Below are 57671 nucleotides of genomic sequence, written 5' to 3' on the forward strand. Positions count from 1 at the left end.
CGCGCTGCAGTGGCTCAGCCCCTATCTCGTCTACAGCTGGAGCCAGGATCACGACACGTCACGCTTCCTGGGCATCAGCGCGGCCCTGCTGTCGCTGACCCTCATCTATCCCGCCATGTTCGTGCTTTCCATCGCCGCGAAGTGGCTGCTGCTGGGCCGCATCAAACCCGGACGCCACCGCATCTGGGGCCTCTATTATTGGCGCTGGTGGCTGACCCAGCGGATCATCGCCGCGGCGCCCCTGGACTACCTGGTGGAATCCCCCTGGCTGGCCTTGTACTTCCGCCTCATGGGCGCCCGCATCGGCAGCGGCGTGCACCTGGCCACCACCTCCCTCGCGGCGTTTGATCTCACCGACATCGGCGACGAAGCCAGCATCGGCCAGGATGCGCGACTGAGCGGCTACACCCTGGAGGATGGCTTCCTGGAGATCGGCCCCATCCGCATCGGACGCCGCTGCTACGTGGGCAACCGCTCCATCCTGTGCGCCGGTTCCATCATGGAGGATGGCGCCATTCTGGAAGACCTGAGCCTGCTGCCAACCGGCGCACGGATCGCCACGGGCCAGCACTGGACGGGCTCACCGGCCCGGCCCCTGCCGCCCACGGCCACGGATCGCACGCGCCTGACCCAGGATCTGCCCCGCCCCTCTCGAGCACGGCGTATGGGCATCGCTGCCGTTCAGGCCCTGGGGGCCTGCATGATTCCCATGGCCTTCCTCCTCGCCATCTTCCCGGGCCTGATCCTCATCAACGAGCTCTACGCCGCCACGCCGGGCTACTTCGCCTACCTGGTGGTGGCGCCCGTGGTGGCCCTTTCCTTCGTGGTGCTGCTCGCCCTGGAGATCGCCGCCGCCAAGTGGCTGCTGGTGGGGCGCGTGAAGCCCGGAACTTACGACCTGAACAGCGGCTTCATCCTGCGCAAATGGTACGTGGACCGCCTCATGAGTGTGGGCCTCGATCTGCTGGCGCCGCTCTACGCCACCCTGTATCTGGCCCCATGGTTCCGCTTGCTGGGCGCGAAGTTGGGGGCTTGGGCCGAGGTGTCCACCGCCGGTTCGGGATGCCCGGACCTGCTCGAGATCGGGGACGAAAGCTTCATCGCCGACTGTGTGTCCTTCGGTCCCCCGCGCGTGGATCTGGGTCGCGTCACCCTCGCGGCCACCCAAGTGGGACGCCGCGCGTTTGTGGGCAACAGCGCGCTGATCCCCTCCGGGACCGTCCTCGGAGACAGCGTACTGGTGGGCGTCTTGTCCGTGCCTCCCATCGATCCCCTGGAGGCCGCCCGCGCCGACAGTTCCTGGCTGGGCTCCCCGGCCATCTACCTGCCGCACCGGCAGGAGAGTGCCACTTTTGGCGAAGCAGCCACGTTCCGGCCGCCCAAGCGGATGATTCTCCTGCGGGCCTTCATCGAGCAGTTCCGGGTCCTCGCGCCCGTCGCCGGATTCGTGGTGATCACCAGCCTGCTGCTCACCGCCCTCACGGAAATCGAGGAAGCCACCTCGCTCGGGACCGCGGCCCTCTCCCTGCCCCTCCTCTATTTCGCCGGCGGCTTGGCGGCCTGCCTGTTCGTGGTGGCGGTCAAGTGGGCTGTCATCGGTCACTACAAGCCGAGCGAGAAGCCCCTCTGGTGCAGCTTCATCTGGCGCACGGAACTGGTGAGCGGGCTGCATGAAAACCTGGCGGATTCCTGGCTGCTCCGCTTGCTCGCGGGCACGCCCCTGGTGCCGCTGTACTTCCGCCTATTGGGCGCCCGCATCGGCCGCCGCGTCTGCATGGAGAGTACCTGGCTGACGGAATACGATCTCGTGGACATCGGCGATGGCGCCCAGCTGAACTCCGATTGCACCATCCAGACCCACCTCTTCGAGGACCGGGTGATGAAGATGGATCGCATCCACCTCGGACCTGGATGTTCCGTGGGCATGGATTCGGTGGTGCTCTACGGTTCGCGCCTGGAGGCTGGCTCGGTTCTCGGCGATCTGTCGCTGGTGATGAAGGGGGAATCCCTGCCCGTCAGCACCCGCTGGGAAGGTTCACCGGCGCGGCCTTCCCCAAGGGGGCGGAGATGATGCCCGTGCCTCTGGATGCTTCGAGCGCAGACGCAAGTCGGAGTCATCCCCTGGAATATGCGGTTCACGTTTCAGATGCCAGCGACATCTCCATCAACGGTCTGATTGAGCTGGAACCGGACGCCTGCGGGCGGCCCAGGGCCCTGGGTGCGGAAGGACAGCCCGTATCCATCAGCACCTCGCGAACCACCGGGGCGCGGGTCGTCGCGTGGGCGGAGCGGGGCCGGATTGGCGTCGATCTGGAATGCCTGGCGCCCTCGGATGCCCTGGAGGCGGCCTCGGCCTGCTTCCTCCCCCAGGAACGCGCCTGGGCCGACACCCTACCGCTGCAGGAACGCTGGCACGGACACCTGCTTCTCTGGACGGCCAAGGAAGCCCTGCTGAAAGCCCTGGGCCAGGGCTTCGCCTTCGGCCTGGATCAGATCGAACTCGAACCCCTGGGCGGCCATGCTCTGCGATTGCGCAGCCTCTGTGGCAGCGCGCAACTGGCCCAGGGCTGGCGCATCAATCATCAGGTGCGCGACCTGGCCGGACAGAGATACCTGATCGCCATCGCCCTGGGTTGATCAGCCGAAGATCGAAAGGGAACTGTCGGATCCGCCTGAATCGTTCAGGGCATCGAAGAGCGTGGGTGCTTTCGAGCCCTGAAGCAGGGTCAGCAGCGCGGCCGGATTCGAGTTCTTGCTCTGGTTGTTCATCAGGGCCGTGAGCAGGGCGGAATTGGCCCCGGTGGCGTCGTAGGTGGCCGAACTGCCCTGCAGGCTGCCCAGCACCGTGGCCAGGCTCTTGGGATTCTCTTTGAAATAGGTCTTCAGTTTGTCGATGTCGCCGGAGACATCCTTTTGCGTCGTGAGGAGGTCACTGAGGGCCTTGGTCACCTCCTCAGGCGCCTTGGTGAGCTGCTGGGCAGCCGGTGAGAGCGTCATCAAGTCCCCCAGGAGGCCTGATAGCCCGCTGGCATCCTGGGTCGTGGAGGATCCGATGGCATTCAGCTGCTGCAGGAGCAGGGTGCCGATGCTCTGGGATTGATCCGAACCGATGGGCGTGAGGCTCATGCGTGCTCCTGGGCAGCCTTTGCAGGCGGAGAAGCCATGAGCAAGATGCCCGCCAAACCCGCCCACAGTGGCATCCAGGGCCATGCATGGTGCGTCGGCTGACGCCATTCCAAGCACCCAGGCGATTCCTGCCTCGGGTACACTTCCGCCCATGCCCACCCAGCGTGTCAGCCGTACCCCCGGGGTCCAGCCGTGGATGTAACGACCTTTCTCGGGGCGCATCGCTATGCCTGGCTTCAGGAGCTGGGGCGCCACCCGACCTGCTCGTGGCACCTCCTGCGCCGCGAATCCGACGGCAGCCGATTCCTGGCGCAGGTCTGGTCACCCCGTCCTTCAGATCGGGACATGGATCACATCCGGGACACCTACCTTTCCCGGTTCCTGGATGCTTCACCCCTGGACCCCGTGAACAGCCACCTCGGTTTCGACGAGGAACAGGCCTGGTACCTCCAGGCCATTCAAGGCATGCCCCTATCTCGCCTCTGGGCGGGCTGGGGAGAGCCTCAGCGTGCGGCCCTGTTGGAGCACCTCGGGTCTTTGGTGGCCCAGGATCCCCATCCCCGTCTGCTCCATCCCGAGGCCATCACCTTCAGGCCCGGCCTGACCCAGATTCCACGCGTGATCGGGGAGGTCCCCTGGAATCTGGAGGCCGTGCCCGGCTTCCTTCCCCAGACCGCGCCCACACCCGCCCTCTCGGAAGAGCTTCCCTGGAAGCTGCCCAGGGACCTGTCGGAGCCCCATTCCCGACCAATGCGGGGGCGCGGCCAGGAGCTCCCCTACCTCAAATCGCTGATGCTGGGTTTCAGCGCGCCCATCCCCATGGAGCGCATCGTGCTGCTTCAGGGCGAAGAAGGCGTGGGCAAGGAGCACCTGGCCTCCTGGGCATGTGCCGTGGCCGAAGGCGAGGGCATCTGGGTGCACCACCTGGCCGCCTCGGACCAGGAACCCCCCGGACGCTTCCTGGGCCGCATGGTGGATGCCCTGCTATCAGGCAGCGAAGTGGATTTCTATGCTGAGCGGCCTGAGGCAGCCAAGGCCCTGTCGCTCCGCGTGCAGGCCTTCTCCTTCCTCACCGGCGGGCGCCATGTGCATGGACAGGATGCCGGCCCTGCGCCGGAAGAGGTGCGGGCGGCCCTGGAGGCCCTGGATTTTGCAGGCCTCCAACAGCGGCGCCTCATCCATTTGTCCGGCCTGGACCGGGCCACGCCGGGCGTGCTGTCGCTGGTTCGCGAGCTGGTGGAACGATCCACCTTGCCCTGGCTCCTCTCCCTCACCACCGGCGCCCAAGGCGTTGGCCTGAAGCCCTTCATCGCCCAACTGCGCTCCGAAGCCGCCGCGGCGGTGGTGGGCGTCAATCGCCTGGAAGACCGGGATCTGCGGCTCGTCCTGAACGATCTCCTGGGGCCGCACGAACTCCCCGAGCCGTTCCAGGCGGATCTGATTTCCCAGAGCCTCGGCAATCCGGGCCTGCTGCGGAACTTCCTGGAGCTGGCCCAGCAATCCGGCGCCCTGTCCTGGGAGCGCGACCGCTGGATGCTGGCGCCAGGCCAGCGGGTGGCCCTGAAAGCCGAGGACGATCTCATGCGGCAGATCTTCCTGGGCCGTCTCCAACGCCTCACGCCCGCCTCGGCCGCCCTCGTGCGCCTGCTGGCCCTCGGTGAGCGTCCGCTTCCCGCGCTGACGCTGCAGCGTCTGCTGGGCCTCCAGGAGGATGCCCTGGAGGACGCCATCCTCGGGGCCACAGCTTCTCAGCTGGTGGAATCCCAGCAGGGGCAATCCCTGATGCCCGAACCGCGGTGGCGGGAACTGGTGCTCGCCCACACACCCCAACCCGAACTCAAGCGCCTGGCCCGGGCCCTTTCAGCCGCCTTCCAGGAGCAGGGCTGGGATTGCCCCATTCCCCTGCAGTCCCTGGCTTCCGATGAGGCCACGGCCCTCGCCGCCGTGCTCGCCTCGCTCAAACAGGGGCCCCCAAGATCTCTCCAGGAAACCCTGCGGATCGTCAATCAGGCGCTTCAGCTGAAGCCTTCTCCGCTGCAGGAAGCGCGCCTGCGCGAACACCTGGCGGACGCCTGGGCCACCGGTGCCCGCGAGCCGGGTGAAACGTCGGAGCTTTCGCCCTCGGAAGAAGCCCTCGCCGCTCTGGCCCTCGCCCTCAAGGCCCTCGCCAAAGCCCCCCAGGAAGATGCCCTCCACCTCAAGGAAGCTCGGCTCTTCCGCAAACGGGCGCTCCTCCTGCTCCACCTCCGCCGCCCTGCGGAAGCCCAGGAAGCCCTTCAGGCCACCGCCGAGCGGTTGACCCACCATCCGCACCATGCCGAGCAGGCCCGGCTCCGGCTGGCCCTGGGGCGGCTGCACTTGCTGCAAGGACACCTCACCAAGGGCATCCGCGCTCTGGAAGAGGGCCTCCACCCCCAGGCCGGCTTCAAACCCCAACCGCAGGATCAGGCGGCGCTTCTCCTGGCCCTGGGCCAGGCCCTGGGAGGCCAATCCCAGTTCCTCCGGGCCGCGGGAATGCTGCAGTCAGCTCAGCGCATCCTGGAGCACAGCCAGGGTTTCCGCAGCCTGGTCTCGGTGCAGATCGCTCTGGCCGAGGTGCGGCTGGCCCAGGGACAACCCGAAACCTGCGCCATTCTTCTCAGGGAGGCGCTGCAAACGGCCCGCATGCAGGGAGACACCCTCCTCCAGGCCAAGGGCCACCTCGCCCTGGGCATGGTGCGCAGCCTCCAGCAATGGCTGGGGCCCGCTCTGTCCCACCTGGACCGGGCCCTGAGCCGCGTCGAACCATCCGGCGATGCAGCGCAACGATCCATCATCCAGATTTGGCGGGCTCGCACCTTCGCTGCTCTCGGTGACACCGTGGCCGCGGATCATGCGCAGTTCCAGGCCCTGGCAGCCCAGCCACCCGTTCTTGCTCCGGAAGAACAAGGGGACAACCTCTTCCTCCAGGGTGAAGTGGCCCATTTTCGAAGCGCTTGGCGCGACACCACCCGGCTCTACCGGTCTGCCGCAGACGTCTATGAATCTTCGGGGCTGCTTTGGCGACAGCGCCTGGCCCTGCTGCTCTACAGCCAGGCGGTGGCGCGGGAGGCCCGGCAATCCAAGCGGGAAGCCCCGGAGCAAGGCTGGGCCATCCTTGAAAACCTCAAGGGCCCTGTGGAGGGCTCTGGTTCTCGCTGGCTCGACCTGGAATGGCATCGCGCCCACGCCCTGCTGCTGTCCACCGTCCCCGCCACCGAGGCTGTGACGCTGGAGGCCCTCGAAGCCTGGGGTCAAGTCCAAGCCGCCGCCCGGGACATGCTGTTCCCAGCCCAGGTGGTGGAAGCCAGCGCCGAAGGCGCCCAGCTGTTGCTGGCACGGGGCGAAAAGCTGGGAGCCCGGGCCCGCATCCAGGACGCCTTCCCCAGCTTTCAGCAGCTCTGGTCGCGCCTGCCCACCACCCACGAAACCAGCTTCATGGGCCGGGAGGACATGCACCGCTTCCGGCAGACCGTGGAGGCGGTGGGCCTCAAATTCATCCAGCCGGAACGCGCGGATCCCCTGGTGGACTGGACCCCCACGCAGATGAACCTCCCGGCCTTCCCCGATCCGGAATGACGGCGGTGGCATTCGGTGGTCTCATGGAGGACCACGGCTTCGACCTTCCAGCGGAGACCTTCCATGAGCCACCTGCCCACTGAATCGCGTACGCGCGTCACCCTGCCCCAGCTGCATAGCTGGCACCATGCGGGCCGGAAACTCGTGATGGTCACGGCCTACGATGCCGTCACCGCCCGCATCGCGGATGCCTCTAGTGTAGACATCATCCTGGTGGGCGACAGTGTGGGGAACGTGTGCTTGGGCTTCGAGAACACGCTGCCCGTGAGCATGGCCATGATGAACCACCACCTGGAGGCGGTGGCCCGCACGCACCCCTCAGCCATGCTGGTGGCGGACATGCCCTACCTCAGCTTCCACCTGAGCGTGGAAGACACCCTGCGCAACGCCGGGGGCTTCCTGCAGCGGGGCGCCCAGGCGGTGAAGCTGGAAGGTGGCGCCAAGCGCCTGCCCATGATCCACGCGCTGCTCGATGCGGAAATCCCCGTCATGGGCCACCTGGGCCTCACCCCGCAAAGCGTGAACCCCATGGGGGGCTTCAAGGTGCAGGGCAAGCATCGAACAGATGCGCTCCGCCTGCTCGATGACGCCCAGAGGCTGCAGGACGCGGGCTGCTTCAGCCTCGTGCTCGAAGGCATTCCGGCCGATCTGGCGGCTCGCCTCACCGAAACCGTCAAGATTCCCACCATTGGCATCGGCGCCGGGCCCCACTGTTCGGGGCAGGTGCTGGTCTTCCACGATGTGCTGGGCCTGCTGCCCGGTACATCGCCCAAATTTGTCCGCCGCTATGCCGAAGGATTCGAGGATCTACGAAACGCTCTGGCGAATTGGGCCGAGGATGTCCGCGGGGGAGGGTTCCCCGATGGCCGGGAATCCTATACCCTTCCAGAAGCCGTTCGTCCGGCTTTGACCCAGTGGGCTCCCTGAGGCCCCCTTTGGTTGGCCGACAGGCTCATTAGGAAGGATCCCGCTTTTGTCCATGCGAGTTGTCCGTACCATCGCTGATTTGCGCGCCCTGCTCCGCCCCCTGCGGGAGGAAGGCAAGCGCATCGGCTTCGTCCCCACCATGGGTTACCTCCATGAAGGCCATGGCGCCCTCATCCGCCAAAGTGCCGCCCGCTGTGATGCCACGGTGGTTTCCATCTTCGTGAACCCCACCCAGTTCGGCCCCAGCGAAGACCTGGCCAACTATCCCCGCGACCTGGAGCGCGACCAGAACCTCTGCCTGGAGGCCGAGGCCACCGTCCTGTTCCTGCCTGAAGTCGCCGAGATCTACCCCACGGGCTTCCAGACGCATGTGGAACCCGGCCGACTGGCCGACCCTCTCTGCGGACGTTTCCGGCCCGGCCATTTCCGGGGCGTGGCCACCGTGGTGGCGAAGCTCTTCAACATCGTGCAGCCCGACCTGGCCTTCTTCGGCCAGAAGGATTTCCAGCAGACCGTGGTCATCCGTCGCATGGCCCGGGATCTCAACCTGCCCGTGGACGTGGTGGTGGTGCCCACCATCCGCGAGGCGGACGGCCTGGCCCTGAGCAGCCGCAACGCCTACCTGGATGAAGATGCCCGCCGCCGCGCCCTGCGCCTCAGCGAAGGCCTGCTGGCCGCGCGCGCCGCCTTCGACGAGGGCGAGCGGGAAGCCGCGAAGCTGGTCGAGATCGCCCGGGGTCCGCTGGCTGGGGTGGACTCCGTCCAGTACCTCGAGCTGGTGGACACCCAGAACCTGGAGCCCATTCAGGGGAAGGTGGACCGCGCCTCCGCCCTCTGTGTGGCCGCCTACGTGGGCAGCACCCGGCTAATCGACAACGTCATCCTCGCCCCCCTGCCTGCCGATGTCGGCATCAGCGTGGTCAGAAGCACCCAGGGCGCCTAACCCGTCAGGGCTGAGGGAGCCAGATCGGTCAGAAAAAATCGAGGCTGGACCCAAGGGAAACCTGAGCCCATGCTAATGCGTTGGCCGGGACTCCCCTGCGGAGCCTGGACCGGAGGACACATGCTGCGTCACTTCCTGCTCGGAAAGATCCATCGCGCCACCGTGACGAGGGCCGATCTGGACTACGTGGGGTCGATCACCCTGGATCCGCTGCTCATCGAGGCTGCAGGCTTCATGGAAAACGAGAAGATCGACATCTACAACGTGACCAATGGCTCCCGTCTCTCCACCTACGTGATCCCCGGGGTGCCGGGATCCGGTGAGGTGGGCATCAACGGAGCCGCTGCCCACCTCGTGCAGAAGGGCGACCTCGTCATCATCGCCGCCTATGGCTGGATGACCGCCGAGGAGGCCGAGACCGTGGCGCCCAAGGTGGTCTTCGTGGATGAGCGCAACCGCATCACCGAGCGCCGCCGTCAGGAACGCACGCCCCTCTGTGTGGCCGCCTTTACCGACTGAACAGACCCCGCCGATCTCCTCTGAGGGAACAGAACACGAGGTCCTTCGACCCTTTCCACCCTGTCAAGGAAAGGCTGCTCGGCCACCGGGGACGAATAAAAACCATACCCGGAACCTTTGCCCCTTGGCGCGGCATCCAAGGGTCATGGTAGAAATGAATCACCCCACGGTCTGGTACGACCCCGGGGCCCGTGGTGAGGGCATGGCGCCTTCCTGCAAAGTTCTGAAAGGTTGGTTCCATGGAAGTCCGCAAGTCCCTGGTGGTCAATGCGACCCCCCTGGAGACGCGCATCGCCCTGCTTGAGAACGGCCAGCTCTGCGAGCTGTTCCTCGAACGGACGATGAACAAAAGCCAGGTGGGAGATGTCTACAAAGGCCGGGTGGCCAAGCTGCTCCCGGGCATGCAGAGCGCCTTCGTCAACATCGGCGGCGTGAAGGACGGGTTCCTCTATCTGGACGACCCTGTGGTCCAACGCCTGGGAGCCGACCTCGCCGCGGAAGAGGAGGCCGACGAGGCCGCCTCAGAGGAACTGCCGCCACCCCCGCCGCCCCTGCCTCCCCTGAAAGAGGGGGAAGAGACCCTCGTTCAAGTGGTGAAGGATCCCATCGGCTCCAAGGGCCCAAGGCTGTCCCGCCACCTGAGCTTCCCCGGTCGTTTCCTGGTCTTCATGCCGGGCATCGACCATATCGGCATCTCCCGCAAGATCACCGATCCGGAAGAGCGGGATCGCCTTCGCGAGCTCATCCGCAGCCATGTGGAGCCCGGCGAGGGCTTCATCGTCCGCACCGCCGCCATTGGTGAGAAGGACGAGGATCTGGTGGGCGATGTGATCTTCCTCCGCCAGCTCTGGCAGGGCATCAAGGCCAAGGCCGAAACCGTGCCTGCCCCGGGCCTCGTCTGGCAGGACCTCCGGCTGCTCCAGAAGGTCATGCGCGACATCTTCCGGGAGGAAGTCTCCACCTTCTGGGTGGACGATGACGCCGCCCACCGCGAGGTGGTCTCCTTCGTGGAGAACATCCATCCAGAGTGGTCCAACCGGGTGAAGCGCTTCACGTCGGACCTGCCCATCTTCGAGGCTTTCGGCATCGAATCCGAGATCGAATCCGCCCGCCAGCCCAAGGTCTTCCTCAAGCATGGCGGCTCCATCGTGCTGAATCAGACCGAAGCCCTGGTCAGCGTGGATGTGAACACCGGCAAGTTCGTGGGGAAGAAAGATCTCGAGGAGACCGTCTACCTCACCAACCTCGAAGCCATCCCCGAAATCGTGCGGCAGCTGCGGCTGCGCAACCTCGGCGGCATCGTGGTCATCGATTTCATCGACATGGTGGACCCCCTCCATCGCGATGAGGTGCTGAGCCGCCTGCAGGAAGAACTCAAGCGGGACCGCAACCATGCCCGCGCGGGCGGCATCTCGGAATTCGGCCTGGTGGAGCTCACCCGCAAGCGCACAGGGCCATCCCTGGAACGGCAGCTCACCCAGCCCTGTCCCGCCTGCAATGGCGCTGGGCGCACCCAGAGCCCCGAAACCTCCCTGCTCAAGGCCTACCGTGAGCTGGTGCGCCTGGGCGAGCGGCTGCGCGGTGCGGACATCCGCCTGACCCTGCACCCCGAGCTTTCCGCCGCCCTGCACCAGGAGGCCCGCGAAGGCCTCATGCAGCTGGCCCGCCTGCTCGGTGCCCGCGTGTCCTGGATCGAGCGCGCCGATACCCCTCGCTACGCCGTGGTCATGGATCTGCAGATCCCCGGCCAGGGCACTGCCACCGCCTAACCGACCGCCGGATCGCGAAGTGGCCTGCGGCGCAGGCCATGAAGCGAGGATCTGGCGAGGAGGTTATGCCACCCTCACCTGCACCCGGACTGCCTACCCCAGACAGGTGGGGCAGCGCATCCCTTCCTGCAGACTCTGGATGAGTTCAGGCACCCGGTCCAGGCTGCGCACTTCGTACAGCGATGCTTCAGGATCGTGATCGGGTCGGGGCTTGGCCTCGCGGTTCACCCAGATGGCGGTCCAGCCTGCGTCCAGCGCGCCCTGCACATCGTCGTTCCAACTGTCGCCCACCATGGCCAGGTTGCCGGGGAACAGCCCCAGCTTCCGCTGCATGGCCTCGAAGGCCGCCGCTTCCGGCTTCAGGACACCGATTTCGGCGCTCAGCAGACGGGTGCGGATACGGTCGGAAAGGCCCAGGCGGTCCAGCAACTCCAAGCCAAAGGTCTGAGTATTGGAGAGCAACGCCACCCGGGCCAGATCGCGCACGGCGGCCACGGATTCCGACGATTCTCTGAAGCATTGGGCCTGGTCACCAGCCTCCAGGAAGGCCAAGGCCATGCCCTCCACCTGAGCGTCATCCAATCCGATGGTTTCACGCCAGGACTCGAGAAAGGCATGCACCGAGGCATAGGAGCGCGCCATGCCATCCCGCATGAGGGCAGGGAACTGCGCCCCCTGCCCAGGCCGCAACAACTCCTTCATGCGCTGGAAGGGGCTGCCTGCCGGGCTGAACACGAGCGTGTTCCAAAGGTCGAAGACGACAGCCCGGATCATGCGCCCTCACCGCTCATTGGCCACTCGTCTTGCGGACCTGGAAGGGCACGCTGAAGCCGATGCCAACCACCTCGAGCCGGGCTTCGCCAGCCAGGCTCCATGTGGCGTATTCGTGGCGCAGGACCGCGCCAGACAGCGGGCCCCAGGCTGATTTCAGGTCGCCATAGTTCAGGACCACATCCACCTTGAGCACACTCTGTCCTTTGGGAGCGATATCAGCGCCTTCAGGGAAGCTGACTGAACCCAGGCCAAGATCCTGCCCCTGAGCAGAAAGGCGGAGAGCTCCTGCCACTTGACGGGTGCGCAGCCGCTGATCTGAAGGGTTGTCCACACCCACTTCCAGCCGGAGGCGCAAGCTGGACTGCTCCAGCGGGAAAGCCAGCTCCAAGCGGGGCTCCACCCGGTCCAGTGTGAACCGCAACTGCCGAGCAGCTTCCTCGTAGCGCAGGGCGGGCTGGAGGGCATCGCAGCCCACCAGCAGCCCCAACGCAGGCGTGAGCAATAACGGCAGAACCCGGGTCGACCTCATCTCAGGCGCCCCGGTAGATCACACAGTTGTCCGTGGTCTCATACACCTCGATCTGACACAGCTGAGGCAGCGAGGGTTTCAACTGCTCCCAGATCCACACCGAGATGTTTTCTGCCGTGGAGAGGGGGATGAGGTCGTTCAGGAAGCGGTGATCAAGCTTGGAGATCACCTGATCCACCACCACCTTCGACAGATCGTCGAAGTCGATGATCATGCCCGTCTCCGGGTTCACCTGGCCCTCCAGCAACACGAAAAGCTTGTAGCTGTGGCCGTGCAGGTTGCGGCACTTGCCCGGATGGTTGTAGATGAAGTGGGCAGCTTCAAACCAGTACTCTTTGCGCAGGATCATGGCACTCACGATGAAAAGGCCCCGCGCGGGCGGGGCCTTCCAGTTTAACGCAGCACGGTGGGCTAGAGTTTGAGGGTACTCAGCACAATCGCGATGGGGGTCAGGGCCTGGAGGTTCTCCTGCCAGCTGGAGTCGCGGCGGAAGCGCTGGGGCACCAGAACCGTGTCCCCGGGCTCCACGGCCTTGCCTTCTACCCAGCTGTCCAGAATGCGGCCATCGGCCTTGAGGAGGCGGATGTTGGAGCTGTCGGCATTCCGGGTGGTGCCACCGGCCAAGGTGAGCAGATCCGAAACCTTCATGCCCTTTCGCACCTTGTAGGTGGCAAAGGGACTGGCCGTCTCACCCACCACGTAGGCCGCATCCGTGGCCCGGGGGATGATGATTTCATCCCCATCCTGGAGTTCCACATCCGCTTGGGAATCGCCGCCCAAGGCTGCGCCGAAATCCACCACCATGCGATTCAGGGCGCCACTCAGGAGGCCATGCATCAGGGGGCCCTTGAGAAGCTGGCCCGTGGCCGCCTGTCTCCGAGTCTCGTTCAAGCGATCAAGAATGTCGTTGGCCCCCTTGCTCGTGGGGTCCAAAGCCTGCTGAGCCAGATTGCGAGAGGTCGCTCCATCGGCTCCACTTCCAGGCCCCAAGGGCATCTGGGGACGCTCCTCATATTTCTTGAGGGCCTCCAGCTGCTTTTGGACATCCTCCACCTCTGGTGTGCTCCCACCGCCCAGGTTCCGCAGGAAGACGCCCGCCTTGGGCATGGCCTCGGAGGTGAGCCCGCCTGCCCGCTGAATGAGCTGGGCCAGGGTGGGTTTGTCGGTGTCCATGGTGTAGCTTCCAGGCCGTGCCACCTGCCCGATGATCCGGACCGTCCGATGGAGGCGGTAATCAGGTTTCTCGAACAGGCTCAACTGGTCATCAGGTTGCAGAACCGGATTCGCCCCATCGTCATGCAGGGCCACGGGGCTTCCTGCTTCCGTGGACAGCAGGCGGGAGAGATCCAGGCGGATGATCTCGCTGGATTTGCCATCCTTGGTCCGCGCCAACTCGGCGGAGAGGCGGTTGGCGGATTTGAGAGGCAAACCGGCCCGAAAGATCAGATCAGAAGCGCGCATGCCTTCATGAAATTCAAAGAGGCCCGGCCGGGTCACAGGCCCCAGCAGCTTCACCGTCCTGGGAAGGCGAAGGTCCTGCAGGCGATAGAGCTCCACGCGATCCCGCCCTTCAAGCAGCAGGTTGTGCTCGGCATCCCCCTTGAGGGCCTTGGCCACATCAAAGCTCAGGAAACGCGTGGTACCGTCTGCATGGGTCCGCACGATCTCGCCTCGGGCCTGATAGGTATCCGGCAACAGCTGAGCGTCGCGGGACAGCAAATCGCCCACGCGGAGGCCATTGGTGCAGGCGAACAGCCCAGGCACACGAACCCACCCGGCCACGGTGACGCTGCGCTCAGAGACGGAATCCCGCCGCGGCAAAGCCGACAGCACATCTCCCCAGCCAAGCGGCGTTGAGCCCGCTTTCGCCACGGGGACATCCACGGCCTCGAAGGCACCATCGGCCCCGCGCTTGCGCAGGGTCAGGGAAGCCGACGCGGATTCCGGCAGCAAACCACCTGCATACCGCAGGGCATCCGCGGTGGTCTCTCCGGCCTTCATCTCGAACTGCATGCGGGGCGCCACACCCTTCAGATCCCACAGCCGACGCCATTCCGGGATGTTCTCTTCCCGCAGGGTCTGCCCCACCACGGGTTCCTTGCGGATCCGGTGATCGCCCCGCGCGGTGATGGACAGGGAGGCGAGCAGCCGCTTCAGCTGCCCCAGCTTCGCCTCGACAGCCAGCCGCTGTTCCATGGGCAGGGGTTCTGCGCCATTGATGGCCTTGCCCTTCTCGGATCCCTGAGCTGGGGCCACCGTCTTTGGCATCAGGCCCGTCCAGTCATTCTGATTCTTGGTTTGCTCACCCGATTCGCCAGCTTTGCCCATGGCATCCTCTTTGGGCGCCTGCGGAAGGCCCTGCGCCAGGAAGAACTCCAGCCGGCGGATCTCGCGCTCAAGCAGGTCGCGGTCTTGGTCCACCCGCTTGTCCAGCAGGAGCAGTTGCTCATCCTCCGGGTCCAGAACCGGTGCCTGCACCACACGGGCGAAGGCGCCCTCCAAAAGCACCTGATTCTGAGCCAAGGGCACGAACACCGTGTCACCGTGCTGCAGGGCCACATTGGCGTTGCCCAATCCATCCGCTCTCAGGGGATACAGATCCAAACCGTAGACCTTCTGGCCTCCGCGCATCACCCGGATATCCCGATAGCTGCCCACGGCGGTGGGGCCCCCGGCCAGGCTCAACACATTGACCAGGGAGCTGAGGCTTGAGACCAGGTAGCTTCCCGGCTTGTAGACTTCACCCAGCACAAAGACACGCACCTCACGCAGCTTGATCACCTGCAAGTCCACCGAGGAGCGGGAGAAATTGCGGCTCACCAACCCCTGCACCGCAGCCTTGGCCTTCCCCAGGGTCAGGCCCCCAACCTTGGCGGTGCCAACCTTGGGGATGACGATCTCGCCGCGGCCATCCACCTGCACCGGCAAGTCAAAGGTGGCGCTTCCGAAAACATTCAGGTTTAGGCGATCCCCCGTCCCCAACACGTAGTCTTCCGAGATCCCTCCTTCCGTGGATCCTGTGCCCCGCTGCCGAACCTGAAAAAGATCCGAGGCGAAGCGGTAGGGCCCCTTCTCCCGTCGCTTGAGCGCCTGGATATCACGCTCAAGGCGTTCATCTTCGGATTTGGTTTTTTGGGCGTCTTCGGGGGCACTCGATGTGGTGGCTCCGGTCCCATTGCGTCCCGGCACCGCGTCAACAGATCCCGAACTGATGCCCTGGGCCCCGGCGGCCTGCTTCAAAGCCTGCAGGTCCAGGCCCTGAGGCAGTTGCGCCTTGAGCGAGCCCACCAGCCCCAAAGCAAGCAGGAGTGTCGAGAGCGCAGGTGAAAGGCGTGGAAACGTCATGATGGATTCCTAGTCGATGGCACGAAAAAACGCCGCCACACATGGGGCGGGCCAGAAGGGGGCGGACCCAGTATGCCTGAGAGCAGGCACGCCATCACAGCAGATGATGGGATCCCGAAGGTGCATCCAGATTCACACGGGGGCGCATCAGGGGGATCTCACGCCGAATTTGGGCGTGATCTTCCGTCTTTGCCCCAAGCATGACCCGATCCTTGAAAGCCTTGAAGGCAAGCAGCAGCAGGGCCCCGAGCCCAACGGAGGAGGCGAGCTCATGCCCAGGAATTTCCGTGGCCCGAAGCATCGGCAACGCAGCCAACCCCAGCAACAGCGGTGTTGCGAGCCAGGATCGTCCATTAAGACGATCAGCCATCCAGTGGTGCAGGTGGCTCCGATCCGCCGTGCCCAGGGGTTCTCCCTTCCAACGGCGGATGCCCACCACCAGGAAAACATCCACGGTGGGATAGGCGTACACCCAGAGGAGGAGGTTCGGGTCCCGGAGGGCGAAGGCCTTCACGCCCAGCACCGCGAAGAGGGTCCCCAGCATGAGGGCACCGCAATCGCCCAGAAAATGCCTGGCCCTGGGGTAGTTCAGCGCGAGGAAGGCCACCAGGCCTCCCCACAGCAGTGCCGGCTGATGGCCCAAATTCCAGCCCAGCACGCCCAGCAGCAGCGCCCCGAACCCAACAGAGAGACCGTTGATGCCATCGATCAGGTTGTAGGCCTGGGGAACCGCCCAGAACCACAGCATCAGCACAGGAACAATGACCAGGGGCACGTTGGGAAGGTTGGTTCCAAGGAAGGTCACCTGCTGCACGGCCGAGGAAGTTGAGAATCCGACATGGATGGCCAGCATGAGGGCCACTCCGAGTCCCACCACCGCCTTGTAGCGGGCCTGCAAGTTGAACCTGTCATCCAGCACGCCCAGCAGGGCCATGGCATGGATTCCCGCCCATTCGACGGGGTGGATGCGGCCGTTGAACATGCCCAGGCACTGGCTGAGGGCCAGGACACCCCAAATCGCCATGCCCCCGGTTCTGGGCGTAGGCCGACCGTGCTTCTTCCGGCAAAGGTCAGGCCGGTCCATCCAGCCCAAGGGGGCCACCCAGCGGATCAGCACTGCGGAAAGCCCCAACCCGAGGGCGAGTCCAGCCGTCCATTGAAGCCACATCGGGTTCACAACCATCCTCAACAGGGGTGAAAGCAGTGGAGATCAGGGGGCAGAGCCGCGCACGGTTGAATTCAAATTGAGCATCAATGGTCTCATGTCGGCCAAGCGCCTCGAAGCAAAAAGTTTGTGACTGATGGCAAGTTGTCGTTTTTATCGGACCCAGCCGTCAGGTGTATGAATCTTGCGTTTTTTGTCTGTGCTCCCATCCCTGGTATGCTGAGGGTTGCCGATTTTCACCTGCTCTCCTTCGGCGGCGACCTCTGCAGGAAGCCCACCTCCCCCTCCTGATCCAGGACTTGGCGGACGGGTTTCATGGAGTGATCGCGGGAGACCCGAGTCGGTACTCGGGCTCAGGGGAGCCGCGAGGGCCCGAGGGCCCCGGAGCGTTCATGAATGCATTGAAATTCAATCCCACCACCGTTTCGGTGGATCTGGGCGGCACGCCCATTTCCATCGAGACCGGCCGCATCGCCAAGCAGGCCCACGGCGCCGTCGTGGTTCGCCAAGGCGACACCATGGTCCTCGTGGCCGTGTGCTACGGCACCCCCCGCGAAGGCATCGACTTCTTCCCCCTCACCGTGGACTACCGCGAGCCCGTGCTGGCCGCTGGCAAGATCCCCGGTGGCTGGTTCAAGCGCGAGGGCAAGCCCACCACCAAGGAAACCCTCACCAGCCGCCTGATTGACCGCCCCCTGCGCCCCCTCTTCGAGGAAGGCTACAACGGCGACACCATGATCACCGCCCAGGTGCTCAGCTACGACGGCCAGCATGCCCCCGAGACGCTCGCCATGGTGGGCGCCTCAGCAGCCCTCATCATCAGCGAGATCCCCTTCGTGAACCCCGTGGGCGGTGTTCGCGTGGGCCGCGTCAACGGCCAGCTCATCGTGAATCCCACAGTGGATCAGCGCGCCGACAGCGACATCGACCTGCTGGTGGCTGGCACTGCCGACGCCCTCGTTATGGTGGAGTGCGGCGCCAAGGAAGTGCTGGAAGCCGACATGGTGAAGGCCCTGGCCTTCGGCCATGAGCAGATCAAGACCCTGGTGAAGCTCCAGAAGGACCTGCAGGCCAAGGTCGGCAAGCCCAAGGTCGCCGCCGTCAAGGCCGAGCGCAACGAGGCCCTCTACCAGGAAGTGGCCGCCGCCTTCGCCGAGAAGCTCTTCGCGGCACTGACCATGAAGGTGAAGATCGAGAGCTACAAGACCATCGACCTCCTCAAGAAGGAGGCCGTAGCCCAGTTCTGCACTGACAAGCCCGAGCTGAAGAAGGATCTCGTCGCCTGCTTCGACGAGCTGAAGGAGACGCTCTTCCGCAACGCCATCCTCAAGCAGGGTGTGCGCCTGGACGGCCGCAGGTTCGACCAGATCCGCCCCCTCAACATCGAGGTCGGCGTCCTGCCCGCGGCCCACGGCAGCTGCCTCTTCACCCGCGGTGAGACCCAGGCCCTGGTGACCGCCACGCTGGGCACCATCCAGAACACCCAGATCATCGACGGCCTGGAAGAAGAGTACAAGAAGAAGTTCTACCTGCACTACAACTTCCCCGGCTACTCCGTGGGCGAGTGCAAGCCCAACCGCGGGCCCGGCCGCCGCGAGATCGGCCACGGCATGCTGGCCGAGCGCTCACTCTTCGCCGTCTTCCCCACCCCCGAGGAAAACCCCTACACCGTGCGTGTGGTCTCCGACATCACCGAGAGCAACGGCTCCTCGTCCATGGCCACCATCTGCGGCGGCACCCTCGCCCTGATGGATGCCGGCATCAAGCTCAAGTCCCCGGTGGCGGGCGTGGCCATGGGCCTCGTCAGCGACGGTGACAAGTTCGTGGTCCTGTCCGACATCGCCGGCCAGGAAGACCACTACGGCGACATGGACTTCAAGGTCGCCGGCACTGAGAAGGGCATCACCGCCCTCCAGATGGACATCAAGATCGGCGGCATCACCACCGAGATCCTCACCAAGGCCCTCGATCAGGCCAAGGCCGGCCGCCTGCACTTGTTGGACCTCATGGGCCAGGTGCTCGCCGCCCCCCGCAGTGAGTTCGCCAGCAACGCCCCCCAGATGCACAGCATTCAGCTCCCCAAGGAGAAGATCCGCGACGTCATCGGCAAGGGCGGCGCCACCATCCGCAACATCATCGAGGTGAGCGGCTGCGAAGTGAACATCGACGACGACGGCCTCTGTCAGGTCGCCGGCCCCACCCAGGAAAAGCTGCAGGTGGCCCTCAAAATGATCGGCGACCTCATCCAGAGCGCCGAGGTTGGCAAAACCTACCTGGGCAAGGTGGCCAAGGTGGTTGAGTTCGGCGCCTTCGTGACCATCCTCCCCGGCCTCGATGGCCTGCTCCACGTCAGCGAGATCGCCCACCACCGCGTGGCCAACCCCTCCGACGAACTGAACGAGGGCCAGGAAGTCATGGTCAAGTGCATCGGCATCGACGAAAAGAGCGGCAAGATCAAGCTCAGCCGGAAGGCTCTGATCCCAAAGCCTGAGGGGGCGGATGCTGAGCTTGAGGGTGAAGCGAATGGCGAGGAACCGCGTCGTGAACAGAGACCCAGGCCTCGGCGCAATTAAGCCAAACCCCCAAGATCAAGGGCCCCATTGGGGCCCTTGATCTTGGGGTAGATGACACGCTGTATCGATTAATCTGGTCATTTAGGTACACCCCTGATAGCCTCGATAACCCTTAACATTTTGGCGGCCAAGGCTGCGCGATCATAGTTGACTGCTGCTTCTAGGCATCTGTTGCGCAACATCTTGAAGCGTTCAGAATCGTTTTTCAAAATCACCAGGGCGTCATGAAGGGCCTGAGCATCTCCCGAGTGGAACACAAGCCCAACCCCTTCCCTCTCGACGATTTCGGCGGATTCTCCTGAAACCCCATGCACCAATGGGATGCCCATTCCCATGGATTCGAACATCTTTGAAGGTATGACTGATGAGAACAGGTCGGTATCCCGCAAATGAATGATTGAAATATCCAGAAGCGACCAATAGCGAACAACTTCTGCTTTTGGCACAGAATCAATGAAGATGACACTCGTAAGCCCTCGCTCCTTAGCCTTGGCCTTGAGGTCGGCCTTGCAAGCTCCGTCGCCTAGAAGAAGAATGTGGATGTCCATCCGATTCTCCTTTTGGAATATTTCAGCTGAGTCAAGGAGAGTCTCTAAGCCATGTGCCATACCGTGGGTGCCAATGTAACCACCCACGAAGCAATCTTTTAGGCCTAGCTCTTCAGCAAGAGCCGCATCCTTTGGAAGAGGGGCGAATCGAGACAAATCGACACCATTGGTTACAACATGAATTTTATGGCCATCGATCCCTCTTCCAATAAGGTTCTGTTTAAAGGAATTGGTGACCGAAATGACAGCATCAGCTCTCTGATATAAAAACAGTTCAATATGCTCGAGGCATCTAATAATCCAACTATCCTTCATCGCTCCGACCGCCTTGATGGATTCAGGCCAAAGGTCACGGAGCTCAAATATGAAAGGGATTCCTTTTAGCCGACCAACCAAATAAGCAGCGCATGCCGTGAAGAATTGCGGAGAGGTGCCAATGACCAGATCGGCCTGACGCACCAGCATGGCGGCCAAGGTTGAAGAGATCATAAAACTGACGTAATCCAAAATTCGAGCAAGGAAACCTTCATTTGCTGCGATATATGTCCACACCCGAATCACTCGGATCCCATCCATCCACTCCGTTTGCCATAGGCGATTTCGGTACCCGGCGAATACTTTCCCCTTTGGAAAGTTAGGGGCGCAAGTCAGCACAGTCACTTGGTGTCCTGCCTTGATCCACTCACGCGTGTGCTCATAGGTCCTCGAGGCTGGCGCATTGACCTCTGGAGGAAAGTTGTCTGTAAGGAAGAGAATATGCATTATGTCCAATCAAGAATAAAACAACAGGAGGCAGCCACCTTCGCCGGCTGAATGAGCAGTTGTATGCAGCGGTTCGGGAGGGAAACCCCAAACTCAGGGTGCCACGCCGAGCTTTCCAAGGATGCCGATTGAGAGTCCGTCCACCAGCGTACGACCTTGTCACGCCATATTGCCTGGCCACCACTACCCTCGAGAGTTAGCCCAACCACAGGGTGGAAATACATTCGGGAAATAGCCTCTGAGAAGCCTCCACTTACAGTGTCATGAACTTCAAGCTTTCCCTTTCCCAACACCCATCGACGCCTGTGCACAGGGCGCCCGGGAAGCCAGTGGTAGCCCGTGTGAGAGGCCTCGATGACAATCGCCTCGTTTTCGGAATGCACCCTGACACCTGATGGATAGGCACGCCTCGCCACCCTAAAACCACCCCAGACTTCCGATGAATTCCTCCCGTCGATTTGAACCGTGGAGTGTGCGCCTGTACCGCGCTCGGCCTCACGCTCCGATCCAAGGCCATATCGCGACGTTCCTGAATTGACCAAGATGCGCTGCCCAAACAGAGAAAATTCGAAACTGAGCGTATCAGCGTGGGCGTGCCCGGGAAGGTAGTCGGGACCGACAGGCGCTACGTCAATCAAGAGCATCGCATCCCCAATGCAGGCCCGAACGTACCCCGAGGGCTCCAGATGGACCACCGCCCTACGATCTTCCGGCCAATCGAACCCGAGGCGTGAGGCATAGGCTAACAATTCACACGTCGGGGGTGCGATGCCCAAAGCCGCATCATTGAAGAAGCCGATCTCCTGATCGGGGTGACACATGGCCTTCAGCCAGCTACCCATATTTTGAATCACCTCAGGCCACCCCGACACCTGAGCAGCCCACGGACGGAACGACAGGGGAAAAACCTTTGCAAGGTTCGCAAGGTCAAGCATGTCCTCGAATGCGAGAGCATGATACATGGTGCTTCGCTCGAAATGACCGCCGTCGGCAAGGACTTGTTCAGGGATCTGCCGTTCAAGGATCCTCATCCCGCAGCGAAGCCAGTTTTCAGCCTCCTCGCCTTCAAAAAAACAACCAGCGAAGACCAGCGCTTTTGCATTGGCGAACAAGTGGTTGCCGAGCAAATGATATTCCAGTCGTTTTCTCAAATGGCGCGTCTGAATGGCAAGAGATTGGCGAGCAGCCGGCTCTAGAGAGCCACCTGCGAATGCCCACTTGATCCAGTTGATAATCCGGAGAGAGAGCGGGTAGGGTTCCCAGCCAACCCCATGAGCCGGCGGGTTGTCCCGAATCCATCGACGAATCAGTTCAGAATGCCAAGCAATGCGGTCATGAGCCGAATCGGCATTCAAATCATCGAAATAGTGAAGGTTGTATGTCCAGAGTTTGGACATCCGTTCTGATTGCCAGTCTTCTTTGCAGCTCAGTTCCATTTCCTGGTTTAAAAAGCGGAACCGGTTAGCGGAAAGCATCGATCCAAAACGCTTCGCTGGAGAGCGCCAACTGCCAGTCACCACCCTTGCAGCAGGTGCGGGACGGAGGTTTGGCCTTGGTATACGAAGTATGAAAAAAAGCCTCCCAGCGAACTGCCTTACCTTGAGGTGACGCAGCGTGTGGAAGTACAGGGAGGCTTTATCGAGGGAATTCAAAGAATTCGCTCCAGAACCTCCACGATCCGCTCGCCAGTATGGCCATCCCAAAGCTCTGGGATCGCACCCTTCTTCCACAAGCCTGAAAACAATTTATCCAAAACACCCTTTACGTTATCAGGATTGGTCCCAATCAATTCGTTGGTGCCTTGTTCGACGGTTTCCGGCCTTTCCGTGGAATCCCTAAGGGTGATACAGGGAACGCCCATGACAGTGGCTTCTTCAGTGATTCCACCCGAATCTGTGATGACCGCCTTGGAGTGCCGAACCAAGAAATTGAATTCAAGATAGGGTTGAGGGTCGACCAGGCGGAAGTTACTTGGAATCCCATCCACCTCGCGCAACGTCTTCGCGGTACGGGGATGAACAGGAAAGACGACGGGTAAACCTCTCGAAGCCTCTCCGATGGCTGCCAAAAGCCGTGTGAACCCTGAAGCGTCATCCACATTGGAAGGACGGTGCAAGGTTGCCACAAAATACTGCCCGGCGACCAATCTTTGATCTGCCCAGAAATCTGGTGCCTTCAGGCGATCCATGTTCGCCAGCAGGGTGTCGATCATGGTGTTACCAACAAAGTGGATTTGGCCTTCGCGAACTCCGGTACTCCTGAGGGCCTTGTTGGCTGATGCGCTGGTGGTGAAAAACCAGTTGCTGATCGAATCGGTCACCATTCGGTTGATTTCTTCAGGCATGCTCCAATCACCGGAACGAATGCCTCCCTCCACATGTGCCACTGGCACGCCGCACTTCTGAGCAGTGATGGCGCAGGCCATGGTTGAATTCACGTCACCAACAACCAAGCAGAGATCACTCCTCTGTTCCAGCAACACCTGCTCATAGCGGACCATGATCGCGGCCGTTTGTTCTGCCTGTGAACCCGAGCCAATCTCCAGATTGATGTGCGGCAAGGGGATTCCCAACTGACTGAAGAAGTTTCCCGACATGCGAGGGTCATAGTGTTGGCCCGTATGGATCAGGCGGTAATCCAATTCTCCACCCTGAGCCTTCCTAACCTCAAGAGCCTTGATGATCGGCGCAATTTTCATGAAATTGGGCCGAGCACCGGCGATGATGTCAATCCGCTTCATTTTGCCGCTCCTGCGAGCTCGATGCAGACTCGGCTCACTTCCATGATTTCCTCAAAGGGGATGGGCTCGATTTGGCGACCTTCTACAGCTGCCACAAAGGCCGCGGCGCAGGCCGATTGTCCCTTGTCTTGTTGCCAGAGGTTCATCGATTTGAAACCCGGCCACCCGAACCCAGCAAGCTTCCGGAAGTTATCCAACTGCAAGATTCGCCCACTGGCGAACACTTCCAGCCGTTCCTTAGGAAAGGCCTTGCTGCCGTTTGCAAAATAGTGGATGGTGCCAACGGATCCATCCGCAAAGGCCAGCTGGATCGTCACCGTATCCCGAAGGGTTGTGGCCATGGGAGAGCATGCCCAACTCTCGATCGATGCTCCAACGAGGAAGCGAAGCAGGTCAATGAAGTGACAGGCCTCCCCGACAATGCGACCGCCTCCCGCCTCTGGATCTTGGGTCCAGTGGTCACCGGGAATGGCGCCGGCATTCACCGTCATGATAAGTGCCTTCGGTCCGCTAACCCCTTTGAGCAGATGCTTGATTTTTTGGACCTGGGGAGCAAACCGTCGATTGAATCCAACCATGAGGACTGGCTTTGAAGTCAATTCACTCCCTGCATGAACCGCCCCGATCTCTTCAAGGTCATGCAAGGTCAAGCACAAGGGTTTTTCCACGAACACATGCTTTCCAGCCTTTAACGCCCTCACAACATAGCTGGCGTGACTGTCGTGCCGTGTGGTGATGACTATGGAATTGATTTCATTTACTGAAAACAGTCGATCGACGTCGGTAGTGACTTCTTCAAACCCGAACTTCCGCCCTGCGTGGATCCCGCCCGCCCCGGTGCGAGAAGCCACCGTATGAAGTCGTGTCCCAGACTTCTTGAAAGCCGGCATTAGTACCGAGGTTGCGTAATTCCCAGCCCCCAGGAAGCCAATAGAAGCTGACCTCTCTCTTACATCGGGAGTGCTGGGCCTTGTCGCGTTAGTCAAGCGGATGGTCTTGGAGTCCGCTGAGGCTTCTAGACCTGGATATTTAAGAAGAATCCCCAGTGAGGGTTCAGCCCCGCCAATCAGTTCATAAGCCTTCCCGGCATCCTCAATGGCGAATTGGTGGGAGATGAGCGGTTTCACATTCAGCCGACCATCCGCCAGCATGTCGAGAACTGCCTGGAAATTCCTTTGCTCCGTCCAGCGTACGAACCCAACGGGATAATCGTTCCCCTTCTCTTCGTAGTTCGAATCGTACCGCCCTGGGCCATACGAGCAGGAAACCTGAAATGTCAGTTCTTTCTGGAAGAAGTCTGCCCGGGACAGTTCCAGGCCAGTGACCCCCACCAAGACGATGCGCCCTCGCTTTCGGCACATGAGCGCAGCCTGGTGGATGGGTTCACTGCTTCGGGTCGCCGCAGTCACAATTACTGCATCGACCCCGAGCCCTCTGGAAAAATCATGAGCCACGGCAACAGGGTCCTGGCCGGCGGCCAGATCGACCACCTCCGCCCCGAATTGCCGTGCTAGGTCGAGCTTATCCTTGTCGAAATCGAGGCCCAGAACCTTGCAGCCATTGGCTTTCAGGAGCTGTACCGTGACAAGCCCAATGAGCCCCAGGCCAGTCACGACCACCATCTCCCCCAGCGTGGGGTTCACCAGACGAATGCCCTGCAGCGCAATGGCGCTCAGAACGGTAAATGCAGCTTCTTCATCCGAGACGGCATCAGGTACCTTGGCGCAAAGGTTCACTGGAACACTGACCATTTCGGCGTGATGGCCATTGCTAATGACCCGCTCCCCAACCTGAAAGCCCGAAAGGTCGGGGGCTATCTGTGCGATGCGGCCCACATTGCAGTACCCCAGAGGGAGGGGTTGTTCCAACTTATTGAACACCGCTTCGATGGTCGGTTTGAGGCCATCGGTTCGGATTTTATCAAGCACCATGCGAACTTTGTCCGGTTGCTGTTGGGCCTTTTTCAACCAGCCAGCCTTCCCGAATTCGACTAGCATCCTCTCTGTTCCCGCCGAAACCAATGTCTGGCTCGTTTGGACCAGCAACTGTCCACGTTTAATCGCCGGAGTAGGCACCTCCACGACGTCGGTGGATCCCGTCTTCAGGTTCTGAAGTATCTGTTTCATCTAGCATTCATCCCAGCCGCACAAAGGGCATCTTTCTCATCGCGATTTGGATAATTAATCAACACTGCTCGGTATTTCCCTTTGAACACAAAAAGACTCCCGGCTGCCGCGCCAATGATTCCATGCCGCATAACAAGATCCTGCAGGTCAGCAAGCGATCCCGCCCCACCCAGGACGGTGAGAGGAACCGAAACCGCCTCCCGCACCTGGGCAATCAGGTCCAGATCGTATCCATTCATCTCACCATCATGGTCCACCGAGTTGAGGACGATTTCGCCGGCCCCCAGTTCCTCAACTCGCCGGGCGAAGGCGACTGGATTCAAACCTGTACGACGGGTGGCGTTGTGCGTCACGACTTCTGGCTTACGGAAAAGGCCCGTTTTCTTGACATCGATCACCACCACCACACTCTGGTTGCCAACCCGCTTGGAGGCCTCAGAGATCAGTTCTGGCCTGTGGACCACGGCCGCACTCATGGCAACTTTTTCAACGCCCAGACCGATGATGCGCTCAAGTTGGCTCGTGCTGTTGACGCCACCACCATAACAGAGGGGCATCCGGCACTCAGCGGCCAAGTGGGCAATGGTCTTGTAGTTCGGCTCATGTCCATTGCGAGTGGCATCAATATCCACAACCATCAACTCGTCCACTTCCTTCTCATTAAAGATCCGGACAGCGTTGATGGGATCGCCTACATACTTATGAGCGCCGAATTGTACCGATTTCACCAAGCCGCCCTTGTGGATGAGCAGGCAGGGGATGAGCCGGGGCCGCAGCATCTTCAAATCTCCGCAAAGTTCTTGAGCAGGCCGATGCCCCAGCGATGGCTCTTTTCGGGATGGAACTGAGTTCCAAAAACGTTGGCCGATTGGACTGCGGCTGCAAAGGTGATCCCGTAATCCGCAGTCGCGATGACATCTGATTCATTCGAAGGCGCGACATAGTACGAATGCAAAAAGTAATACCGTGGAGACTCAAGTCCTCGGAACAAAGCGTTCTCTGGTGTGGGCTGGACGTCGTTCCATCCCATGTGGGGCAGGTGGGTGCGATCCTTCAATAGCGCTGCATCAAATCGCAACACCTCTGCATCAATCCACCCCAGGCCCGGCAAATCTCCTTCATCGCTCCGGCGGGTCATCATTTGCATCCCGACACAAATTCCGAGCACGGCCTTCTTATTGTGAAGCACCTGCTCATCCAAGGCCTCTCGCATGCCCGACTCATTCAGCCGCGTCATCGCCCAATCGAAGGCTCCCACACCCGGAAGGATTATCTTATCTGCTCTGTTCAATTCTTCCGCTGTTTTCACAGCCTGAACCGCGATGCCAATGCTTCGATAGATATTCGCAAAGGCTTGGATATTACCTAACCCATAGTCCACAAGGGCAATCACCGCTTGCCCCCAAGTTCCATCCCCAGAGCATGCATCACCCGCGCTCCCAGATCATAGAGTTGACGCTGATTCTTATAGTCCTTGTAGGTTTTTTGAGGCAGAAGCATGTACCCATTCAATTCATCAACGGAAATTCCGAGTTTGTTTGCAACAAACTCGAGCTCCTGGTGGATGGTGACCTCGTCGCAGGTCGGCTGTTCCAACTGAAGCAAGGCTTCCTGCCGCGTCATCTGATTCGTCACAATCAGACTTGAATATTGAACGCGCCTTACGTCATACCCAAAGCGCTTGGGCAGCCAATAACTCTCGTAGAACTTGGTGAACCGGGACTCAAAATGCTTCTGAGGATATGGCTGCCAGCCGAACCGGTCCATCAGCAGCTGTCGGGCGTCGTTTTTGATATAGGGCAGACAGTTGAGCGGACGGAGCACCTTGATGCCCTTCACATAAGGCAACCAGACCTTGTGCCAGAATATGGCTGTAAAAGGGAAGTGCTTCAACGGGACGGTTCCGAACTGGCGATGAATATCTCGCAGTTGCCGTGAGTCCGATTGGTAGTACATCCATTCAATTGGATTTCTAATGCATTCCGTCGACAGATTGGCACCAGTCAAGATGCATTTGACATGGTGTTGTCGCGCAAATTTGTACATGGTCGCAAAAAAGGCATGATCCTGGGGTGCATCGATATGCGGCACCCCCGACTTGAAAAAGGCCAACTGAAGATCTTTCATCTCTTCCCAGTCAATGACTTCGGTAAAGAGATCGAGTCCCAGCCCATCCACCAAGCGCTCAATGTTGTTCACGGCGATCTGGGAATTCCATCCAGCATCCACATGGAACACCAGTGGCCTCAGTCCAAGCTTTTCCTTGGCAACGTAAGTCAGGTACGAGCTATCAATGCCCCCACTCATTCCGATGATACAGTCGAAGTCCTTGCCCCTGCCTTCAGCACGGATAAGATCAACCATCCGCTCGAGTTCGTCTTCACCCCGCTTGTCGGTATGCCAATTGGGGAGCGTGTGCTGATAGAAGGTGTTGCAATGGTCGCACACACCTTTTTCGTCAAACACGATCATGGAGTCCGTCGTGTCCATGACGCAACTGCTGCAGATTTGATAGTTTCTATTAGCCACAGAAGTCAGATTCTTTCTGGATTGCCCTCTTGGATTACCCAATCAACAGCAGAGGTTGAACCCAAGAGGAGAATTTGCATCGCGACCCGCCCCCGTCGAGGTAGAGGCATCTGGAATTGAACTTGGTTGTCAACCAAGGCAGTTCCAACGATATCAAGGAATTCCTTCCTTTCACAGCGATCTGTTCATTCGCGGGTGTGACTCAAAACCCGAAAACCAAGCCAGGGATTCTGTGGAAATCAAGCCTTGGAGGGGCATCCTAGTGGAGCCCGGTCAAGGAGGCAGAGATGCCAAGGAAGGGACACAGCGAAGAGCAGATCGTCGGACCCGAACCAAGAGCTGGTGCGGCTGGCGGCGGTGATCCCCTGGGAGGATCTGACGAAGGAATTCGGCCGGATGTATTTGCCGAATCTAGGGCGTCCTGGGATTCCGGTTCGGCTGATGGCAGGCCTGCATCTGCTGAAGCACACCTACGGGCTTCGGATGAGCAGGTGGTCAAGGGCTGGGTGGAGAATCCCTACTAGCAGCATTTCTGGGGCGAGGAGTTCTTCTCGGTATCCCCTGCGGGGCTACGCGAGTCAAACAGACATATCCAGCACCGCTACCTTATCCATCCCTCGCAGATGACTTGCTGGCGGGGCCGCATCGGGGAGAAGGGCGCAGAGAAGCTGCTCCAGGCCACGATCGCAGCAGGGAAGGCCACTGGCACCATCAGAGGGAAGAGCTTCGAGAAGGTCATCGTGGACACGGCGGTGCAGCCGAAGGTGGTACAGCACCCGACGGATGCGAGGCTGTATCGGATGGTTTACGGGGCCATGCTGAGGATCGCGGAAGCCGAGGGCATCAGGCTGCGGCAGAGTCACCGGAAGCTCATGGAGCGGGGTTTCCGGAAACACGGAGGACATGCGAAGGCCCGACAGTTTAAGCGGGCGCTGAAGGTGCTCCGCAGTTTGAAGACCATGGTCGGCTGGGTGCAGCGGGATGTGGAGCGGAAGCTCACGGACGAGGGGTATGCGCGGCACCGGAGGGCGCTGATCCTCTCGGAGTTCGCCCTGACCCAGAGCCGGAAGACGAAGGGCAAGGTTTACAGCCTGCACAGGCCCGAGGTGGAGCGGATCACGGGCCAAGTCTCGGCCATGACTTTCGTCGACAAAGGGTATCAGGGGCACGGCGCGGATCCGACCAGGAGCAGCCAGGTGCTCATCAGTGGCGCGCGCAAGCTCAGCAAGCTGCTCAAACGGGACCTGGCCTGTCCCCTCCAAATAGAGCCAAGCTAAATGTTAAGGTCCACTCCAAAGGAGTCGGATCCAATGAGGACAAGCAAGTTCACCGAGGAGCAGATCGTGGGGCTTCTCAGAGAGGCGGAGAAGGGGGAGCAGACGGTCGATGCCCTCTGCCGGGCCCGTGGGATCACGGCGCAGACCTTCTATCGATGGCGAAAGAAGTATGGCGGAGTCGAGGTTTCCGATGTCCGGCACATGCGGCAGCTTGAGAAGGAGAACGCCCAGCTCAAGCGCCTTCTGGCAGAACGGGAGCTGGATATCGCAGCCCTGAAAACGGTTCTCCGAAAAAAATGAGTGGCGCGTCGCAGCGAAAGGAGGGGGCGGCATACCTGACGGCCACCGGCTTCTCCCAGCGGCGCGCTGCCCGGGCCATGGGCCTGAGCCGTTCCTATGTCCGGTATTCACGCCGGGTGAAACTGGATGGGCTGGACGAGCGGATCGTCCAGCTTGCCCATGCCAACCCCCGCTATGGCCACCGGCGCGTCTGGGCCCTCCTGAGGCGGCTCCAGCTCCGGGTGAACCTGAAACGGGTCCACCGGGTTTTCAAAGCCCATGGCCTCCAGGTCCGGCGGCGTCCCAAAAAGCACCTCCGGACCGGCCAGCATGTGCCGATGAAATCCGGGTATCCCAACCAGGTCTGGTCCTACGACTTCGTCCACGACAGCTGCCTGAACGGCGAGGTCGTGAAGTGCCTGACGCTCACCGACGAGTTTACGAAGGAGGCGTTGGTCATCGAAGTGGCCTCCTCCTTCAAGGCCGAGGAGGTCATGCAGGTCCTCAAACGCTTGTTCCAGACCCGGGGATGGCCCGCATTCCTGCGCAGTGACAACGGCCCCGAGTTCATCGCCCATGACCTCCAGGTCTGGCTGATGGCCACCGGTGCCCAGACCTTCTACATCCCCCCGGGCTCGCCCTGGGCCAACGGCGTGGCCGAGAGCTTCAACAGCAAGTTCCGGGACGAATGCCTGAACATGGAGGCCTTCTCCAGCCTGGCTGAGGCCAAGGTCATCGTCGAAGCCTGGCGCCGTCGCTACAACGAGGAGCGCCCGCACAGCAGCCTGGGCTACCTCACCCCAACCGAGTTCCGCTGCACCATTGAACTGGCTCAGCTCGGTCTCCCTGCGACGGGGGCTCTGCCCCCGGACCCCCGGGATTTATCGCTTTGGGCACCCCCGGTGGAGGCCAACGCCCTGACAGAAAAGGCCAGGGCGTTTCCCCTGGCCAACACCGTCCGGTGCATCTCCGAAGCGCTCAAGTCGCTTCCCAGCGTTGCTCTACCCTCTCCGGAGATGGAAGCCAAGCTACCATCTCCTGGAAGCTCCTGGCCAACCGGCCATTAGCTCTCTCTTTTTCAACCCGACCTTCACATTTAGCCCGGACCTAAATCTGGGAACCGGCCAGACCTGCGGCGCAGGGCCGCCATCGAACCGGAGCTGGGCCACATGAAGAGCGACGGGCTTCTCGGGCGGAACTTCTTCAAAGGAGTGGCCAGAGATATGCAGAACGTCATCCTCGGCGGTGCCGGGCACAACATCCGAAAGATCTTGGTCCACCTCAGGGCCCTTCTGCGTCTGCTTACAGGCGAGACGAGAAAGGTCGTCAGAGCCCTGATCGCCGTCCTCAAACCTCACGCTGGTCCCAGGGCCCTCCCTAGTATCCGCCTGATCCGCCTGGATGGGTTTTTCAGGGCCGACTTATTCAGGCCCAGTGAATGTTTTATACTTAAGGGTCAGCTTGTACGAGTCGCGGCTTAACTCCCATATCCTTCTGCCGGGAAGGGAGCCTACCGAAGCATGCCAATGGTGGAGAATCTTGATGGATGGCGTATAGAAAACCCTATACCCCTTTGACTCCAATTGAAGGCTGAAGAAATATTCCTCGTGCATCAGGAAGGTTGGAGCCCAGGGCTCCCGAAAGTGTCGAAAGAATACTGGACCCAGAAGGTAACAAGCTCCGAACCCCTGATCCACGAGACCAGGGGTCAAGTGATGATCACTATCCTTCATGCGAGTGAACCCGCGAGTCCATTTGGCTGCGGTTCGGATGGCCACCCCTAGATAATAATTGGAATAATACAGGGACCATGCGAACCGACGAAATCGGCTGACAGGATGGAGCACATGCGGATTCTGGTGAACACCATCAAGAGTGACAATATCGGGTGATAAGACTGGATGCTCTGTCAATAGCGGACGGCAAGATTCAAGCTGTTCCATTATCGTAATTGGGAATTCAAGATCATTATTACCAATGAAAATGGTATCAAGTAGTGGATTCTGTTCCCGAATTACTCGGAGGCCAATGTTCAGTCCCGAAAAATAGCCAACATTGGTCTCATTAAAAATGACTCGGATAGACGGAAATTCATCCGAAAGCATCTTGATAATTGCCTTTTCCTCTTCTCGGGAAGCATTGTCCACAATGCAGATGCGAAATCTACTCCAATCCGCAGAGCGAGCCAGGGAATTTATCGCCTCAACGGTGTACCTGGAGTTATTAAAATTTGTAAAAACAAAACCCAGCAACATCCGTGCCCCCACTCTGGTATTTCCTCACATCGTCTAACCAATCTGCGATGCTGAAACGCTGATCGGAACGCATGCTTTGTGAGGCTATCATATTCAGTTATGTTTTTCGTCCAAAAACTCAGTGGTCACCAGAACTCGACAAGAGGACTCCCGTGGAGATGGCATGTCACCGTGATAGCTCTCAGCTTCTTTTACCCTGCACCAGAAGAACCCAAGATTCGGCCTAGAAAGCTGACCAGATTGGGTTTTAATTCGAATTATTATTCTATACAACACCGGTGTATTTCCCTCTTGCAAGTCCAACCCTAGATAGGCAGGAAACCAAGAGGTCGATCCGGCTACTATCAATCAGGCAATCCAATTGGCGGGGACATGTTAAGCAAAATCAAAAAAGTCATCTCACTACTGAAGACTGATGGGGTGGGCGAGGTTCTTGGCGCCGTCTCAGCGCACCTCATTCCACGTCGGCCACTTGCCAGCTTTCAGCAGTGCAGGCCATACGTAGAAGAAAAAGTAGGGATTGAAATTGGTGGGCCAACTCACCTTTTCCGAAAATGGAGCAGTCTCCCTATTTATTCAATCGCCTCAAGAGTCGACAATTGTAATTTCTCTGATCAAACAGTATGGGTAGATAGCATAAAAGAGGGAGCCTCGTTCCGATTTGATGATCAACGGGAACCCGGATACCAGTATGTTGTAGATGCTTCAAATTTGGAGCAATTCACGACTGAGACATATGACTTTCTTTTGTCGTCCCATGCATTGGAGCACATAGCCAACCCTATTAAAGCTCTATCCGAGTGGATACGGGTTCTAAAACAGGAAGGTCTTCTAGTTCTTCTCCTTCCTCACAAGGATGGTACCTTTGATCATCGAAGACCCCTCACCACTCTCGACCACCTAGTAAGAGATTATGAGATGCAGGTAACTGAAGGAGATTTGACCCATCTTGATGAAATCCTAGCTTTGCATGATTTAAAAATGGACCGAAAGGCTGGAAGCGTTGATGCCTTCAAAGAACGAAGCCTTAAGAATAAAGAAAATCGCTGTCTGCACCACCATGTGTTTGATACCCGTCTGGTCATCAAATTAGTCCATCACATTGGCCTGCAAATATTGGCTGTAGAAAGCTTTAAACCCAATAATATCCTTGTCATTGCATATAAACCACGAACAGGAGATATTCCAAATAATGATTTGTTCCTTTCAGAAGTAGCACCTCCAAGATGGAAAAGCCCTTTCCCTTCAGACTTTTTGTAATTCTCAGGTCGCCACAATCCCTCCAGATCATCAATGGTCCCCGAAATATATGGAAATTTATCTGCTTGACTTAAATATAAGTTGCTTTAACAACCATTTCACATAATACAATCCTTAGTATCAATGCGTCTACTAAATCACTTAATATGTGTCGTCGGCCTAATTTCCTCTCCTATACGTTTTTAATTCATGCGTAGGAATTATTCAACCCTACACATATACTCTTTTGTATAGAAAATCTTACTCACCTGAATCGGTCAATCAAATGAAGCATTCATCAAAAAGACCAAATGCCTACGTAAGCACGTGAAAGGGGAGTCGATCATTATATGATATATGACGATATTATTGCTGTTATAGTTAGTTTTAATGGCCACAAAAAAACAGATATGACAGTTCGCGCCCTTTTGGGGAAGGTTGGACATATTCATATTGTGGACAATGGTTCTGATTTAAAATCCCTTGAGGTCTTGCGGGCTCTAGAGGCCAACCAAGGCGTTTCTGTAACTTACCTGAAGAATAACCGAGGGATTGGTCATGCCTTGAACCTTGGACTAACCTATGCAAAAGATGGAGGCTTTACCTGGATACTCACCATGGACCAGGACAGTCTTATAGATCACGACATGGTCCAAGCCTTTTGTCGAGCTATCCAAACACACCCCGACCTAGCATGTCTCTCGCCCACCGTCATTATTCATGGTGAACACAAGAGAGACCGACGAGATGGCCCTATCAGCTACGCCATAACCTCCGGAAACTTGGTTCGCATGGATGTATTTGAAAGAATAGGTGGCTATAACGAAGAAATGTTCATCGATGCCCTGGATTTTGACTTCTGTCTAAGGGCACGCCAAGCAGGATGGCAAGTCTGGCAAGTTGGCAACGCTTTTTTATATCATGAATTGGGCGACACACATACCGTTCCGAGACCATTTTCGCAATTCTATACACTCCATTCGCCAACCAGGCGCTACTACATGTATAGAAATTTCTTATACCTAGCCAAGGCGCATGCACGGAATTTCCCTCTATTTATCATCAAATCCGCCATTGCACACTTCCTGTTGCTTATCACGATTCTCCTTTTTGAAAAAGAACGGGGGTCTAGTCTGTCAGCCATTTTTCAGGGAGTTGAGGACTTTTTCCATAACAGAATGGGGGCTAAGCCTGAGCCCGTGGATAAGGGCCGCTAAGCCGTTCCTTATGCCATCAAGTAACACTTGACCCAAACCCCGAAAAATGGACCAGGGATGATGTGTAATTCAGGCCTTGGAGGGCATCCTTAGGGGAGCCCAGCCAAGGAGGCAGAGATGCCAAGGAAGGGACATAGCGAGGAGCAGATCGTCTTCGCGTTGAAGCAGGCGGAGAACGGGGCAAAGATCCCTAACATCTGCCGGAAGTTGGGAATTTCAGACCAGACCTTCTACCGGTGGAAGCACCAGTTCGAGGGGCTCGGGGTCTCTGAGCTGCGGGAACTCCGGCAGCTTCGGGACGAGAATGCCCAGCTGAAGCGCCTGGTCGCGGACCTGAGCCTGGACAAGCACATCTTGCAGGAAGTGCTTTCAAAAAAAGTCTGAAGGCCGCGGTGCGACGTTCGCTGGTGGACTGGATCCAAAAGGGCTATGGGTTCAGTGAGCGTCGCGCCTGCGGCCTTGTGAGCATCTGCCGGACAAGCGTCCGGTATAGGCACAGGCGGGACTCGCAAATCCCTTTACGAATGCGGTTGAAGGAACTGGCGGCAGCCCGAGTGCGGTTCGGCTATCGGCGTCTGACGGTGTTACTGCGGCGGGAGGGGTGGCACGTGAATGCGAAACGGGTCTATCGGATCTACAAGGAGGAGGGGCTGATGATCCGCACCAAACTGCGGAAGAAAATCGCACGGAGAAGGCCACTCATCGCAGAACGGGCCAAGGCCCCGAATCAGCGCTGGAGTATGGACTTCGTGGCGGCCCGACTTGATGATGGGAGACCCTTCCGGATCCTGACGGTTGTGGACCAGTTCACGAGGGAATGCGTGGCGATCCGGGGCAAGCCCAGGTTGAATGGCAGCGATGTGGCTGATGCCCTGGACTTGGCGGTTCGGGAGCGGGGCAAGCCCACATCGATCACTGTGGACAACGGAAGAGAATTCGCTGGGAAGGTGATGGACGCCTGGGCAGATGCCAGGGGCGTGCACCTGGCCTTCATTCGGCCAGGGAAGCCCACAGAGAATTCCTTCATTGAGAGTTTCAACGGCAGGCTGAGGGATGAGTGCCTGAACACGGAGATATTCCGGTCCATGGCAGAAATCAGGGGCAAGCTGGCCGCCTGGCGCTACGACTACAATCACCGCAGGCCACACAGCGCACTGGACGACCAGACACCGGCCCAGTTCGCAGCCCAGAATCCCGCGCTCGCGGGAGAATGGCCTGTCCCCTCCAAATAGAGCCAAGCTAAATGTTAAGGTCCACTCCAAAGGAGTCGGATCCAATGAGGACAAGCAAGTTCACCGAGGAGCAGATCGTGGGGCTTCTCAGAGAGGCGGAGAAGGGGGAGCAGACGGTCGATGCCCTCTGCCGGGCCCGTGGGATCACGGCGCAGACCTTCTATCGATGGCGAAAGAAGTATGGCGGAGTCGAGGTTTCCGATGTCCGGCACATGCGGCAGCTTGAGAAGGAGAACGCCCAGCTCAAGCGCCTTCTGGCAGAACGGGAGCTGGATATCGCAGCCCTGAAAACGGTTCTCCGAAAAAAATGAGTGGCGCGTCGCAGCGAAAGGAGGGGGCGGCATACCTGACGGCCACCGGCTTCTCCCAGCGGCGCGCTGCCCGGGCCATGGGCCTGAGCCGTTCCTATGTCCGGTATTCACGCCGGGTGAAACTGGATGGGCTGGACGAGCGGATCGTCCAGCTTGCCCATGCCAACCCCCGCTATGGCCACCGGCGCGTCTGGGCCCTCCTGAGGCGGCTCCAGCTCCGGGTGAACCTGAAACGGGTCCACCGGGTTTTCAAAGCCCATGGCCTCCAGGTCCGGCGGCGTCCCAAAAAGCACCTCCGGACCGGCCAGCATGTGCCGATGAAATCCGGGTATCCCAACCAGGTCTGGTCCTACGACTTCGTCCACGACAGCTGCCTGAACGGCGAGGTCGTGAAGTGCCTGACGCTCACCGACGAGTTTACGAAGGAGGCGTTGGTCATCGAAGTGGCCTCCTCCTTCAAGGCCGAGGAGGTCATGCAGGTCCTCAAACGCTTGTTCCAGACCCGGGGATGGCCCGCATTCCTGCGCAGTGACAACGGCCCCGAGTTCATCGCCCATGACCTCCAGGTCTGGCTGATGGCCACCGGTGCCCAGACCTTCTACATCCCCCCGGGCTCGCCCTGGGCCAACGGCGTGGCCGAGAGCTTCAACAGCAAGTTCCGGGACGAATGCCTGAACATGGAGGCCTTCTCCAGCCTGGCTGAGGCCAAGGTCATCGTCGAAGCCTGGCGCCGTCGCTACAACGAGGAGCGCCCGCACAGCAGCCTGGGCTACCTCACCCCAACCGAGTTCCGCTGCACCATTGAACTGGCTCAGCTCGGTCTCCCTGCGACGGGGGCTCTGCCCCCGGACCCCCGGGATTTATCGCTTTGGGCACCCCCGGTGGAGGCCAACGCCCTGACAGAAAAGGCCAGGGCGTTTCCCCTGGCCAACACCGTCCGGTGCATCTCCGAAGCGCTCAAGTCGCTTCCCAGCGTTGCTCTACCCTCTCCGGAGATGGAAGCCAAGCTACCATCTCCTGGAAGCTCCTGGCCAACCGGCCATTAGCTCTCTCTTTTTCAACCCGACCTTCACATTTAGCCCGGACCTAAATCTGGGAACCGGCCAAGAAGGCCCGCCCCGAGGGGCGGGCCTTCTCCTGCCTGATTCACCCGGTTTGTGTGAGGGCGTATCCTGATTCGACCAACCCGCTCCCAAGGCCTAAAACACTGGCCAAGGGGACCCTCAGAGGTCCTATCTTCCACATTGAACCTGCGATAGAAAACCGGGGCGGATCAGCAGTAGTTGCCGGAATCCAATCTATGTCCGCAACTTGCGTGTAGCGTTTTATAGACTAAATAATCTGAGAAACCCATGTTTGATACTCTTTAATGGAGCCATTTTTTAGGTTGTTATTCAAGTCGATTATATACCAAATCGAAAATATTATTACCATGAAAACCACAACAATGGATGATAGGGTTGACCGCGGTCTTGACTCTGCCAAATTAATAACCAAAATAGCTGAAAAAAAATCGGCTAAAACGACGGCCCGAAAATGCAATAGGGGCATAAATGAACATATAAAAGTCAAGGAGATACAAGCCAAGGATAGCTTAAGTAAAAATCGGTTTTTTGGCCTATTGAACACATTTTTATATCCACCAAAAACATAAAATAATAAATAAATTAAAGGATACAAGAAAAGTTTAGCATACGAAAATAGCCCTAGCTTAGATAACTCTTCCCCCAAGTAGCGAGCTGTCCTTTCAAGCACATACACACCACCAGGTAGAGCAAGCGATGAATTTAAAGAATTTTGTGTGATCTGAGTACTCACCGTGATGGCAACCATCATCATAAAATAAAAGATTTTATCATTTTCGATTTTAACAAACAAGGCGACTAATATAAATACTGAAGAAAAATAGTGCATAGATACGGCCATCAGGAAGACGAGCAGTGTAGTCCACAATAAATTTCTATACAGCGTATAAAAACCTAGTATCAAGAGGGATGATGCAACCGCCCATCTAATCTGAATAAATTCTATTGTTAAATAATGAATGCAAAAATATAAGCATATAGACAAGGCGGCTTGTTTTGAAAGCCTTATCGATATAATTACTTTAATTAAAATCGAACAAAAGACACAAAATAGTGACAGATAATAAAAATCTAGATTGATTGCTTTAAAAATAGAACTAACAACGATATAGCCCGGCTCTCCCCATAGTTGTTTGATTATTTCCGAATTAAGATTTCCAATCGGGGGCACTTCGTTATACATTTCTATGTAGCCAGAAAAATCAGCATCGCAATTCCACCTAAACCCAGCTACAGCAATTACCATTAAAACGATCACCAACAATAAATTCACCATCCATTTATTGTTTTTTGAAAGGTATACAACATACGCAAGAAGTAACGCGACCAAAGGTAATAGGTATATGAGCATTCGCGAAGCATCCTTGGTTGTTGTGTGGTCTTCAACTCTCAGTTCTATCAGTGTCCCATAAGTTGATACAAATTCAAATTTTCTGGCCACTGTTAATTTTGGAACAGCCCTTTATATAAAAATAGTAGAAATAATTTGAAAATTCTGGATTGTGTGTGGCGCTCAATGCATGGTGAGACGAAGCTAGTAGGAAATTCTCAAATCCAACAGCGGGCCTACGTTTTTGTTACCGATAATCCTATTTGGATAAAACCGGGATAATATGCATTTAAATTTCAGCTATAAATCAAAATACACGTGTCATCTATCCCTTTTAAGAACCGTATTCGCGGAAGGTGAAGCATACACCTTAAGGAAGGAATCAATATCTCCGCTTGAAAGCATCGGGGTGGCCTCCACTACTTGTTGGTCGGGCCACTCCCACCATTTCAAATTTAGGAGTTTTTCAATGTCCTCTCCATCAAATCTCTTCCTGACTAATCTCCCTGGAACACCGCCAACAATGGCGTAGGGTTCCACATCCTTAACAATTACACTTCTAGCCATGATAATGGCACCGTCACCAATATGCACGCCAGAAAGGATAGTCACCCCAAGTCCAATCCAGACATCTGATCCGATAACAACATCTCCCTTTGTCGAAGGGGTCCCATCACGACCAGCCCCCGGAAGTCCTAGTTTAATCCGCAGAGGGAAGGTAGATACCCAATGAGTCGGGTGATCACCGCCAAGAAGGATATGAACCTCATCGGCGATTGAGGTGTAGTTGCCAATTATCAATCGAGCTCCATCGGCCCAACTATGAACTATTGGCACACCATATGAGTATCGGCCAATTTCCACAGTCCCTTGACGAATCTGAAGTTTGAATCGCCCATCCAAGACTAGTCGACTAAATGTATTATATACCCACCCTAGAATTAACTTCAACCAATATTTCATAAAGCACTCCTTCAAAAAACCGCTCAGACTCTAATTCATTCCCTTAATTAAATATGTAAAGCACGACTACACCTCTATTAGCGAATGATACTTTTTTATAGCTTAAATTAATTATATGACACCAACAAATCACCATCTTTACACAAATACCACCTAGAATTGTCTTACCAATTACAACTGGCCGGCAGGCACTGATAATACACTTAATGTCGACGAGGGTAAACCACCCCAATTTTGGAAAGAACGTATTCTCTTTCATTTGGCAAAAGAAGCATCTTCCATGCAAAGGCCCCAAACATAACGCCAGCCATCACTGGCGATTCCCATACGTGCTCACCAAATAGTCGTACAGCAGCTCCTTCCAGGACGAGAAGCAGCAGCAATGGTAAAACCGCAATAATCCCAGGCGAAAAAGCCTGTGTGGTGAAAACCTGAAGGGAGACCCCCAGTCGCGAACTCCTCGGAAGGTTAAGCCCTAAATGGAAGGCCACACCGACGGCACCTCCGAGAACTGTTCCCCAGGCCACACCTATTGCACCGAATTTCCACCCCAAAAATGTAGATGCTAATATATTTGAAAATCCCTCAGCCAATGGGCCAAGAATGATTCGACGATGGTCCCCAGCCCCCATGGCCAATAGATTAAACGGAAGCATCGACAAACGAATTACAGTCGCAAGAAGCAGTACACTAAGTATAGGTGAGATCTTCGATGCATAGTCATGGCCAACATACCCGTTAAGTAATATTGGCTTTAAAACACAGTATAACCCTGTAATTATCCCCAGTAGCAGTAGATTCCAGCGAGTAGTGTTTAGAAGCAAGCCCATCAAACGCTTACGATCTCCCTGCGCGTCGAGAGCCGCACCCGCTGGTAAAATGACACTTAGGATGGCGGATTGCGCTCCAACCAGCAGCGTTAATAGGCTGGAGGCAATCGCAAATCCCCCCACGGCAGAGAAATCAAAGCGGGCCACCAGTACCAGATCTAGGCCGCTCACAAGAAGCATTGCGAAATTCCATACACTGAGACTGGTGCAATAATCCATGAGCTCTCTGAATGATTGACTATTCACAAGCTGTTTTGATATCAATAAATTGGGGACATAGTGCTTAATGGCAAATAACAGAGCGCTATAACTCAATATATTAATTCCACCAAAAATTGCACCCATCACCACCAAACCTTTACCCCAAGCAGCAGCCAGAACAAGACCAAGAGCGGTACTAAGACGTCCTACAATAATAATCATGGCGGGTATTTCGTTCCTTTGAAGTCCGACGAAAACTCCATTTAAAACAGAGAATGGAAGCCCAAGTGCCAGCGAGCTACCCACGAGGATGAGAGCTATTTTGGCATTAGCTAGAAGCGAAGCTGGAATTGCCGGAAAAAACAGGGGTAGCATTCCAGATAAAGCAAATATCGCGAAAATACTAATTACAGCTGATCCAGAGAGCAGTGCCACTGCCGTCGAGACAATCTGATTGCGCTGGATTACATCATTTCGAGCATCTGTATGCGCAGTGAATCGCCCCACTGCAGTTTGAAGTCCAAAATTGACAAGCCCCGTATAACCACCAATTTGAAGTAAGAGAGCCCAAACACTGTAAGTGTCCCTATCCAGCAAGCGTACGAGAAACGGTGGCAGTGCGACTGCGAGTAGGGCACCAGCAGCGCCACTTGCTAAATTCGAAACAACATTTCGAATTATGAGCCGTCGATCAAGTGGGTCCGCCATCAATGCGGCGCTGGGCTGATGATTGAATTAAATCCGTGCAAATACCAGCTAACCGTCTTCTGCAATCCTTGCTCAAAAGTCACTTCAGAGTTCCAACCTAATTCACTCTGAACCTTGAAGGCATTAATAGCGTACCGTCGGTCATGCCCGGCACGATCCTGTACGAAAGTCTTGAGACTTCGGCTGGTGCCCTGGGGGCGCCCGAGGTACTGGTCCACCATGTCACATAACAGATCCACCAGGGCCAGATTGGTCTGCTCGTTGTCGCCGCCCACACAGTAGGTCTCACCCGCCACGCCATTCAGCATCACCGTCTCCAGCGCGGAACAATGGTCTTCCACGAACAGCCAGTCCCGGATGTTCAGGCCATCGCCGTAAATGGGGATGGGCTCGCCCTTGGCCATGCGCATGATCGCCAGGGGGATCAGCTTCTCGGGGTGTTGTCGGGGGCCGTAGTTGTTGGAGCAGTTGGTGGTCACCACATCCATGCCGTAGGTGTGGTGGTAGGCGCGCACCAGATGATCGCTGCCAGCCTTGCTGGCGCTGTAGGGGCTGTTGGGCGCGTAGGCCATCTCTTCGTGGAACTTGCCCTCCTCCCCCAGAGAGCCATATACCTCGTCCGTGCTGATGTGCAGGAACCGGCAATCCTTCTGCCCAGCCCAGGCCTGCCGCGCCGCCTCCAGCATGGAGAAAGTCCCCAGCAGGTTGGTTTGGATGAAGGCCGCCGGGCCTGTGATGCTCCGGTCCACATGGCTCTCCGCCGCCAGGTGAAACACCTTGGTGATGTGGTTCGACTCGATCAGGTGCCGCGCCAGCTCCAGGTTCTGGATGTCGCCCACCACCAGCTCCACCCGCTCCAGGCCCTCCAGTTGCTTGGAGTCGGCCGCGTAGGTCAGCTTGTCCAGGACCAGGATCCGATCGCCGGGATGGTTGCGGTGCCAGCGGTGCACCAGGTTGCTGCCGATGAAACCGGCACCGCCGGTGATGAGAATCGTCTCGGGCATCATGCTTCCTTCAAAAGATCGGGTTGGGTCACCACCTGCGCCAGAGCCTCCTGCCAGGGGGGCATCCGGTCGGTCCCGAGCACCTTCCGCCGGCCACCATCCAGCACGGAATAGGCCGGCCGCGTGGCGGGGGTGGGGTAATCAGCGGTGCCGCAGGGGCTCAGGTCCACGTTCAGGCCCTTGGCCTCAAAGATCGCCTGGGCGAAGCCATGCCACGTGGTCTCGCCCTGGCAGGTGGCATGCACCAGACCCTGCCACGCTTCGGCCACGGCCATTTTCAGCTGACCTGCCAGCGCCCGGCAGGTGGTCGGTGCGCCCCGCTGGTCATCCACCACCCGCAGCGCCCGGCCCTGGGCCGCGGCATTGAGCATGGTGTTCAGGAAGTTCTTCCCCCAGGCATCGTAGAGCCAGCTGGTGCGGGCGATCAGGTGCTTCGGGCACCGCGCCGCCTGGCGCTCGCCCTCGAGCTTGGTGCGGCCATAGACCGACACGGGGTTCGTTGGGTCATCCTCTCGGTAGGGCCGCGTGCCCGTGCCATCGAAGACATAGTCCGTGCTGACCTGCACCAGCCGGGCATCCACAGCCTCGCAGGCCTCCGCCAGCCAGCCCACCGCCGTGGCATTGATGAGTTGCGCCAGGTCGGCCTCGGACTCGCAGCGGTCCACCTGGGTGAAGGCCGCGCAGTTGATCAGCACCTCGGGCCGCACCTCGACCACCACTCGCTGAATGGACTCCCGCCGGCTCAGGTCCAGCACGGATTCATCCGGAATGACGAGCTCATGCTCCGCCCAGATCAGGCGGATGGCCTGGGCCAGCTGTCCGGCCCCGCCGGTGACGAGGACCCGCATCAGGCGTGCACCCGGCGAGCCCGCTCATCCTTCACGAACGGGTTGTTGGGATCATCCTCGTGGCGGATCTCGTCGATGGGTTCCAGCTTGCCCTTGCCCATAAACAGCCGGTCCGGGCAGTTGATGACGAAGCCCGGCTCATGGCTGATGCAGCGGTAGCAGTGCACCACGCCCTTGGGGATGATGGCCGAGCCCGGGTTGTTCACCCCCATGGCCACTTCTATCCGGTTGCAGTAGGTGGGGCTGTCCGGGCGGTTGTCCCACAGGGTGAGCTTGAAATCCCCGGGCCCCACCCAGCAGAACAGGTCTGCCTGGTCCACGTGCTCGTGGGGCCCCCGCAGCACGCCGGGATTCGTCACGCTCACGTAAGACATCTCGGGCCGGAACCACTCGGGCAGCTCGTCGTGGCGGAAGATCTCCGCCAGCCAGCCGCGCTCATCCACGAACTTGCGGAAGGACGTGATCACCACGCCCTCGATAGGGCCCTTCCTGAATTCCATGCCTAGCTCCTGCCCGTGGACTGGGGAAAGGGGGTCGTCTCCTTGATCGCCAGTTCATTGGCGTGGGCCAGGCTCGGGAAGGTGCCCGCGTCCGTCCACCAGCCCTGGAAGGTACCCGAGGTCATCTGGCCCCGCTCAATGTAGGCGTTGTTCACATCCGTGATTTCCATCTCGCCGCGGCCAGAGGGCTTCACCGTGCGGATGATATCGAAGACCGTCGCGTCGTAGAAGTAGATGCCCGTCACCGAGAGGTTCGACTTCGGTGCCTCGGGCTTCTCCTCGATGCCCAGGACCTTGCCACCCTTCACCTCCGCCACCCCATAGCGCTGGGGGTCCTCCACGGGCTTCAGCAGGATGCGCGCACCCTTGCCCTGCTTTTCGAAGGCCTCGGCCTCCGGCTTCAGGCTGTCCTGGAAGATGTTGTCGCCCAGAATCACGCAGACCGGCGAGCCCCCCGCGAAGTTCTCCGCCAGCCCCAACGCCTGCGCGATGCCGCCGGCCTCGTCCTGCACCTTGTAGGTGAAGCGGCAACCAAAGTCCTTGCCCGAACCCATCAGCGCCACTACATCGCCCATGTGCTCGGTGCCGGTCACGATGAGGATTTCCTCGATCCCCGCCTCCTTAAGTTTCCAAAGGGGATGCCAGATCATCGGCGCCTGCCCCACTGGCAGCAAATGTTTATTTGTCACTTTGGTCAGCGGGAAAAGACGGGAACCCGTCCCCCCAGCGAGGACTACACCCTTCATTGCGACTCCCGAACAGAAGCGTCTGACTCATCATCAGCCAGGATCCTGGCTTTGACCCACTCACGATTCAACCATACCCAACCGCTTGCCCCCACAAGCACCGCCACCAGAATAACGATGACCGATCTCGCTGGTTTGCTCTTCTCGATCGGCAGATTACCCGGGTCTAGGATGTTTAAAATGGGGACGTCATTCTTCTCTTCCAGAAGGGCCTGTTCCCTATTCATCGCAAGCGTGGTGACCAACTGCTGGCGAAGACGCAGTTCCGTTTCCAGACGGGTGCCCTTCAATCGCACAGCCGGATCGGCACTATTGAGATAATTGCGGTTACCCTCCAGGAACCGGCGAAAGAGGCCTTCAGCCTCGTCCATCTCTCCACGAGCGTCCTTCAACCGCGCTTCCGCAAAAGCCGCCTTCGCGCCTCCCCTTGTTCGCCCCTTCTCCTGCAGGAAGATTTCAAGGAGCTTGCCGGCCTTCTGGACAATGCGCTGGGAGAGTTCGGGAGATTTGGTTTCCGCACTGATCAAGATGACCTTGGACTTCAAATCCCGGGAGGAAGTAAGAATTTCACTCAGTTCCTTGAGTGCCCTATCCATGTTTTTTTGGTCCATATAGGAATACAGCGAGCAGGTTTCCAGTTTTTCTGCTCCAAACCGCCATGAGCGCGTATGGAACTGGAACTCTGTTTGCAACAACTGCTCTCGGAGCCAGCGGCTGTTGAGAACATCCACAAAATTGGCATCACTGCTATCTCCGCCAGGTACGCTCACTCCAAAGGCTGCCGCAGCACTGGCGAGTCCGCCCAGATTGCCGCCAAGCCCCTTTGATTCCACCGGCAGCAAACGGACTTCCGACTTATAGTAGTTCGGCAAAAAAAGGGTGACCACAACCGCCACCAGTCCCGCCCCAAACGCCCACCTGATGGGCTTTTTCAGGCTGGCTTTCAGATCGAATGGGGGGGATTCGAGTGTCTGCTGCATAAGGGAATAGATTATCAGATTTGCGGAGATTTGCCCTGTAACCCATCTATCGCAAAGAGGCACAGCCAGCGGATTCCCACCATAAGAACGGCCCGACAAAGCGGGCCGTTCTTATGGTTCAGGCTATCGGCTACAAATCTTCGCCGTCAATCTCGGTCATGCCCTGCAGTTCTTCCACGTGCTGGGCCATGCGGGCGTATTCGTCGTCGAAGTCTTCGCCGCCCTGGAATTCGTTGAGACTCGGCTCGGGGTACTCGCCCTCCTCGATGTCGAGGTTCCGGTAGTGGGCCATGCCCGTGCCGGCCGGGATCAGGCGGCCCAGGATGACGTTCTCCTTGAGGCCGCGCAGGTAGTCGACGCGGCCTTCCAGCGCGGCCTCGGTGAGGACGCGGGTGGTTTCCTGGAAGCTGGCGGCAGAGATGAAGCTCTCGGAGGTGAGCGCGGCCTTGGTGATGCCGAGCAACAGGGGCTCGCAGGTGGCGGGGGCACCACCATCCTTGATGGCCTGCTCGTTGATCTCCTTGAAGCGGTGCTTGTCGACCTTCTCCTCGACGATGAGCGGGGTATCGCCCACGTCGGTGATGAGGACCCAGCGCATCATCTGGCGGATGATCACCTCGATGTGCTTGTCGTTGATGACCACGCCCTGGGCCCGGTAGACCTCCTGCACCTCGTTGACGAGGAAGGCCTGGAGGGCGCGATCGCCCTGGACCTTGAGCAGATCGTGGGGGCTGACGGCACCTTCAGTCAGCTTCTCGCCGGCGCGGATTTCATCGCCGTCCTGAACCTGGATGTGCTTGCCGCGGGGGATGAGGTATTCACCCTTCTCGCCGGTTTCCGCCTCGACCACAACCTTCTGGTTGCCGCGGACGCGGTTGCCATACTTCGCGATGCCGGTGACCTCGCTGATGATGGCGGGTTCCTTCGGCTTGCGGCCTTCGAAGAGCTCCGTCACACGCGGCAGGCCGCCCGTGATGTCGCTGGTCTTGGCCTGCTGGCGGCTGGTCTTGGCGATGACGTCGCCGGGCAGCAGTTCCTGGCCCTCTTCCACTTCGATGTAGGCGCCGGTGGGGATGTTGTAGCGCTTGAGCACCTTGTGGTTGTCCCCCTTGATGTTGATGTGGGGGTGGATCTTGTCATCGGTGGGATCGATGACCTTCTTGCGGAAGTTGCCGGAAATCGGATCCTTCTCTTCCTGGTAGGAGACGTTGACTTCGAATTCCTTGAAGTCCGCCACACCGCCCACTTCCGTGAGCAGCACGTCGTTGTAGGGATCCCACTCGGCGAGCACCGTGCGAGGCTCGACCGCCTCCTTGTCCTTGACGCGGAGGATGGCGCCGGAGGTGATCTTGTAGCGCTCACGCTCGTTGCCGTCCTCGTCAGTCACCAGCAGGTAGCCGTTGCGCGTGAGGGCCACGGTCTCGCCCTTGCGGTTGACGACGGTCTTCTTCTGGTCCTTGGTGTTGTCCAGGCCCTCGTACTTCACGATGCCCGCGATCTGAGCCTCGTGCGTGCTCTTCTCGGAGGTGCGGCTGGCCGCGCCACCGACGTGGAAGGTGCGCATCGTGAGCTGGGTGCCGGGCTCGCCGATGGACTGGGCGGCGATGACGCCAACCGCCTCGCCGAGATCCACCAGGCGACCGGAACTCAGGTTCAGGCCATAGCACTTGGCGCAGATGCCGCGGCGGGCTTCGCAAGTGAGGGTGGAGCGGATCTTCACCTTGGTGATGCCGCTGGTCTCGATGGTGAAGGCCAGTTCCTCGGAGATGAGGGTGCCGGCGGGCGCAATGATCTTGGCGGCATCGTAGGGATCCACGATGTCGTCGAGACAGACGCGGCCCATGATGCGGTCGCGCAGGCGGGAACGGATGGTGCCGTCGCTGTTGACGATGGCTTCCACTTCGATGCCGCCGATGGTTTCGCAGTCATCCTCGTTGACGATGACATCCTGGGCCACGTCCACCAGCTTGCGGGTGAGGTAGCCCGAGTCGGCCGTCTTCAACGCGGTATCCGCGAGTCCCTTGCGGGCGCCGTGGGTCGAGATGAAGTAGTCCAGAACGCTCAGGCCTTCCTTGAAGTTGGCCGTGATGGGCGTTTCGATGATGTCGCCGCTGGGGCGGGCCATGAGGCCGCGCATACCGGCCACCTGGCGGATCTGGGTCTTTGAACCGCGGGCGCCGGAGTCAGCGAGAATGTAGATGGAATTGAGGAATTTGCCGGTCTCGTTCCGCTTTTCCAGTTCCTTCATCATGTCGCCGGCCACCTGGTCGCTGGTCTTGCCCCAGACTTCCAGGATGCGGTTGTAGCGGGTCGAAGCATCCAAGCGGCCTTCGTAGGATTCCTTCTCGATGGCGCGCACTTCGTCCGAAGCGCCCTTGAGCAGCTTGGCCTTGGTGTCGGGCACCACGAGATCGTCGATGCCCACGGACACGCCCGCGCGCATGGCCCACTGGAAACCGGTGTCCTTCATGGCATCCAGCATGCGGATGGTCACTTCAGGGCCATTCAGCTTGTAGGCCCTGTTCACGAGGGAGAGCAGGCCCTCCTTCTTGAGCAGGCCGTTGATGAAGGGCACTTCCTCAGGCAGCGCGCGGTTGAAGAGCACGCGGCCCACGGTGGTGGTCTTGAGCTGGCTGTTCACGGTCTCGGCGGGAGCCTCGAAGACTTCCTGCTCGGAGTTCTTCTTGGGGTCCTTCGCGTGCCAGGCCTCGGTGTCCACCCACTCGCCCGTGTGGCGGATCTGGATGATGGCGTGGGTATCCACCACGCCCGCCTCGTGAGCCGCCACCACGTCGTTGACGTTGGCGAAGACCATGCCCTCGCCCTTGCGGCCGACGCGCTTCTTGGTGAGGTAGTAGCCGCCCAGCACGATGTCCTGGGAGGGCACCACGTTGGGACGGCCGTTGGCGGGGTTGAGGATGTTCTGCGTGGACATCATCAGCACCTTGGCCTCGATCTGGGCCATGGGGCTGAGGGGCACGTGCACGGCCATCTGGTCGCCGTCGAAGTCGGCGTTGAAGGCGGTGCAGACGAGCGGGTGCAGTCGGATGGCCTTGCCCTCGACGAGCACCGGCTGGAAGGCCTGAATGCCGAGGCGGTGGAGGGTCGGCGCGCGGTTCAGCAGGACCGGGTGATCCTTGATGACTTCCTCGAGGACATCCCAGACTTCAGGACGACCCTCTTCCACCATTTCCTTGGCCTGGCGGATGGTGGCCGCGTAGCCCTTGTGCTCGAGTCGGTTGAAGATGAAGGGCTTGAAGAGCTCGAGCGCCATCTTCTTGGGCAGGCCGCACTGGTGCAGCTTGAGGTCAGGCCCCACCACGATGACGGAACGGCCCGAGTAGTCCACGCGCTTGCCGAGCAGGTTCTGGCGGAACCGACCCTGCTTGCCCTTGAGGGCGTCGCTGAGGGACTTCAGGGGGCGGTTGCTCACGCCACGGAGGAGACGGCCGCGCTTGCCGTTTTCAAAGAGAGCATCCACAGCCTCCTGCAGCATGCGCTTTTCATTGCGCACGATGACATCGGGAGCCTTCAGTTCCAGGAGCTTCTTGAGGCGGTTGTTGCGGTTGATGACGCGACGGTAGAGGTCGTTCAGGTCGGAGGTGGCGAAGCGGCCGCCGTCGAGGGGCACCAGGGGGCGCAGCTCGGGGGGCAGCACGGGCACCACGTCGAGAATCATCCACTCGGGCTTGTTGCCCGAGCGGTGGAAGGATTCCGCCACCTTGAGGCGCTTGGCGACCTTGCTGCGCTTCTGGCTAGAGGTCTCCTTCTTCATGAGGTCGCGAAGCTCGATGGTGAGAGCTTCGATGTCAACCTGCTTGAGCAATTCCTTGATGGCTTCGGCGCCCATCTGGGCTTTGAAGCCTTCGCCGAACTGGCTGCGGAACTCGCGGTACTTGTCCTCGTTGAGGATCTCGCCTTCCTTCAGGGTGGTGCCGCCGCTCTCGGTGACCGTGTAGGCCTCGAAGTAGAGCACGCGCTCCAGATCCTTCAGGGGGATGTCCAGCAGGTAGCCGATGCGGCTGGGGACACCCTTGAAGAACCACACATGACTGACGGGGCTCGCCAGCTGGATGTGGCCCATGCGTTCGCGGCGCACCGACTTCTTGGTGACTTCCACGCCGCACTTGTCGCAGGTGACGCCTTTGAACTTCTGACGCTTGTACTTGCCGCACAGGCATTCCCAGTCGTTCACGGGGCCGAAGATGCGGGCGCAGAAGAGGCCGTCGCGCTCGGGCTTCAGGCTGCGGTAGTTGATGGTTTCGGGCTTGGTGACTTCGCCCTTGGACCAGGAACGCATCTTGTCCGGGCTGGCCAGCGACACCCGGATGCACTCGTAGGCGTTGATGTTCTGTTGCTCAGGAAACATGGGGACCTCTCAGGATTCGTCGGAAACGGAAGGGGCGGGAGATCAGCCTTCGATGGAGAAGGCCGCGGGTTCTTCCTCCGCCATGGCCGGATCCAACTCTTCGCGGGTGAGCATCTCGACATCGATGCAGAGCGCGTTGAGTTCCTTCTTGACGACGTTGAAGCTCTCGGGGAGGCCGGGATCCTTGATGGTCTCGCCCTTGATGATGGCCTGGTAGATCTGGGTGCGGCCGTGCATGTCGTCGGACTTGTAGGTGAGCAGTTCCTGCAGAACGTGCGCCGCTCCGTAGGCTTCCAGCGCCCACACTTCCATCTCGCCGAAGCGCTGGCCACCGAACTGGGCCTTGCCGCCGAGAGGCTGCTGGGTGATGAGGCTGTAGGGCCCAATGCTCCGGGCGTGGATTTTGTTATCAACCAAGTGGTGCAACTTGAGCATGTAGACGCAGCCCACGTTCACGGGCTGCTCAAAGGCCTCGCCGGTCATGCCATCGAAGAGCATGGTCTTGCCGGTGATGTCGGGGCCCAGCTTGTTGTTCTTCTCCCATGCCTGGACCAGGAAGCCCTTGATGTCGGCTTCGCGCGCGCCGTCGAAGACGGGCGTGGAGAAGTGGACACCGAGGGTCTTGCCCGCCCAGCCCAAGTGGCACTCGAGCACCTGGCCGATGTTCATACGGGAAGGCACGCCGAGGGGGTTCAGCACGATGTCGACGGGACGGCCATCGGGCAGGTAGGGCATGTCCTCCACGGGGAGGATGCGGCTGACCACACCCTTGTTACCATGGCGGCCGGCCATCTTGTCACCCACCTGCAGCTTGCGCTTGACGGCCACGTAGCACTTGACGGTCTTGAGCACGCCGGGCATCAGCTCGTCACCCTTGACCAGACGCTCCATGCGCTCGTTCAGGATGTCGCGCAGCACCTTGAGCTGACTCTCGGTCTTATCGAGGATGTCCAGCACTTCAGCGTTGATGCGCGTCTTCCCAGCGGCCACCGAGATCTGGCGGAAGCGGTGGTAGGGCACGGCCTCCAGCATGTTCTGGGTGAGCTTCTTGGCCTTGGGCAGCAGTTCCTTGCCCTTGTCATCCGTGAGGACTTCGTCGAGTTCCTTGCCCTTGAGCAGGGACACGACCTTCTTCTTGGCCTCGGCGCGGATGATGCGCTCCTCGTCGGAGAGATCCTTCTCCCACTTGGCCATCTGGTCGCGCTCGATCTGCTGGGTGCGCAGATCCTTCTCCTGGCCCTTGCGGGTGAAGACCTTGATGTCGACCACGGTGCCTTCGATGCCCGGGGGCACCGTGAGACTGGCATCCTTCACATCGCTGGCCTTCTCGCCGAAGATGGCGCGGAGCAGCTTCTCTTCAGGAGACAGGATGGTCTCGCCCTTGGGCGTGACCTTGCCCACCAGGATGTCGCCGTGACGAACCGTGGCACCGGTGCGGATGATGCCGCTGTCGTCGAGGTTCTTGAGGGCCTCTTCGCGGACCTGGGGAATGTCGCGGGTGATCTCTTCAGGACCCAGCTTGGTGTCGCGGGCGTGGACCTCGAACTCCTCGATGTGGATCGTGGTGTAGAGGTCTTCCTTCACGACGCGCTCGGAAATCAGGATCGCGTCCTCGAAGTTGTAGCCGCGCCAGGGCATGTAGGCCACGACGAGGTTGCGGCCCAGGGCCAGTTCGCCGTGATCGGTGCAGGGGCCATCCGCGAGGATCTGGCCCTCGGTGACGTACTCGCCCTTCTTCACGAGGGGGGTCTGGTTGAGGCAGGTGTTCTGGTTGCTGCGGGCGAACTTCACCAGCGTGTAAATGTCCACGCCGCTCTCTTCGCCTTCGGTTTCGGGATCGTCCTCCACGCGCACCACGATGCGGTTGGCATCGACGGTTTCCACGATGCCGGAGCGGCGGCAGACCACACAGGCACCGGAATCCTTGGCGGCCACGTACTCCATGCCGGTGCCCACGATGGGGGCCTCGGTGCGGATGAGGGGCACGGCCTGGCGCTGCATGTTCGCGCCCATGAGGGCTCGGTTGGCGTCGTCGTTCTCAAGGAAGGGGATGAGGCTGGCGGCCACGGAAACCACCTGCTTCGGGCTCACATCCATAAGGGTGACCTTGTCGCGGGAGACGATCTTGGTCTCGCCGGCGACACGCACCGTGACATCCTCGTCCTGGATGGCGCCGTCCTTGTCCACACGGACGTTGGCCTGCGCGATGACGTGTTCATCCTCTTCCCAGGCCGAGAGGTAGAAGGCGTGCATCTCGTACTTGGCGGGACGCTTGCCGGCCTTGGTGAGCTTCTTGTTCTCTTCCTCAAGATCCTCGAGGCGCACCACTTCCATGTAGCCCAGCTTGGAATCGCCCACACTGGTGACCTTGGCGAAGTGGACGATGCGGCCGTTCTCCACCTTCAGGTAGGGGCTTTCGATGAAGCCGAATTCGTTGATGCGGGCGTAGCAGGACAGTGAGCTGATGAGGCCGATGTTCGGGCCTTCAGGCGTTTCGATGGGGCAGATGCGGCCGTAGTGCGAGGTGTGCACGTCGCGGACTTCAAAGCCCGCACGGTCGCGGCTGAGGCCGCCGGGTCCGAGGGCGGAGAGGCGGCGCTTGTGGGTGATCTCGGACAGGGGGTTGGTCTGATCCATGAACTGGGAGAGCTGGCTGCTGCCGAAGAACTCCTTCATGGCCGCGATGACCGGCTTGCTGTTGATGAGATCGTGCGCCTGCACAGGGTTGTTGGGATCCTGCGCGATGCTGAACTTTTCCTTGATGGCCCGCTGCACACGCACCAGGCCCACACGGAAGCCGTTCTCCAGCAATTCACCCACGGATCGCACGCGGCGGTTGCCCAAGTGGTCGATGTCGTCAGCGCGAACCGGAGCCACTTCGCCGATGTCCTGGCGGGTGGTGTCATACTTCTTCAGACGCAGCAGGTAGTGGATGGTCTGGATGAAGTCGTCGGTGCCCAGGGTGCGGAAATCCAGGTCGGTACCCAGTCCCAGCTTGGCGTTGATCTTGTGGCGACCCACCTTGCTGAGGTCGTACTTCTGGGCATCGAAGAACATGCCGAAGAGCAGCTTCTTGCTGGATTCCAGCGTGGCGGGTTCACCGGGCCGGATCTTCTTGAAGAGCTCCTTGGCGGCCTCTTCGCTGTCCTCGGTGTGATCCTTCGCCAGCGTCTCGGAGAGCACCTTGCCGGTGGCGTCCGCTTCGGGGAAGCACACGTCGAAGGATTGCACGTCATTGGCCAGGAACATTTCCAGGTGGGTCTGGAGGAAGGGTTCGTTCGCTTCCATGAGCACTTCACCGGTGTTCATGTTCACGATGTCCTGCAGCAGGACGGCGCCATCCAGCATTTCGCGGGACACCGGCACATCCTTGATCCCGGCCTTCTCCATCTGCTCGAGGATGCGGCGGGTGATCTTCTTGTCCTTGGCCAGGACCACTTCCTTGGTCTTGGGGTTCTTCACGTCCTCTTCAGTCTTCTTGCCCTGCAGATGGTCGCCCACGGCGACGCTCAGCTTGCCCTTCTTCAGGAAGAAGGTGGCGGGCGTGTAGAAGTGGCGGAGGATGGGCTCATTGGAGCTCAGGCTCTCGCTGAAGAGGCCGAGGGCGCGCATGAAGGTGGCGCCCAGGAATTTGCGCTTGCGATCGATGCGAGCGTAGAGCAGACCCTTGGCATCCAGCTCAAACTCGATCCAGGAGCCGCGATAGGGAATGATCTGGGCGCTGTAGAGGCTCTTGTCCGGAGCGATGCTGAAGAAGACACCGGGGCTGCGGTGCAACTGACTCACGATCACGCGTTCGGTGCCGTTGATGATGAAGGTGCCGCGGTCGGTCATGATCGGCAGGTCGCCGAAGTAGACTTCCGAATCCTGGCTCTGCTTGAAGCGGCGGTTGCCCTTGTCGTCCTTGTCGAACTGGTTGAGGCGCACGCGGATCTTGAGGGGGGCCGCCATGGTGGAGCCGCGCTCCACGCACTCGTCCATGCCCATCTTCTGCTTCATCGAGACGGGCTCTTGGCACACGTCACAGATGGTCGCCGCGTTCTTGTTGCGGGTGCCGCACTTGGGGCAGTCCACCGTGGGATCCTTCGGGTGGTCCGACACGATGCTGTGGCCGCACTGCTTGCACTCGGTGCGCAGGTGCTCGAGGCCCAAGTACTTTTCGCACTTGCAGGCCCAGTGCCCCACGGTGTAGTCGAGGAATTCGACTTCCAGATTGGCGTCGCTGCCATCCGGATTCTTGCCGTTGTGCACGGGGAACATGGATTCAAACACAGCCTTCAGGCCGCGCCCTTCCCGCTCCGAGTGGAGGAGGTTCATCTGGAGGAATTCGTCGTAGCTCCGCTTCTGAATGTCGATCAGGTTCGGAATGGGAACCAGGGACCGGATCTTCGAGAAGTTGTGGCGCTGGCGGTAGATGTTCTGCTGAACACTCATGGTTCGCTCCAGGTGAAGTTGGCGGAACCTTCTAGGACGGCACACAGCACGGGGATTGACAGCTGCGGGCCTTGAGCAAAGACGGCTTTATCCCGAGACCGCAGCCCCGGGATTGATTCAATGTTGAGACTGCTTCTGGCCCCGGTACACAACGATGGCCACCCCGCCACCCATCAGTGGAAGGTGCAGCCCAGAAACGAGGATGGCGCGACGACGACGGGCGTTTGGCAACCAGGGGCCTTTATGGGGGCAAAACCGTGCGGGAATACCGGACGGAAGGAATAATCGTACCACATCCAGACAAAACCGCAAAGCGTAAGGTGCGAGACGCACCCCACGCTTTGCGTTAATGCTGTGATCGAACTACTTGATCTCGACCTTGGCACCAGCGGCTTCAAGCTTTTCCTTGATCTTGCCGGCTTCGTCCTTGGAAATGCCTTCCTTGACGGCCTTGGGAGCGCCGTCAACCAGATCCTTGGCTTCCTTGAGGCCCAGACCGGCGACGATCTCGCGGACAGCCTTGATGACGTTCAGCTTGTTCGCGCCGGCGTCAGCCAGGATGACGTTGAATTCGGTCTGCTCTTCGGCGGCAGCCGCAGGAGCAGCGCCACCGCCCGCGGGAGCGGCAGCAGCGGCAGCAGACACGCCGAAGCGGTCTTCCAGGGCCTTGACCAGGTTGGCCAGGTCGAGGACGGTCATGGATTCGATTTCAGTGATGAGCTGATCGGCAGTGAGAGCCATGATGGTCTCCTAAATGCGTAATGAGGTTTTAGATTCGGGGTTGAGGGGCTACTCGCCGGCCTTCTGCTTGCGGACGCCATCGAGGACGACTGCCAGACCGGAGATGGGGTACTGCATGAGGAACAGCAGCTTGGAAATGAGCACTTCGCGGCTGGGCAGGTCGGCGAGGACCTGAAGCTGCTTGGCGTCGATCAGCTTGCCATCCATGACGCCAGCCTTGAAGGTGGCAGCCGGATTGTCCTTCAGGAAGCCATTGACAGCCTTGGCCAGGGCGATGACATCGTCCTTGGTGGTGGCGATGGCGCTGGAACCCTTGAAGGAACCGCCCAGAGCTTCAAAGGAGGTGTCCTTCACGGCCAGGCGGAGCAGGGTGTTCTTGCTGACGCGGTACTGGGCCTTGCTCTCACGGATGCTCTTGCGGAAGGCAGTATCTTTGCCCACCACGAGACCCTTGAACTCAATCACGACGGCAGATGTGGCCGACGCAAAGGTTTCCTTGAGAACGGCGACTTCGGCGATCTTCTTGTTCTTTTCCATGGTCAGCCTCCTACTTCTCAACGCTGGTGTTGAGGGTGACCGAGGGGCCCATGGTGGAGGCGATGTACATCGTCTTCACATATTTGCCCTTGGCCGTGGCAGGCTTGGCCTTGTGAACGGCATCGATGAGCGCCTTGGCATTCTCTTCCAGCTTTTCGACGCCGAAAGAAAGCTTGCCAACGGGCGCGTGGATGATGCCGGTCTTGTCGACACGGTATTCCACCTTGCCGGCCTTGATTTCCTTGATGGCCTTGACCACGTCGAAAGTCACGGTTCCGGTCTTGGGGTTGGGCATGAGGCCGCGGGGGCCCAACACCTTACCCAGGCGGCCAACGCCCTTCATCATGTCAGGGGTCGCGACCAGGGCATCAAAATCGAGGAATCCACCGGCGATCTTCTCCACCAGTTCATCCCCACCCACGATCTCGGCGCCCGCAGCTTCCGCTTCCTTGATCTTCTCGCCACCTGCGATCACTGCCACACGCATGGTCTTGCCCGTTCCGTGGGGCAGGACGATGGTGCCACGGACCATCTGGTCCGCGTGGCGGGGATCCACACCGAGCCTCATGTGCACTTCCACTGTCTCGTCGAACTTGGCGAACGCCGCGTCCTTCACAACGGTGAGAGCATCCTTCAACTCGTAGGGGCGATCCTCGATCTTGGCCGCGGCAGCCCGGTACTTCTTTCCAGGTTTTGCCATTTTGGCTCCATTCGAACGATCTCCCGCGATGACGGTCGCGGTGGCCGGGATCGCCGCACGGCGCGGCTTTCCAACAAAAACGAAATTCAGAAACGGGGCTCGCGCGGGCTCGGGACCCGCGCGAAAAACATTTAGTCGATGACTTCGACGCCCATGGAGCGGGCGGAGCCGGCAATGGAACGGACGGCCGCTTCGAGGCTGCCGGCCGTGAGATCAGGCATCTTCACCTTGGCGATCTCAGCGAGCTGGGCCTTGGTGATCTTGCCAACCTTCTGCTTGTTGGGCGTGGCGCTGCCCTTGTCGAGGCCGATCTTCTTCTTGATCAGCACGGCGGCAGGCGGGGTCTTCAGGATGAAGCTGAAGCTGCGATCCGCATAGACGGTGATGACGACGGGAAGGGTGGTGCCCTTCTCAACAGCCGTCACAGCCTTCGCGTTGAACTGCTTCACGAACTCCATGATGTTCACACCGTGCTGGCCCAGCGCGGGGCCCACGGGAGGCGCAGGCGTCGCCTCGCCGGCGGGCAGCTGCAGCTTGATGTAGCCAGTGATTTTCTTTGCCATTGGATGGCTCCCGCAGAGGATTCCGGCGCATGCCGGCGACGTCCGCCTTGTAGGGTGAGGGCTCGAAAACCCATCAGCCGGGTTGAAAAGGTCCCGGTCCACAAGGACCGGGACTGAAAAGTCTACCAAAAGGAGCTTGAAATGTCTTCAGGAAAGGGTGCAGAAGCCAGAGTCTGGCTTTGCCAGGCGAGGGCGTGGGGGCTCCGGGGGCGTAGCGCGCAGCGCGGTCCCCCGGACAGCATCACCGTTTCTCGACCTGGATGAAATCCAGTTCGACGGGGGTGGAACGGCCGAAGACCGTCACCATCACCTTGATGGTGGAGCGTTCCTCGTGGATCTCCTCCACGTCGCCCTCGAAATTGGCGAAGGGGCCATCGATGATGCGAACCTTCTCGCCCTTCTCGAAGTGGTACTTCGGCTTGGGCTTTTCCTGCGTCTCTTCGGTGTGGTGCATGATCTGGCGGACTTCCTCGTCCGTCAGGGGCGTGGGCCGCTTCTTGTTGGCCCCCACGAAGCTCGTGACCTTGGGCGTGTTGCGGACCAGGTGCCAATCGGCATCGGCCATCTCGACAGAACCATCGGGCTTGCGCTCCACCTGGATCTGCACGAGCAGGTAGCCAGGGAACGACTTGCGCTTCTTGACGACACGCTCCTTCTTGCCGGACTTCGCGTCGACCTTCATCTCTTCGTAGGTCTCTTCGGGGATCTGGATGTCGCCGAAGCTCTCGTCGCGCTCTTCCATCTTGATGCGCTGACGGAGATGCTCCATCACCTTGGCCTCGTAGCCGGAATAGGTGTGGATGATGAACCACTTCAGCTCGCGCCCCTGGACCTGGGTCGAGGCGCTCTGCGGAGTGTCCTGGGGGGTGCTGATGAGATCGGTCATGGTTGCCTCCGCTTCAGCGGGCCTTCAGGAAGAAGAACGCGAAGCCCTTGGTAAACACATAGTCCACGGCCCAAAGGAACGCCCCGACGAACACCGAAACGACCACCACGGTCCATGCGGAGGCCATGACCTTCTCTTTGCTGGGCCAATCCACCCGGTTGAGCTCGGCCGCAAGATCTTTGGCCTGTTGCTTGATGGCACCGATCACGATGGACCCCGTGGAAAGGACGTCGATCAGAAAAACCTGGCCCCGAGCGGGTTCGCCGGGGCCAGAACGTGGCAGGGGAGACAGGGATCGAACCCGCGACCTGCGGATTTGGAGTCCGCTGCTCTACCAGCTGAGCTACTCCCCTGTGGGACCGCCCGGCTTCTGGTGGAGCCGGGCGGGAAACCCTGGTCGAGACCTACTTCGTCTCGCGGTGGATCTTGTAACCGCCACAGAAGCGGCAGAACTTGTTGAATTC

The 57671-nt window shown here is 59.4% G+C and carries 47 protein-coding genes, 1 tRNA gene and 1 pseudogene (2 of these 49 cut by a window edge); 17 read left to right on the plus strand and 32 right to left on the minus strand.

Annotated features, from left to right (window positions below; all coding sequences use genetic code 11):
* Both Q9293_RS16405 and Q9293_RS16410 read left to right on the plus strand, forming a co-directional pair.
* Positions 1–2071 carry the 3' end of a Pls/PosA family non-ribosomal peptide synthetase gene (locus Q9293_RS16405; protein ID WP_306248379.1) on the plus strand. The gene continues 2321 nt to the left of window position 1, outside the view, so the window shows 2071 of its 4392 coding nt (coding positions 2322–4392); its start codon lies beyond the left edge, outside the window; it ends in the stop codon at positions 2069–2071.
* Positions 2068–2637 carry a 4'-phosphopantetheinyl transferase superfamily protein gene (locus Q9293_RS16410; protein ID WP_306248380.1) on the plus strand — a complete coding sequence of 190 codons (570 nt, stop codon included), beginning with the start codon at positions 2068–2070 and terminating at the stop codon, positions 2635–2637. The genes Q9293_RS16405 and Q9293_RS16410 overlap by 4 nt, the downstream gene beginning before the upstream one ends.
* On the opposite strand, the gene Q9293_RS16415 is transcribed toward Q9293_RS16410, so the two are convergent.
* Positions 2638–3126 carry a hypothetical protein gene (locus Q9293_RS16415; RefSeq protein WP_306248382.1) on the minus strand — a complete coding sequence of 163 codons (489 nt, stop codon included), beginning with the start codon at positions 3124–3126 and terminating at the stop codon, positions 2638–2640.
* A gap of 192 nt (positions 3127–3318) precedes the next feature.
* On the opposite strand from Q9293_RS16415, the gene Q9293_RS16420 reads away from it, so the two are divergent.
* From Q9293_RS16420 to Q9293_RS16440, 5 genes are all read left to right on the plus strand, one after another.
* Entirely contained in the window at positions 3319–6723 is a 3405-nt protein-coding gene (locus Q9293_RS16420) for a hypothetical protein (protein ID WP_306248383.1), read from the plus strand.
* Positions 6724–6786: 63 nt separating this feature from the next.
* On the plus strand, positions 6787–7650 hold the full coding sequence (gene panB, locus Q9293_RS16425) for a 3-methyl-2-oxobutanoate hydroxymethyltransferase (RefSeq protein WP_306248386.1): 864 nt from the start codon (positions 6787–6789) through the stop codon (positions 7648–7650).
* Positions 7651–7702: 52 nt separating this feature from the next.
* The gene (panC, locus tag Q9293_RS16430; protein WP_306248387.1) at positions 7703–8593 is read left to right on the plus strand and encodes a pantoate--beta-alanine ligase; all 891 of its coding nucleotides are present in this window, start codon (positions 7703–7705) and stop codon (positions 8591–8593) included.
* Positions 8594–8713: 120 nt separating this feature from the next.
* On the plus strand, positions 8714–9112 hold the full coding sequence (panD, locus tag Q9293_RS16435) for an aspartate 1-decarboxylase (RefSeq protein ID WP_306248390.1): 399 nt from the start codon (positions 8714–8716) through the stop codon (positions 9110–9112).
* A gap of 239 nt (positions 9113–9351) precedes the next feature.
* Complete coding sequence (locus Q9293_RS16440; RefSeq protein ID WP_306248392.1) at positions 9352–10881, plus strand: Rne/Rng family ribonuclease; 1530 nt, start codon at positions 9352–9354, stop codon at positions 10879–10881.
* 93 nt (positions 10882–10974) lie between these two features.
* Here the strand turns inward: Q9293_RS16440 and Q9293_RS16445 are convergent, their stop codons facing one another.
* The 5 genes from Q9293_RS16445 to Q9293_RS16465 form a co-directional block, all read right to left on the minus strand.
* A complete protein-coding gene (locus Q9293_RS16445) occupies positions 10975–11655 on the minus strand; it encodes an HAD family hydrolase (RefSeq protein ID WP_306248394.1) in 681 nt (226 codons plus the stop codon).
* Positions 11656–11668: 13 nt separating this feature from the next.
* Complete coding sequence (locus Q9293_RS16450; RefSeq protein WP_306248395.1) at positions 11669–12184, minus strand: LEA type 2 family protein; 516 nt, start codon at positions 12182–12184, stop codon at positions 11669–11671.
* 1 nt (position 12185) lies between these two features.
* Positions 12186–12533, minus strand: a complete 348-nt coding sequence (gene queD, locus Q9293_RS16455; RefSeq protein WP_306248397.1) for a 6-carboxytetrahydropterin synthase QueD — start codon at positions 12531–12533, stop codon at positions 12186–12188.
* Between the two features lie 62 nt (positions 12534–12595).
* A complete protein-coding gene (locus tag Q9293_RS16460) occupies positions 12596–15529 on the minus strand; it encodes an SLBB domain-containing protein (protein ID WP_306248399.1) in 2934 nt (977 codons plus the stop codon).
* Between the two features lie 94 nt (positions 15530–15623).
* Entirely contained in the window at positions 15624–16553 is a 930-nt protein-coding gene (locus Q9293_RS16465) for an MraY family glycosyltransferase (protein ID WP_306248401.1), read from the minus strand.
* Positions 16554–17086: 533 nt separating this feature from the next.
* Here Q9293_RS16465 and pnp point away from each other — a divergent pair.
* Positions 17087–19267: a polyribonucleotide nucleotidyltransferase gene (gene pnp / locus Q9293_RS16470; RefSeq protein ID WP_306248403.1), complete on the plus strand. Its 2181-nt coding sequence runs from the start codon at positions 17087–17089 to the stop codon at positions 19265–19267.
* Positions 19268–19344: 77 nt separating this feature from the next.
* Here the strand turns inward: pnp and Q9293_RS16475 are convergent, their stop codons facing one another.
* The 7 genes from Q9293_RS16475 to Q9293_RS16505 all read right to left on the minus strand — a co-directional run bounded on the left by Q9293_RS16475 (position 19345) and on the right by Q9293_RS16505 (position 27933).
* Positions 19345–20577: a glycosyltransferase family 4 protein gene (locus tag Q9293_RS16475; protein WP_306248405.1), complete on the minus strand. Its 1233-nt coding sequence runs from the start codon at positions 20575–20577 to the stop codon at positions 19345–19347.
* Entirely contained in the window at positions 20577–22052 is a 1476-nt protein-coding gene (locus tag Q9293_RS16480) for an alginate lyase family protein (protein ID WP_306248408.1), read from the minus strand. Before Q9293_RS16480 ends, Q9293_RS16475 begins: the two co-directional genes overlap by 1 nt.
* Before the next feature lie 173 nt (positions 22053–22225).
* Complete coding sequence (gene wecB, locus Q9293_RS16485) at positions 22226–23317, minus strand: non-hydrolyzing UDP-N-acetylglucosamine 2-epimerase (RefSeq protein ID WP_306248410.1); 1092 nt, start codon at positions 23315–23317, stop codon at positions 22226–22228.
* Positions 23314–25443 carry a bi-domain-containing oxidoreductase gene (locus Q9293_RS16490; RefSeq protein ID WP_306248411.1) on the minus strand — a complete coding sequence of 710 codons (2130 nt, stop codon included), beginning with the start codon at positions 25441–25443 and terminating at the stop codon, positions 23314–23316. The genes wecB and Q9293_RS16490 overlap by 4 nt, the downstream gene beginning before the upstream one ends.
* Positions 25440–26222 (minus strand): AglZ/HisF2 family acetamidino modification protein, encoded by a 783-nt coding sequence (locus Q9293_RS16495; RefSeq protein ID WP_306248413.1) that lies wholly within the window; start codon positions 26220–26222, stop codon positions 25440–25442. The genes Q9293_RS16490 and Q9293_RS16495 overlap by 4 nt, the downstream gene beginning before the upstream one ends.
* A 2-nt stretch (positions 26223–26224) precedes the next feature.
* Complete coding sequence (gene hisH / locus Q9293_RS16500; protein ID WP_306248415.1) at positions 26225–26836, minus strand: imidazole glycerol phosphate synthase subunit HisH; 612 nt, start codon at positions 26834–26836, stop codon at positions 26225–26227.
* Positions 26833–27933: an N-acetyl sugar amidotransferase gene (locus Q9293_RS16505; protein ID WP_306248418.1), complete on the minus strand. Its 1101-nt coding sequence runs from the start codon at positions 27931–27933 to the stop codon at positions 26833–26835. The genes hisH and Q9293_RS16505 overlap by 4 nt, the downstream gene beginning before the upstream one ends.
* Positions 27934–28595: 662 nt before the next feature.
* Here Q9293_RS16505 and Q9293_RS16510 point away from each other — a divergent pair.
* From Q9293_RS16510 to Q9293_RS16525, 4 genes and pseudogenes are all read left to right on the plus strand, one after another.
* On the plus strand, positions 28596–29249 hold the full coding sequence (locus Q9293_RS16510; protein WP_306248420.1) for a hypothetical protein: 654 nt from the start codon (positions 28596–28598) through the stop codon (positions 29247–29249).
* 33 nt (positions 29250–29282) lie between these two features.
* On the plus strand, positions 29283–29549 hold the full coding sequence (locus tag Q9293_RS16515) for a transposase (protein WP_306246057.1): 267 nt from the start codon (positions 29283–29285) through the stop codon (positions 29547–29549).
* Positions 29546–30595 (plus strand): IS3 family transposase, encoded by a 1050-nt coding sequence (locus tag Q9293_RS16520; RefSeq protein WP_306246055.1) that lies wholly within the window; start codon positions 29546–29548, stop codon positions 30593–30595. Before Q9293_RS16515 ends, Q9293_RS16520 begins: the two co-directional genes overlap by 4 nt.
* 63 nt (positions 30596–30658) lie before the next feature.
* Positions 30659–30832: pseudogene (locus Q9293_RS16525) on the plus strand (IS5/IS1182 family transposase); the annotation flags it as partial.
* Positions 30833–30949: 117 nt separating this feature from the next.
* Here the strand turns inward: Q9293_RS16525 and Q9293_RS18750 are convergent.
* On the minus strand, positions 30950–31783 hold the full coding sequence (locus tag Q9293_RS18750; protein ID WP_372342167.1) for a glycosyltransferase family 2 protein: 834 nt from the start codon (positions 31781–31783) through the stop codon (positions 30950–30952).
* 372 nt (positions 31784–32155) lie between these two features.
* Between Q9293_RS18750 and Q9293_RS16530 the strand changes: the two genes are divergently transcribed.
* The 5 genes from Q9293_RS16530 (at position 32156) to Q9293_RS16550 (ending at position 36828) form a co-directional block, all read left to right on the plus strand.
* The gene (locus Q9293_RS16530) at positions 32156–33043 is read left to right on the plus strand and encodes a methyltransferase domain-containing protein (protein WP_306248422.1); all 888 of its coding nucleotides are present in this window, start codon (positions 32156–32158) and stop codon (positions 33041–33043) included.
* Positions 33044–33372: 329 nt separating this feature from the next.
* A complete protein-coding gene (locus tag Q9293_RS16535) occupies positions 33373–34239 on the plus strand; it encodes a glycosyltransferase (protein ID WP_306248424.1) in 867 nt (288 codons plus the stop codon).
* A gap of 117 nt (positions 34240–34356) precedes the next feature.
* A protein-coding gene (locus Q9293_RS16540) for an IS3 family transposase (RefSeq protein WP_372342168.1) occupies positions 34357–35471 on the plus strand; the annotation gives its coding sequence in 2 pieces (ribosomal slippage) (positions 34357–34618 and positions 34618–35471; 1116 coding nt in all).
* A gap of 44 nt (positions 35472–35515) precedes the next feature.
* Positions 35516–35782 (plus strand): transposase, encoded by a 267-nt coding sequence (locus Q9293_RS16545; protein WP_306246057.1) that lies wholly within the window; start codon positions 35516–35518, stop codon positions 35780–35782.
* Positions 35779–36828 carry an IS3 family transposase gene (locus Q9293_RS16550; RefSeq protein WP_306246055.1) on the plus strand — a complete coding sequence of 350 codons (1050 nt, stop codon included), beginning with the start codon at positions 35779–35781 and terminating at the stop codon, positions 36826–36828. The genes Q9293_RS16545 and Q9293_RS16550 overlap by 4 nt, the downstream gene beginning before the upstream one ends.
* Before the next feature lie 286 nt (positions 36829–37114).
* Here Q9293_RS16550 and Q9293_RS16555 read toward each other — a convergent pair whose 3' ends face one another.
* The 18 genes from Q9293_RS16555 to rpmG all read right to left on the minus strand — a co-directional run.
* Positions 37115–38125: an EpsG family protein gene (locus Q9293_RS16555; RefSeq protein WP_306252448.1), complete on the minus strand. Its 1011-nt coding sequence runs from the start codon at positions 38123–38125 to the stop codon at positions 37115–37117.
* 393 nt (positions 38126–38518) lie between these two features.
* On the minus strand, positions 38519–38998 hold the full coding sequence (locus Q9293_RS16560; protein ID WP_306248429.1) for a CatB-related O-acetyltransferase: 480 nt from the start codon (positions 38996–38998) through the stop codon (positions 38519–38521).
* Positions 38999–39363: 365 nt separating this feature from the next.
* Positions 39364–40788: a lipopolysaccharide biosynthesis protein gene (locus Q9293_RS16565; RefSeq protein WP_306248431.1), complete on the minus strand. Its 1425-nt coding sequence runs from the start codon at positions 40786–40788 to the stop codon at positions 39364–39366.
* Positions 40789–40898: 110 nt separating this feature from the next.
* A complete protein-coding gene (gene rfbB / locus Q9293_RS16570; RefSeq protein WP_306248433.1) occupies positions 40899–41906 on the minus strand; it encodes a dTDP-glucose 4,6-dehydratase in 1008 nt (335 codons plus the stop codon).
* The gene (gene rfbD, locus Q9293_RS16575; protein WP_306248435.1) at positions 41903–42751 is read right to left on the minus strand and encodes a dTDP-4-dehydrorhamnose reductase; all 849 of its coding nucleotides are present in this window, start codon (positions 42749–42751) and stop codon (positions 41903–41905) included. Before rfbD ends, rfbB begins: the two co-directional genes overlap by 4 nt.
* A complete protein-coding gene (locus Q9293_RS16580; RefSeq protein ID WP_306248437.1) occupies positions 42751–43251 on the minus strand; it encodes a dTDP-4-dehydrorhamnose 3,5-epimerase family protein in 501 nt (166 codons plus the stop codon). The genes rfbD and Q9293_RS16580 overlap by 1 nt, the downstream gene beginning before the upstream one ends.
* A 2-nt stretch (positions 43252–43253) precedes the next feature.
* Positions 43254–43997 (minus strand): sugar phosphate nucleotidyltransferase, encoded by a 744-nt coding sequence (locus Q9293_RS16585; RefSeq protein WP_306248439.1) that lies wholly within the window; start codon positions 43995–43997, stop codon positions 43254–43256.
* Positions 43994–44977, minus strand: coding sequence for a hypothetical protein (locus Q9293_RS16590; protein ID WP_306248441.1), 984 nt, complete (start codon positions 44975–44977; stop codon positions 43994–43996). The genes Q9293_RS16585 and Q9293_RS16590 overlap by 4 nt, the downstream gene beginning before the upstream one ends.
* Before the next feature lie 130 nt (positions 44978–45107).
* Positions 45108–49346: a DNA-directed RNA polymerase subunit beta' gene (rpoC, locus tag Q9293_RS16595; protein WP_306248443.1), complete on the minus strand. Its 4239-nt coding sequence runs from the start codon at positions 49344–49346 to the stop codon at positions 45108–45110.
* A gap of 42 nt (positions 49347–49388) precedes the next feature.
* Positions 49389–53780, minus strand: coding sequence for a DNA-directed RNA polymerase subunit beta (gene rpoB / locus Q9293_RS16600; protein ID WP_306248446.1), 4392 nt, complete (start codon positions 53778–53780; stop codon positions 49389–49391).
* A gap of 363 nt (positions 53781–54143) precedes the next feature.
* Positions 54144–54521 (minus strand): 50S ribosomal protein L7/L12, encoded by a 378-nt coding sequence (gene rplL / locus Q9293_RS16605; RefSeq protein WP_306248448.1) that lies wholly within the window; start codon positions 54519–54521, stop codon positions 54144–54146.
* Positions 54522–54569: 48 nt separating this feature from the next.
* Positions 54570–55058 carry a 50S ribosomal protein L10 gene (gene rplJ / locus Q9293_RS16610; protein WP_306248450.1) on the minus strand — a complete coding sequence of 163 codons (489 nt, stop codon included), beginning with the start codon at positions 55056–55058 and terminating at the stop codon, positions 54570–54572.
* 10 nt (positions 55059–55068) lie between these two features.
* Entirely contained in the window at positions 55069–55758 is a 690-nt protein-coding gene (gene rplA / locus Q9293_RS16615; protein ID WP_306248452.1) for a 50S ribosomal protein L1, read from the minus strand.
* Between the two features lie 131 nt (positions 55759–55889).
* Positions 55890–56321, minus strand: coding sequence for a 50S ribosomal protein L11 (gene rplK, locus Q9293_RS16620; protein WP_306248454.1), 432 nt, complete (start codon positions 56319–56321; stop codon positions 55890–55892).
* A 241-nt stretch (positions 56322–56562) separates the two neighbouring features.
* A complete protein-coding gene (nusG, locus tag Q9293_RS16625) occupies positions 56563–57090 on the minus strand; it encodes a transcription termination/antitermination protein NusG (protein ID WP_372342226.1) in 528 nt (175 codons plus the stop codon).
* A 130-nt stretch (positions 57091–57220) separates the two neighbouring features.
* Positions 57221–57415: a preprotein translocase subunit SecE gene (gene secE / locus Q9293_RS16630; RefSeq protein WP_306248458.1), complete on the minus strand. Its 195-nt coding sequence runs from the start codon at positions 57413–57415 to the stop codon at positions 57221–57223.
* A 69-nt stretch (positions 57416–57484) separates the two neighbouring features.
* Positions 57485–57560 (minus strand) — tRNA-Trp (locus tag Q9293_RS16635).
* A 51-nt stretch (positions 57561–57611) separates the two neighbouring features.
* Positions 57612–57671: the 3' portion of a 50S ribosomal protein L33 gene (rpmG, locus tag Q9293_RS16640; RefSeq protein ID WP_306248460.1), read on the minus strand. It continues 90 nt past the right edge of the window; only the last 60 of its 150 coding nucleotides appear in the window; the start codon falls outside the window, past its right edge — the gene reads right to left on this strand; its stop codon occupies positions 57612–57614.

The organism is Geothrix sp. PMB-07, from assembly GCF_030758935.1.
In the GTDB taxonomy this organism is placed as follows: domain Bacteria; phylum Acidobacteriota; class Holophagae; order Holophagales; family Holophagaceae; genus Geothrix.

Coding starts and splice junctions, on each gene's coding strand:
- Q9293_RS16410 (WP_306248380.1), top strand. CDS start 2,068: ATGATGCCCGTGCCTCTGGATGCTTCGAGCGCAGACGCAAGTCGGAGT.
- Q9293_RS16415 (WP_306248382.1), bottom strand. CDS start 3,126: ATGAGCCTCACGCCCATCGGTTCGGATCAATCCCAGAGCATCGGCACC.
- panB (WP_306248386.1), top strand. CDS start 6,787: ATGAGCCACCTGCCCACTGAATCGCGTACGCGCGTCACCCTGCCCCAG.
- panC (WP_306248387.1), top strand. CDS start 7,703: ATGCGAGTTGTCCGTACCATCGCTGATTTGCGCGCCCTGCTCCGCCCC.
- panD (WP_306248390.1), top strand. CDS start 8,714: ATGCTGCGTCACTTCCTGCTCGGAAAGATCCATCGCGCCACCGTGACG.
- Q9293_RS16440 (WP_306248392.1), top strand. CDS start 9,352: ATGGAAGTCCGCAAGTCCCTGGTGGTCAATGCGACCCCCCTGGAGACG.
- Q9293_RS16445 (WP_306248394.1), bottom strand. CDS start 11,655: ATGATCCGGGCTGTCGTCTTCGACCTTTGGAACACGCTCGTGTTCAGC.
- Q9293_RS16450 (WP_306248395.1), bottom strand. CDS start 12,184: ATGAGGTCGACCCGGGTTCTGCCGTTATTGCTCACGCCTGCGTTGGGG.
- queD (WP_306248397.1), bottom strand. CDS start 12,533: ATGATCCTGCGCAAAGAGTACTGGTTTGAAGCTGCCCACTTCATCTAC.
- Q9293_RS16460 (WP_306248399.1), bottom strand. CDS start 15,529: ATGACGTTTCCACGCCTTTCACCTGCGCTCTCGACACTCCTGCTTGCT.
- Q9293_RS16465 (WP_306248401.1), bottom strand. CDS start 16,553: ATGGCGATTTGGGGTGTCCTGGCCCTCAGCCAGTGCCTGGGCATGTTC.
- pnp (WP_306248403.1), top strand. CDS start 17,087: ATGAATGCATTGAAATTCAATCCCACCACCGTTTCGGTGGATCTGGGC.
- Q9293_RS16475 (WP_306248405.1), bottom strand. CDS start 20,577: ATGCATATTCTCTTCCTTACAGACAACTTTCCTCCAGAGGTCAATGCG.
- Q9293_RS16480 (WP_306248408.1), bottom strand. CDS start 22,052: ATGCTTTCCGCTAACCGGTTCCGCTTTTTAAACCAGGAAATGGAACTG.
- wecB (WP_306248410.1), bottom strand. CDS start 23,317: ATGAAGCGGATTGACATCATCGCCGGTGCTCGGCCCAATTTCATGAAA.
- Q9293_RS16490 (WP_306248411.1), bottom strand. CDS start 25,443: ATGAAACAGATACTTCAGAACCTGAAGACGGGATCCACCGACGTCGTG.
- Q9293_RS16495 (WP_306248413.1), bottom strand. CDS start 26,222: ATGCTGCGGCCCCGGCTCATCCCCTGCCTGCTCATCCACAAGGGCGGC.
- Q9293_RS16505 (WP_306248418.1), bottom strand. CDS start 27,933: ATGGACACGACGGACTCCATGATCGTGTTTGACGAAAAAGGTGTGTGC.
- Q9293_RS16510 (WP_306248420.1), top strand. CDS start 28,596: ATGACTTGCTGGCGGGGCCGCATCGGGGAGAAGGGCGCAGAGAAGCTG.
- Q9293_RS16515 (WP_306246057.1), top strand. CDS start 29,283: ATGAGGACAAGCAAGTTCACCGAGGAGCAGATCGTGGGGCTTCTCAGA.
- Q9293_RS16520 (WP_306246055.1), top strand. CDS start 29,546: ATGAGTGGCGCGTCGCAGCGAAAGGAGGGGGCGGCATACCTGACGGCC.
- Q9293_RS18750 (WP_372342167.1), bottom strand. CDS start 31,783: ATGTTGCTGGGTTTTGTTTTTACAAATTTTAATAACTCCAGGTACACC.
- Q9293_RS16530 (WP_306248422.1), top strand. CDS start 32,156: ATGTTAAGCAAAATCAAAAAAGTCATCTCACTACTGAAGACTGATGGG.
- Q9293_RS16535 (WP_306248424.1), top strand. CDS start 33,373: ATGATATATGACGATATTATTGCTGTTATAGTTAGTTTTAATGGCCAC.
- Q9293_RS16545 (WP_306246057.1), top strand. CDS start 35,516: ATGAGGACAAGCAAGTTCACCGAGGAGCAGATCGTGGGGCTTCTCAGA.
- Q9293_RS16550 (WP_306246055.1), top strand. CDS start 35,779: ATGAGTGGCGCGTCGCAGCGAAAGGAGGGGGCGGCATACCTGACGGCC.
- rfbB (WP_306248433.1), bottom strand. CDS start 41,906: ATGATGCCCGAGACGATTCTCATCACCGGCGGTGCCGGTTTCATCGGC.
- rfbD (WP_306248435.1), bottom strand. CDS start 42,751: ATGCGGGTCCTCGTCACCGGCGGGGCCGGACAGCTGGCCCAGGCCATC.
- Q9293_RS16580 (WP_306248437.1), bottom strand. CDS start 43,251: ATGGAATTCAGGAAGGGCCCTATCGAGGGCGTGGTGATCACGTCCTTC.
- Q9293_RS16585 (WP_306248439.1), bottom strand. CDS start 43,997: ATGAAGGGTGTAGTCCTCGCTGGGGGGACGGGTTCCCGTCTTTTCCCG.
- Q9293_RS16590 (WP_306248441.1), bottom strand. CDS start 44,977: ATGCAGCAGACACTCGAATCCCCCCCATTCGATCTGAAAGCCAGCCTG.
- rpoC (WP_306248443.1), bottom strand. CDS start 49,346: ATGTTTCCTGAGCAACAGAACATCAACGCCTACGAGTGCATCCGGGTG.
- rpoB (WP_306248446.1), bottom strand. CDS start 53,780: ATGAGTGTTCAGCAGAACATCTACCGCCAGCGCCACAACTTCTCGAAG.
- rplL (WP_306248448.1), bottom strand. CDS start 54,521: ATGGCTCTCACTGCCGATCAGCTCATCACTGAAATCGAATCCATGACC.
- rplJ (WP_306248450.1), bottom strand. CDS start 55,058: ATGGAAAAGAACAAGAAGATCGCCGAAGTCGCCGTTCTCAAGGAAACC.
- rplA (WP_306248452.1), bottom strand. CDS start 55,758: ATGGCAAAACCTGGAAAGAAGTACCGGGCTGCCGCGGCCAAGATCGAG.
- rplK (WP_306248454.1), bottom strand. CDS start 56,321: ATGGCAAAGAAAATCACTGGCTACATCAAGCTGCAGCTGCCCGCCGGC.
- nusG (WP_372342226.1), bottom strand. CDS start 57,090: ATGGAGCATCTCCGTCAGCGCATCAAGATGGAAGAGCGCGACGAGAGC.